Annotated in this window: 49 protein-coding genes (2 of these 49 running past the window's edge); 26 read left to right on the top strand and 23 right to left on the bottom strand. The window is 66.0% G+C overall.

Annotated elements, in window-relative coordinates; genetic code table 11:
• The 9 genes from G7Y82_RS17210 to mgtE all read left to right on the top strand — a co-directional run.
• A protein-coding gene (locus G7Y82_RS17210; RefSeq protein WP_168149380.1) for an RNA polymerase factor sigma-54 crosses the window boundary here: on the top strand, positions 1-497 show its end. Its footprint begins 973 nt before the window's first position; 497 of the gene's 1,470 nt are visible here — the last part of the coding sequence; its start codon lies beyond the left edge, outside the window; it ends in the stop codon at positions 495-497.
• Between the two features lie 55 nt (positions 498-552).
• A complete protein-coding gene (hpf, locus tag G7Y82_RS17215) occupies positions 553-873 on the top strand; it encodes a ribosome hibernation-promoting factor, HPF/YfiA family (protein ID WP_168149381.1) in 321 nt (106 codons plus the stop codon).
• A 115-nt stretch (positions 874-988) separates the two neighbouring features.
• Entirely contained in the window at positions 989-1,450 is a 462-nt protein-coding gene (locus G7Y82_RS17220; RefSeq protein ID WP_168149382.1) for a PTS sugar transporter subunit IIA, read from the top strand.
• Positions 1,451-1,481: 31 nt separating this feature from the next.
• Positions 1,482-2,075, top strand: a complete 594-nt coding sequence (locus G7Y82_RS17225; protein ID WP_168149383.1) for a hypothetical protein — start codon at positions 1,482-1,484, stop codon at positions 2,073-2,075.
• Between the two features lie 14 nt (positions 2,076-2,089).
• Positions 2,090-3,016: an RNase adapter RapZ gene (gene rapZ / locus G7Y82_RS17230; RefSeq protein ID WP_240954381.1), complete on the top strand. Its 927-nt coding sequence runs from the start codon at positions 2,090-2,092 to the stop codon at positions 3,014-3,016.
• Positions 3,017-3,024: 8 nt separating this feature from the next.
• Positions 3,025-3,420: a PTS sugar transporter subunit IIA gene (locus G7Y82_RS17235; protein WP_168149384.1), complete on the top strand. Its 396-nt coding sequence runs from the start codon at positions 3,025-3,027 to the stop codon at positions 3,418-3,420.
• 46 nt (positions 3,421-3,466) lie between these two features.
• Positions 3,467-3,742 (top strand): HPr family phosphocarrier protein, encoded by a 276-nt coding sequence (locus G7Y82_RS17240; protein WP_168149385.1) that lies wholly within the window; start codon positions 3,467-3,469, stop codon positions 3,740-3,742.
• Positions 3,743-3,748: 6 nt separating this feature from the next.
• Positions 3,749-5,476, top strand: coding sequence for a phosphoenolpyruvate--protein phosphotransferase (ptsP, locus tag G7Y82_RS17245; protein WP_168149386.1), 1,728 nt, complete (start codon positions 3,749-3,751; stop codon positions 5,474-5,476).
• A 151-nt stretch (positions 5,477-5,627) separates the two neighbouring features.
• Complete coding sequence (mgtE, locus tag G7Y82_RS17250; protein WP_168149387.1) at positions 5,628-6,977, top strand: magnesium transporter; 1,350 nt, start codon at positions 5,628-5,630, stop codon at positions 6,975-6,977.
• Between the two features lie 168 nt (positions 6,978-7,145).
• On the opposite strand, the gene G7Y82_RS17255 is transcribed toward mgtE, so the two are convergent.
• Entirely contained in the window at positions 7,146-7,784 is a 639-nt protein-coding gene (locus tag G7Y82_RS17255; protein WP_168149388.1) for a DNA-3-methyladenine glycosylase family protein, read from the bottom strand.
• Positions 7,785-7,897: 113 nt separating this feature from the next.
• Here G7Y82_RS17255 and G7Y82_RS17260 point away from each other — a divergent pair, with 113 nt between their 5' ends.
• From G7Y82_RS17260 to G7Y82_RS17270, 3 genes are all read left to right on the top strand, one after another.
• Positions 7,898-9,076, top strand: coding sequence for a vWA domain-containing protein (locus tag G7Y82_RS17260; RefSeq protein ID WP_168149389.1), 1,179 nt, complete (start codon positions 7,898-7,900; stop codon positions 9,074-9,076).
• Between the two features lie 66 nt (positions 9,077-9,142).
• Positions 9,143-9,544 carry an MAPEG family protein gene (locus G7Y82_RS17265; RefSeq protein WP_168149390.1) on the top strand — a complete coding sequence of 134 codons (402 nt, stop codon included), beginning with the start codon at positions 9,143-9,145 and terminating at the stop codon, positions 9,542-9,544.
• The gene (locus tag G7Y82_RS17270) at positions 9,541-10,218 is read left to right on the top strand and encodes a SanA/YdcF family protein (RefSeq protein WP_168149391.1); all 678 of its coding nucleotides are present in this window, start codon (positions 9,541-9,543) and stop codon (positions 10,216-10,218) included. The genes G7Y82_RS17265 and G7Y82_RS17270 overlap by 4 nt, the downstream gene beginning before the upstream one ends.
• Positions 10,219-10,317: 99 nt before the next feature.
• Here the strand turns inward: G7Y82_RS17270 and G7Y82_RS17275 are convergent, their stop codons facing one another.
• From G7Y82_RS17275 to G7Y82_RS17295, 5 genes are all read right to left on the bottom strand, one after another.
• A complete protein-coding gene (locus tag G7Y82_RS17275) occupies positions 10,318-12,129 on the bottom strand; it encodes a DUF1302 domain-containing protein (protein WP_168149392.1) in 1,812 nt (603 codons plus the stop codon).
• Between the two features lie 18 nt (positions 12,130-12,147).
• Positions 12,148-14,409 (bottom strand): hypothetical protein, encoded by a 2,262-nt coding sequence (locus G7Y82_RS17280; RefSeq protein ID WP_168149393.1) that lies wholly within the window; start codon positions 14,407-14,409, stop codon positions 12,148-12,150.
• A gap of 216 nt (positions 14,410-14,625) precedes the next feature.
• On the bottom strand, positions 14,626-16,176 hold the full coding sequence (locus G7Y82_RS17285) for a glycerol-3-phosphate dehydrogenase/oxidase (RefSeq protein ID WP_168149394.1): 1,551 nt from the start codon (positions 16,174-16,176) through the stop codon (positions 14,626-14,628).
• Positions 16,177-16,187: 11 nt separating this feature from the next.
• Positions 16,188-16,661 carry a GNAT family N-acetyltransferase gene (locus G7Y82_RS17290; protein ID WP_168149395.1) on the bottom strand — a complete coding sequence of 158 codons (474 nt, stop codon included), beginning with the start codon at positions 16,659-16,661 and terminating at the stop codon, positions 16,188-16,190.
• Positions 16,662-16,664: 3 nt separating this feature from the next.
• Complete coding sequence (locus tag G7Y82_RS17295; protein ID WP_168149396.1) at positions 16,665-17,366, bottom strand: SDR family NAD(P)-dependent oxidoreductase; 702 nt, start codon at positions 17,364-17,366, stop codon at positions 16,665-16,667.
• Positions 17,367-17,560: 194 nt separating this feature from the next.
• Between G7Y82_RS17295 and G7Y82_RS17300 the strand changes: the two genes are divergently transcribed.
• The 5 genes from G7Y82_RS17300 (at position 17,561) to G7Y82_RS17320 (ending at position 22,445) form a co-directional block, all read left to right on the top strand.
• Entirely contained in the window at positions 17,561-18,766 is a 1,206-nt protein-coding gene (locus G7Y82_RS17300; RefSeq protein WP_168149397.1) for an efflux RND transporter periplasmic adaptor subunit, read from the top strand.
• A 99-nt stretch (positions 18,767-18,865) separates the two neighbouring features.
• On the top strand, positions 18,866-19,552 hold the full coding sequence (locus tag G7Y82_RS17305; protein ID WP_168149398.1) for an ABC transporter ATP-binding protein: 687 nt from the start codon (positions 18,866-18,868) through the stop codon (positions 19,550-19,552).
• A 109-nt stretch (positions 19,553-19,661) separates the two neighbouring features.
• A complete protein-coding gene (locus tag G7Y82_RS17310) occupies positions 19,662-20,810 on the top strand; it encodes an ABC transporter permease (protein ID WP_168149399.1) in 1,149 nt (382 codons plus the stop codon).
• Positions 20,811-20,814: 4 nt separating this feature from the next.
• The gene (locus G7Y82_RS17315; protein ID WP_168149400.1) at positions 20,815-21,993 is read left to right on the top strand and encodes an ABC transporter permease; all 1,179 of its coding nucleotides are present in this window, start codon (positions 20,815-20,817) and stop codon (positions 21,991-21,993) included.
• Positions 21,993-22,445 carry a copper chaperone PCu(A)C gene (locus tag G7Y82_RS17320; RefSeq protein WP_168149401.1) on the top strand — a complete coding sequence of 151 codons (453 nt, stop codon included), beginning with the start codon at positions 21,993-21,995 and terminating at the stop codon, positions 22,443-22,445. Before G7Y82_RS17315 ends, G7Y82_RS17320 begins: the two co-directional genes overlap by 1 nt.
• Here the strand turns inward: G7Y82_RS17320 and G7Y82_RS17325 are convergent.
• Positions 22,417-23,388: a cytochrome c oxidase assembly protein gene (locus tag G7Y82_RS17325; RefSeq protein ID WP_168149402.1), complete on the bottom strand. Its 972-nt coding sequence runs from the start codon at positions 23,386-23,388 to the stop codon at positions 22,417-22,419. The two genes, G7Y82_RS17320 and G7Y82_RS17325, sit on opposite strands and share 29 nt — an antisense overlap.
• A 111-nt stretch (positions 23,389-23,499) precedes the next feature.
• On the opposite strand from G7Y82_RS17325, the gene G7Y82_RS17330 reads away from it, so the two are divergent.
• Both G7Y82_RS17330 and G7Y82_RS17335 read left to right on the top strand, forming a co-directional pair.
• Positions 23,500-24,081: an SCO family protein gene (locus G7Y82_RS17330; RefSeq protein WP_168149403.1), complete on the top strand. Its 582-nt coding sequence runs from the start codon at positions 23,500-23,502 to the stop codon at positions 24,079-24,081.
• A gap of 99 nt (positions 24,082-24,180) precedes the next feature.
• Positions 24,181-25,125, top strand: coding sequence for a 2-oxoadipate dioxygenase/decarboxylase family protein (locus tag G7Y82_RS17335; protein ID WP_168149404.1), 945 nt, complete (start codon positions 24,181-24,183; stop codon positions 25,123-25,125).
• A gap of 19 nt (positions 25,126-25,144) precedes the next feature.
• Here the strand turns inward: G7Y82_RS17335 and G7Y82_RS17340 are convergent, their stop codons facing one another.
• The 8 genes from G7Y82_RS17340 to edd all read right to left on the bottom strand — a co-directional run bounded on the left by G7Y82_RS17340 (position 25,145) and on the right by edd (position 32,899).
• The gene (locus G7Y82_RS17340; protein ID WP_168149405.1) at positions 25,145-26,641 is read right to left on the bottom strand and encodes a sigma-54 dependent transcriptional regulator; all 1,497 of its coding nucleotides are present in this window, start codon (positions 26,639-26,641) and stop codon (positions 25,145-25,147) included.
• Positions 26,634-27,017 carry a response regulator transcription factor gene (locus G7Y82_RS17345; RefSeq protein WP_168149406.1) on the bottom strand — a complete coding sequence of 128 codons (384 nt, stop codon included), beginning with the start codon at positions 27,015-27,017 and terminating at the stop codon, positions 26,634-26,636. The genes G7Y82_RS17340 and G7Y82_RS17345 overlap by 8 nt, the downstream gene beginning before the upstream one ends.
• 49 nt (positions 27,018-27,066) lie before the next feature.
• Positions 27,067-28,521, bottom strand: a complete 1,455-nt coding sequence (gene rpoN / locus G7Y82_RS17350) for an RNA polymerase factor sigma-54 (protein ID WP_168149407.1) — start codon at positions 28,519-28,521, stop codon at positions 27,067-27,069.
• Between the two features lie 152 nt (positions 28,522-28,673).
• A complete protein-coding gene (locus G7Y82_RS17355) occupies positions 28,674-29,309 on the bottom strand; it encodes a response regulator (RefSeq protein WP_168149408.1) in 636 nt (211 codons plus the stop codon).
• Between the two features lie 34 nt (positions 29,310-29,343).
• Positions 29,344-29,892 carry a PilZ domain-containing protein gene (locus G7Y82_RS17360; protein ID WP_366515694.1) on the bottom strand — a complete coding sequence of 183 codons (549 nt, stop codon included), beginning with the start codon at positions 29,890-29,892 and terminating at the stop codon, positions 29,344-29,346.
• Positions 29,893-29,905: 13 nt separating this feature from the next.
• Positions 29,906-30,289, bottom strand: coding sequence for a flagellar export chaperone FliS (fliS, locus tag G7Y82_RS17365; protein WP_366515692.1), 384 nt, complete (start codon positions 30,287-30,289; stop codon positions 29,906-29,908).
• A 106-nt stretch (positions 30,290-30,395) separates the two neighbouring features.
• The gene (eda, locus tag G7Y82_RS17370; protein ID WP_168149410.1) at positions 30,396-31,040 is read right to left on the bottom strand and encodes a bifunctional 4-hydroxy-2-oxoglutarate aldolase/2-dehydro-3-deoxy-phosphogluconate aldolase; all 645 of its coding nucleotides are present in this window, start codon (positions 31,038-31,040) and stop codon (positions 30,396-30,398) included.
• Positions 31,037-32,899: a phosphogluconate dehydratase gene (edd, locus tag G7Y82_RS17375; protein ID WP_168149411.1), complete on the bottom strand. Its 1,863-nt coding sequence runs from the start codon at positions 32,897-32,899 to the stop codon at positions 31,037-31,039. The genes eda and edd overlap by 4 nt, the downstream gene beginning before the upstream one ends.
• 275 nt (positions 32,900-33,174) lie before the next feature.
• Between edd and zwf the strand changes: the two genes are divergently transcribed.
• The 3 genes from zwf to G7Y82_RS17390 are packed head-to-tail and all read left to right on the top strand — an operon-like array spanning position 33,175 to position 36,246.
• A complete protein-coding gene (zwf, locus tag G7Y82_RS17380) occupies positions 33,175-34,635 on the top strand; it encodes a glucose-6-phosphate dehydrogenase (protein ID WP_168149412.1) in 1,461 nt (486 codons plus the stop codon).
• Position 34,636: 1 nt separating this feature from the next.
• Entirely contained in the window at positions 34,637-35,353 is a 717-nt protein-coding gene (gene pgl, locus G7Y82_RS17385; RefSeq protein WP_168149413.1) for a 6-phosphogluconolactonase, read from the top strand.
• A complete protein-coding gene (locus tag G7Y82_RS17390) occupies positions 35,350-36,246 on the top strand; it encodes an SIS domain-containing protein (protein WP_168149414.1) in 897 nt (298 codons plus the stop codon). Before pgl ends, G7Y82_RS17390 begins: the two co-directional genes overlap by 4 nt.
• Before the next feature lie 6 nt (positions 36,247-36,252).
• On the opposite strand, the gene G7Y82_RS17395 is transcribed toward G7Y82_RS17390, so the two are convergent.
• Complete coding sequence (locus G7Y82_RS17395) at positions 36,253-37,203, bottom strand: sugar kinase (protein WP_168149432.1); 951 nt, start codon at positions 37,201-37,203, stop codon at positions 36,253-36,255.
• A gap of 313 nt (positions 37,204-37,516) precedes the next feature.
• On the opposite strand from G7Y82_RS17395, the gene G7Y82_RS17400 reads away from it, so the two are divergent.
• The 4 genes from G7Y82_RS17400 (at position 37,517) to G7Y82_RS17415 (ending at position 44,141) form a co-directional block, all read left to right on the top strand.
• Entirely contained in the window at positions 37,517-40,549 is a 3,033-nt protein-coding gene (locus G7Y82_RS17400; RefSeq protein WP_168149415.1) for a beta-galactosidase, read from the top strand.
• 112 nt (positions 40,550-40,661) lie between these two features.
• On the top strand, positions 40,662-41,768 hold the full coding sequence (bglB, locus tag G7Y82_RS17405) for a beta-galactosidase BglB (protein WP_206370802.1): 1,107 nt from the start codon (positions 40,662-40,664) through the stop codon (positions 41,766-41,768).
• Positions 41,769-41,863: 95 nt separating this feature from the next.
• Positions 41,864-43,375: an MFS transporter gene (locus G7Y82_RS17410; protein ID WP_168149416.1), complete on the top strand. Its 1,512-nt coding sequence runs from the start codon at positions 41,864-41,866 to the stop codon at positions 43,373-43,375.
• A gap of 70 nt (positions 43,376-43,445) precedes the next feature.
• A complete protein-coding gene (locus G7Y82_RS17415; protein ID WP_168149417.1) occupies positions 43,446-44,141 on the top strand; it encodes a DUF6250 domain-containing protein in 696 nt (231 codons plus the stop codon).
• A 46-nt stretch (positions 44,142-44,187) separates the two neighbouring features.
• On the opposite strand, the gene G7Y82_RS17420 is transcribed toward G7Y82_RS17415, so the two are convergent.
• The 7 genes from G7Y82_RS17420 to G7Y82_RS17450 all read right to left on the bottom strand — a co-directional run.
• Positions 44,188-45,390 (bottom strand): SGNH/GDSL hydrolase family protein, encoded by a 1,203-nt coding sequence (locus tag G7Y82_RS17420; RefSeq protein WP_168149418.1) that lies wholly within the window; start codon positions 45,388-45,390, stop codon positions 44,188-44,190.
• Between the two features lie 47 nt (positions 45,391-45,437).
• Entirely contained in the window at positions 45,438-46,409 is a 972-nt protein-coding gene (locus G7Y82_RS17425) for an alpha/beta hydrolase (protein ID WP_206370803.1), read from the bottom strand.
• Entirely contained in the window at positions 46,406-49,156 is a 2,751-nt protein-coding gene (locus tag G7Y82_RS17430) for an exo-rhamnogalacturonan lyase family protein (protein WP_168149419.1), read from the bottom strand. Before G7Y82_RS17430 ends, G7Y82_RS17425 begins: the two co-directional genes overlap by 4 nt.
• A 142-nt stretch (positions 49,157-49,298) precedes the next feature.
• Positions 49,299-51,968, bottom strand: coding sequence for a TonB-dependent receptor (locus G7Y82_RS17435; RefSeq protein WP_168149420.1), 2,670 nt, complete (start codon positions 51,966-51,968; stop codon positions 49,299-49,301).
• 350 nt (positions 51,969-52,318) lie between these two features.
• Entirely contained in the window at positions 52,319-54,823 is a 2,505-nt protein-coding gene (locus G7Y82_RS17440) for a glycosyl hydrolase 115 family protein (protein ID WP_168149421.1), read from the bottom strand.
• A 2-nt stretch (positions 54,824-54,825) separates the two neighbouring features.
• Entirely contained in the window at positions 54,826-56,391 is a 1,566-nt protein-coding gene (locus G7Y82_RS17445; RefSeq protein WP_240954382.1) for an alpha-N-arabinofuranosidase, read from the bottom strand.
• Positions 56,392-56,440: 49 nt separating this feature from the next.
• On the bottom strand, positions 56,441-57,671 hold the 3' portion of the coding sequence (locus tag G7Y82_RS17450; protein ID WP_206370804.1) for a rhamnogalacturonan acetylesterase. The gene runs 83 nt beyond the window's last position; the window shows 1,231 of its 1,314 coding nt (coding positions 84-1,314); the start codon falls outside the window, past its right edge; its stop codon occupies positions 56,441-56,443.

A 57,671-nucleotide genomic window follows, 5' to 3' on the forward strand; every position in this document is an offset into this window, starting at 1 on the left:
CGCGCGACCAGGTCGTGCTCAAGCAACACCTGCAAGAAGCACGATATTTTCTGAACAGTCTGGAAGCGCGCAATGAAACCTTGTTGCGCGTCGCGCAGTCCATAGTTGAAGAACAGCGGGCTTTCTTGGATTATGGACCCGAAGCGATGCGCCCGATGGTCCTGCGCGATATCGCCGAGCAGCTGGGCATACATGAATCGACCGTCTCACGCGCCACAGCCAACAAATACATGCTCACGCCCCGTGGGCTGTACGAACTCAAGTATTTCTTTTCCAGCCACGTGCAGACGACCGGGGGTGGTGTCTGCTCGGCCACTGCCATCCAGGCCATGATCAAGCGCATGATCTCAGGCGAGGATTCCACACGACCACTTTCTGACGCCACGCTGTCTGAGCTGCTGCTCAAGGAAGGCATACAGGTTGCAAGAAGAACGGTAGCGAAATATCGCGAAGGCTTGGGCATACCGCCCTCGCACGAGCGAAAACCGCCGGCCTGATCCAGGACCGGTTTTCTGTAGTCCACGACGCCCATAGGGCTGAAGGAGCGATTCGATGAACCTGAATATCTCTGGTCACCATGTCGATGTCAGTGCGCCAATGCGCGATTACGTTCTGACCAAGCTCAAGCGACTCGAGCGACATTTCGACCATCTGATTTCGGCCGAAGTCATCCTTTCCGTGGAGAAGATCAATCAGCGTGCCGAAGCCACCGTGCACGCCAGCGGTGCCGACCTGCATGCCTGCGCGACGCAGGACGACATGTATGCCGCCATCGACCTGATGGCCGACAAGCTCGACCAGCAGACCCGCCGCCACAAGGAAAAGCTGCGCGACCATCATGCGCGCGAAGCGCACAAGCGCATGGCGCTTTGAGTAAAATCGCGGGCACAGGCCCGGCCCACCGAGGGCCGGGCTTTTTTTTGAGCGTCATTCCCGAACCGGGCCCGGGAGCGCCATAAAAGAAAACGAGTCGAGGACATCCCGCCATATGAGAATCGCCGAGATCCTGACCGCCGACCGCGTCAGCCTGGGACATACGTTCAGCAGCAAGAAGAAAGCGCTGGAAGAGCTGGCAGGCCTGCTGGCCAAAGGCGTCGACCCGAATGCCGCCGGCGACATCCTCGGCAGCCTCGCCAGTCGTGAGAAGCTCGGCAGTACCGGCCTCGGTCACGGCGTCGCAATCCCGCATGGCCGGCTCGCCGGGGTCGAGGACAGCATCGGCGCATTCATGCGCCTCAAGCATCCGCTCGACTACGAAGCCCACGACAGCCGCCCGGTCGACCTGTTGTTCGGCCTGCTGGTCCCGCAAGGCGCGACCGAGGCCCATCTCAAGCATTTGGCAGCGATCGCCGAAATGTTCTCCGACGAAAACTTCTGCCAGGCGGCCCGCGCGGCCACAGACGACGCGGCGCTCTACAAGCTGGTGGCCGACTACAAGCCGGCCGGCTGAGCGCCCGCCGCGGCGACCGACGGGATCGCCCATGCCCCGCCCCAGCGCTCCGAACATCACCCTGCACGGCGTCTTCATGCGCGTGCATGGCACGGGCGTGCTGCTGACCGGCGCCAGCGGGGTCGGCAAGAGCGAGCTGGCGCTGGAACTGCTGACCCGCGGACATCGCCTGGTCGCCGACGACGCCGTCGACTTCTCCGTGCGCCGCGGCTTCATCATCGGCCGTGCGCCGCGGCTGCTGCGCGGCTTCATGGAAGCGCGCAGCCTCGGCATCCTCAACATCACCAAGCTTTACGGCAGCCGCAGCGTCATCGCGCGACAACGCCTGGATCTGGTCGTGCACCTGGAAGCGCCGCGCATCGTCTGGGACAGCGGCATGGAGCGACTCGGCGGCCGCCGCAGTCAGGTCGACATCCTCGGCGTCGAGCTGCCGGAAATCACTGTGCCGATCCGCCTCGGGCATAATCTCGCGGTACTGGTTGAAGCGGCCTGCCGCGATCAGCAGCTGCGCCTGCAGGGTTATCGGGCCGATATCGATCTGATCGAACGACAGGCGCGCGAAATCCGCGCACAGCAGCGCCCCGACGACGCGCCCGATCACGAGCCCACCCACGAGCGAAGTTGATTCCGCAGTTCGACATGCCACGCCCCGCCTCCAAACCGCCGCGCAAGGGAGCACCGATGAAGCTGGTGTTCGTCAGCGGCCTGTCCGGCGCCGGCAAGACCGTCGCGCTCAAGCAGTACGAGGACATCGGCTACTACTGCATCGACAACCTGCCGCTGCAGCTGATCGGTACCTTCATCCGCAGCGCCTTGCGCCGCGCCGACGGGCGCTACGAGAAGCTGGCGATCGGCATCGACGCGCGCGAGACGCGCGCGCAGATCGCACGCTTTCCGACATATCTGGAATCGCTGCGCGCGCAAGGCATTGAAGTGCGCGTGCTGTTCCTGCGTGCGGAAGACTCGGTGCTCTTGCAGCGCTATTCGGAAACGCGCCGCCGCCATCCACTGGCACAGGGCGATGTGTCCCTGTCGGATGCGGTGCGTCTCGAGCGCCAGCTGCTGGCGCCGATCGCCAATGCCGCCGATGCCACGCTCGACACCTCGTCGAAGAACCTGCATGCGCTGCGTGAGGAAATCCAGGGCATCGAATCGGCCAGCGACGGCAAGCTGTCGTTGCTGTTCATGTCGTTCGGATTCAAGCACGGCATTCCCGAAGACGCCGATTTCGTCTTCGACATTCGCACCATTCCGAACCCGCACTGGCAACCGGAACTGCGCAAGCAGACCGGCCGCGATACCGCGGTCGTCGAATGGCTGGAAAAGCAGCCGCTGACCGGCCAGCTCTATGGCGACATCGAGCAATTCCTGGCGCGCTGGCTCCCGGAGTACCAGAAACAGGATCGTGCCTATCTGACGGTGGCGATCGGCTGCACCGGCGGCCAGCATCGCAGCGTCTATTTCGTTGAACGGCTGGCCGCAGCATTTCGCGGCATCTTCGACAATCTGACGGTTCGCCATCGCGAGCTGTGGCAACCGTCATCGCAACCGTCGCCCAAGCCATGAGCGCCCCCATGCCGCGGATCGGCCTGCTGCTGGTGATGCACGGCAAGCTCGGCCACCACCTGCTCGACACCCTGACCGAGATGATGGGTGAACTACCGCTGGCCGCCGACGTACTGGAAGTGCGCCGCGTACAGGCGCACGACGTCTTGCTCAAACAGGGCAGCAAGATGATCGAGCGTCTCGACGCCGGCGCCGGCGTACTGATCCTCACCGATGCCTTCGGCTCGACGCCGAGCAACATCGCCAACAAGCTGGCGACCGGCGAGCACGTCGCCGTCGTCGCCGGCGTCAATCTGCCGATGCTGATCCGCATCTTCAACTACCCAACGCTGGCGCTGGCGGCGATGGCCAAGAGTGCCGCCGAGGGCGGCGCACGCGGCGTCATCGTCTGCCCGAAAAGCTGAAATACAGCCCCACCCGACCACGCCCGACAAACGAAGGACTGCTCACGTGGAACGCAACGTCACCATCGTCAACCGCCTCGGCCTGCACGCGCGCGCCGCCGCCCGGCTCGTCACGCTGGCCTCGAAGTTCGAGTCCGAGGTCCGTGTCCGCAAGGACGGCCGCGAAGTCAGTGGCAAATCGATCATGGGTGTCATGATGCTGGCCGCCGCCAAGGGCGCCGAGATCACGCTGATCGCCGACGGCACCGATGCCGAGCAGGCACTCGATGAGCTGGCCGAGCTGATCGCCAACAAGTTCGACGAAGAACCCGAAGGCAGCTGATCGCGCATGAGTCTCTGGCTCTCCGGCATCGGCGTCTCGCGCGGCATCGCGATCGCGCGCGTGCAGAAATTGCACGCCGGCGATCTCGACATCCCCGAACACTCGCTGGAACCCGACGACATCGAAGGCGAAGTCGTCCGCTTCATCGGTGCACAGCGTCGCGCGCGCGAACAGCTGCACGAGGTGCGCGAAAAGATCCCGTCGGGCACGCCCGGCGAAATCACGGCGTTCATCGACACGCATCTGCTGATGCTCGAGGACCGCTCGATCACCGACACCACGCTGGCGCACATCCGCAACCAGCACATCAATGCCGAAGCGGCTTTGCGGCAGACGCGCGACGCGCTGATCGCGGTCTTCGAGCAGATGGACGACGCCTACCTGCGCACGCGCCGCGACGACGTCGATCATGTCTGCGCGCGCATCCTGCGCGTGCTGTTGCGCTCGGAACGGCAGCTGCCGGCCAAGGCCGACAACGAGCCCTTCGTGTTGGTCGCCGACGACATCACGCCGGCCGACATCATCATCCTTGCCCAGCAGCACGTCGCCGCCTTCGTTACCGAATACGGCGGGCCGCTGTCGCACACCGCGATTCTCGCGCGCAGCCTCGGCATTCCGGCCATCGCCGGCCTGCGCGACGCGCGCCGCCTGCTGCGCGAAGGCGAGCCGGTGATCCTCGACGGCGAAGCCGGCCACCTGCTCGCCGCGCCCGACGAAATCGCCCTGGAGTTCTATCGCGCCAAGCAGCGCGCGCAGGCGCAATACCGCGCCGGTCTGGTGCGGCTCAAGGGCCGCGACGCGGTCTCGCGCGACGGCCTGCGCGCCAAGCTGCTGGCCAACATCGAGCTGCCCGAAGACGCCAAGGTCGCCGAAGAAAACGGCGCCGAGGGCGTCGGCCTGTACCGTACCGAATTCCTCTACATGAACCGCAAGGATCTGCCGGACGAGGAAGAGCAGTTCGACGCGTATGCGCGCATCGTCTCGGCGGTGGCTGGGCCGATCACCATCCGTACCCTCGACCTCGGCGCCGACAAGCAGGTCGACTCCGGCCGCTCGCACGGCCCGACACCGAACAACCCGGCGCTGGGCCTGCGCGCGATCCGGCTGTGCCTGAAGGAGCCGGAGCTGTTCCGCACTCAGGTGCGGGCTCTGTTGCGCGCCTCCAAGTACGGCCGCATCAACATCATGCTGCCGATGATCTCCAACCTGCAGGAGTTCCGGCAGGCACGCGCGGCCATCGACACCGTGCGCCACGAACTGATCGGGGAAGGCCACGAGATCGCCGACCAGATTCCGGTCGGCGCGATGATCGAGGTGCCGGCGGCGGCCTTGGCGGCGCCGATGCTGGCGCGCCACTGCGACTTCTTCTCGATCGGCACCAACGACCTCATCCAGTACACGCTGGCGATCGACCGCGTCGACGATGAGGTCAACTACCTCTACGACCCGCTGCATCCGGCGGTGCTGCAGCTGATCAGCCGTACGATCGAATCCGGCAGCCGCGGCGGCATCCCGGTGGCGATGTGCGGCGAGATGGCCGGCGATCCGCGCTACACGCGGCTGCTGCTCGGCCTCGGCCTCACCGAGTTCTCGATGCATCCGGCCAGCGTGCTGGAAATCAAGCGCATGATCATGGACGCCGACGTCGGCGCACTGCGCCACGCTGTGCAGGGCATCCTGGCCTCGACCGATCTGCAGGAGATGCGCGACCGCATCGCCGCGCTGGACGCGTAAAGAGGATCGCGGCTGGCGCCGCTCTTGCAAATGCAACCGCCACCCCTGTAGGAGTGGCGCAAGCCGCGATCCCGCGTGCAAGGTGCAGCAAAAAGTTCAGCGAGCACTCACGCGCTTCGGCTAAGCTCGCGCGGCACTTCCTGGAGAGCGGATGTCCGAGCGCGAATCATCGTCGGCAGCGGTGGCCCTGCTGCGTGAGCGGCTGGCCGGTGGACGTCTGCTGCCCGTGCGCCGCGCGCTGCATGCGCTGAATCCGGCCGAGATCGCCAACCTCCTCGAATCGCTGCCACCACAGCAGCGCAAGGTCGTCTGGGAGATGGTCAGCCCCGAGGACGACGGCGAGGTGCTGCTGCATCTCGGCGAGGACGTGCGCACCGAGCTGATGCGGCAGATGGACGTCCACGAACTGGTCGCCGCCGCCGAAGAGCTGGACATCGACGACCTCGCGGACTTCGTCGAACACCTGCCGGAAACGGTCACCCAGCAGATTCTCAAAGCGCTGGACGCCGACGACCGCGCGCGACTGGAGGCGGTGCTCGCCTACGAGCCGGATACCGCCGGCGGTCTGATGAACACCGATACCGTGACGGTCCGCCCGGACGTCACGCTCGACGTCGTGCAGCGCTATCTGCGTCTGCGCGGCGAGCTGCCGGCGCATACCGACGCGCTGTTCGTCGTCGACCGCTACAGCCACTACCTCGGCGCACTGCCGCTGGATCGCATTCTGACGCGCGGCGAGACCGAGCTGGTGTCGGGCGTCATGGAGCGCGAGCGCGAAGCTCTGCCCGCGTCGATGGGCGAAGAACGCGTCGCACAGCGCTTCGAGGACGCCGACCTGGTGTCGGCGCCGGTGGTCGACGACGGCAATCGCCTGGTCGGCCGCATCACCATCGACGACGTCGTCGACGTCATCCGCCGCGACGCCGAGCACAAGCTGATGTCGCTGGCCGGCCTCGACGAGGACGAGGACATCTTCTCGCCGGTGCGCGGTGCCGCGCGACGCCGCGCGGTCTGGCTCGGCATCAACCTCGTCACCGCGTTCTTCGCCTCGTCGGTCGTCGATCTGTTCCAGGGCTCGATCAGCAAGGTCGTGGCGCTGGCGGTGCTGATGCCGGTGGTCGCCAGCATGGGCGGCATTGGCGGTAGCCAGACCCTGACGCTGATGATCCGCAGCCTCGCGCTCGGCCAGATCGGCGCCCACAATTGGCGCTTCCTGCTGAAAAAGGAACTGGCGGTGGCAGCCATCAACGGTCTGCTCTGGGCCATTGTCGTCGGCGCCGTCGCGCTGATGTGGTTCCACAGCCCGCTGCTGGCGCTGGTGGTCGGCATGGCCATCGTCATCAATCAGACCATCGCCGCCCTGGCCGGCATCTTCGTGCCGCTGACGCTGCACAAGATCGGCATCGATCCGGCGCTGGCCGGCAGCGTGATCCTGACGACCTTCACCGACGTCTGCGGCTTCTTCAGCCTGCTGGCGCTGGGAACGCTGATCCTGCTGTAGAAGCAAACGGCGTTAACCACAGATTTCACAGATGACACAGATTTGAATGTGGAGTCGCCGGTTCAGAGGAAGGCTCCTCTTGCTCTGGTCGTAACGGAGCTCATAAGGCGTAGAAGCTTCAGCTTCTTCCATCAGCGAAATCTGTGAAATCTGTGGTTAAACCGCTGTTCAAACCCAGATTTCGTTGACCGGATCGGCGACGCGCCACAGATACCAGCTGGCGATGCTGCGATATGGCGCCCACTTCTTGACGATCTTCAACGTACGCGCGTCGGCTACCGGCTTGCCCTGGTTGTAGAGCATGTTGACGCCGCGGCGCAGGCCGACGTCGTCCATCGCGAACAAATCGAGGCGCAGCAGCGCGAACATCAGGAACATCTCGGCAGTCCAGCGGCCGATGCCGGGCAGCGCGTCGAGCAGCTCGATCGCCGACTCGTCGTCGAGCTTGCGCATCGCCTTGAAGTCGAGCTGCCCGGCTTCGGCCGCATCGCCCAGATGCTTGAGCCACTTGGCCTTGGCGGTCGACAGGCCATAACCGCGCAACTGCTCGTGGGTGGCGCGCGCCAGCAGCGCCGGCTGGATGTGCTGCAGCGCGCCGATGCCCGCCATCACTCGCGCCTGGATGGTATCGGCGGCGCGGCTCGACAGTTGCTGACTGATGATCGACGAACACAGCGTGTGAAACGGGTCACGGCGCTTGTGGCCGAGTGTGCACGGGCCGTGTTCGACGATGACCTGTGCCATCACCGGATCGACGGCGGCCAGATGCTGCTCGCCGAGACGTATCTGTTCGCGAATGCTGGGCATGGACCGTGGCGCCTGTCTCAAAAGCTCGAAGGCCGGGACCGGAACCCGGCTTGCGCGGGATGCGCGCGGCACGCACGTTACAATGCCAGAAATTCCTGCGATGGTGATCTGCCGTGCTCTTCACCTTCTTCTTCACGCTGCGCGCCGCCGGCGTCAAGGCCAGCCTCAGCGAATTCCTGATGCTGCTCGAGGCGCTGTCCAAGCATGTCGCGATCTTTTCGATCGACGACTTCTACCATCTGTCGCGCGCCGCGCTGGTCAAGGACGAGTCGCAGTACGACCGCTTCGACCGCGCGTTCGCGGCCTACTTCAAGGGCGTCGAGGCGGTCACCGGCGAGCTGTTCGACTCGATCCCCGAAGAATGGCTGAAAAAGCAGGCCGATCTGCACCTGTCGCCGGAAGAGCTGGCCAAGATCCAGGCCCTGGGCGGCCTCGACAAGCTGATGGAGACGCTCAAGCAGCGCCTCGAAGAGCAAAAGGAACAGCACCATGGCGGCAACAAGTGGATCGGTACCGGCGGCACCAGCCCGTTCGGCCACGGCGGCTACAACCCGGAAGGTGTGCGCATCGGCGGCCCCGGCGGCCAAAAGAAGGCGGTCAAGGTCTGGGAGAAGCGCGACTTCCGTAACCTCGACGACAGCATCGAGCTGGGCACGCGCAACATCAAGATCGCGCTGCGACGCCTGCGCCGCTTCGCCCGCGAGGGCGCACCGGACGTGCTCGACATCGACGACACGATCAGTTCGACGGCGCGCAACGCCGGCTATCTCGACATCAAGATGGTGCCGGAGCGGCGCAATGCGGTGAAGGTGCTGCTGTTCCTCGACGTCGGCGGCTCGATGGACCCTTATGTGCGCGTCTGCGAGGAGCTGTTCAGCGCTGCCAAAACCGAATTCAAGCACCTCGAATACTTCTACTTCCACAACTTCGTTTACGAGTCCGTGTGGAAGGACAATGCACGTCGCCACAGCGAGCGCATTGCCTTGTTCGACGTGCTGCACAAGTACACGCCGGACTACAAGGTGCTGTTCGTCGGTGACGCAACGATGAGTCCATACGAGATCGTGCACGCCGGCGGCAGCGTCGAGCACTGGAACGAGGAAGCCGGCGCGGTCTGGTTCAAGCGCCTGCAGGATCAGTTTCCGCACATGGTCTGGCTCAACCCGGAACGCGAGGACCACTGGGAATACACGCCGTCGATCCAGGTCACCAACGAGTTGCTCGGTGCCGGGCGTATGTTCCCGATGACCCTGTCCGGGCTCGAGCAGGCGATGCGCCGGCTGGCACACTGAGACGCGCGGCACGCCTTCCCCGGAGGCGGCTAAAATTGGCGTTCCAATAACATCGGGGGAGTGAACATGGATGCGATGACGGCGCTGCTGGGCTTTACCGCCTGGACCTTGTTGCTGGTCGTGCTGGTCGTGCTGTGGCGCGGCGTTGAGATTCTGCGCGGCAAGCCGGCCAATAGCTGGGGGCGCAGCGATTCGATCGCGGTACCGGGCTTCGTCACCCGCGCCAGTCACGCGCATTTGAACTGTTTGGAGAATCTGCCGGTCTTTGCGGTCATCGTGCTGGCCGCGGTCGCCATGGGCAAGACCGCGGCGCTGGGGTCGCTCGGTTGCTGGGTACTCGGCGCACGCATCGTGCAGAGCTTGGCGCACCTGATCGGGACCCAGCAGGTGCTGGTGCTGATTCGCGCGACGGCGTACTTCGTTCAGGTGGGTCTGTTCATTTACATGCTCTGGAGTCTGCTCGCTTGAAACCCTGGACGCGCCGCTTCATTCAACGCTGGCTGATCACCGGTTTCTTCGCGTTCGCGCTGGTCGTACTGCTCGGCAATCGTTGGGTCATCAACAGCACCGACGCCTATATCTACAAGGATTGGGCGTTGATGCCGGACAATGAAGTCGGCGTCGTGCTCGGCACCAGCAAATACATGCAGAACGGCAAGCCGAGCCCCGAGTTCCAGGGCCGCATCGACGCCGCCGCCGAGCTGTACCAGAACGGCAAGATCAAGCACATCATTGTCAGCGGCGCGAACCCGGACGAGACCTACAACGAGCCGCGCGCGATGCGCAAGGCGCTGATCAAACAAGGCGTGCCCGACAACGCGATCACCATGGACTTCGCGGGCTTTCGCACCTTCGACTCGATCGTGCGCGCCCGCGAGGTGTTCGGTCTGCGACAGTTCACCGTCATCACACAGCGCTACCACAGTTACCGCGCGGTGTTTCTCGGGCGCAAGATGGGCATGAAGGTCGTCGCCTACATCGCGCGCGCAACCTCCGACGGCGGCTACGGCACCCGCAACCCTCCGCGTGAGATCTTCGCCCGCGTCAAGGCCATTCTCGATGTCTTCCTGCTCAGCACACAGCCGAAGTTCCTCGGCGAGCCGGAGAAAATCGAACTGGCGCCGGATGCGTCGGACACCTAGTCGCCGGCTTCCCGGTCGCGATCGTCTAAAAAGGGGCCGGCGAAAGCCGGCCCATTGCCCCCGTGAGTGGCCCCCCGGGACCACCCACGACTTTTTCGCTCAGAACTGGTAACGCAGCACCGCTTCGGCGAAATCGCGGTCGGCCAGGAGGTTACCCCTGCCGCCGCCGAAGTAGGCCGTATAGCCAATTTCCGCCGACCAAGCCTGCAGGTAATAGCCTGTGACGCTGGCGTTGAAAGTCTTGCGGTGCTCGACGAAATTCAATAGCGGTGTCGGCGTCACGCCCTGCACGTCGTGGTCGAAGCGCAACTGTGGCTCGAGCCGGAACTTGCCGAACACGTTGTTGTAAGTGAAGCGGGCCAGCAGCTTGTAACCCCATGAGAACGGCGTCGCGTAACCACCGTGGTTCTGCGGGATGGTCGTGCCGAACTCGCTGGAGACCAGCGCCGCCACCGTCGCATCGCCCGGCGTGTAGGTGCCCGGCCCTTCGAAACGCAGCTCGCTCTGCGGCGGCAGATCGTGCACGTAGACACCGCCGGCCTCGGCCAGGAACAGCATCTGGTCGGAGCCGATCCAGCGCATCGGGCCGGCCAGGCGGGTTACCGACAGGTCGACCTGGCTGACATCGTGGCGGCGGTAGCCACGGATGTATTTGTTGCCAAGCGCCGAGCCGACCGGCGCCGCTGGCGGCGGCGTGACCTGGCTTGGCGCGCCGGAGCCGGCGAGCAGCAGTTCGACATCGTCGACCTGCAGTGGCTGCTTGGTCTTGAGGCTGTATTCGCCCTGCAACGCCCAGGCGCCGAGCGTGGTGTTGAACGACACGCCGTAGAGGCCGATGTTGCCCGGGTATTCGAGGAAGAACGTGCCGGTTTCCGACGGCGCCGCATAGCTCGACTTCGACGTGCCGCTGACCAGCGGCAGACGGCTGCTGTAGGTCATGGCGTAGAACGACAGGTCCATGTCGTTCAGCGACGGAATCAGGAAGCTGATCTTGCCGCCGAACTGTCCGGTCTTGTCGGGCTTGACGTCGCCGGTGCGCGGCAGCGTTTCGTTCGGGGTGTTCTCCGGCGCCAGACCGAACGAGATGTCGGCACGCGTGCCGCCGACCGCCGCGAAGTCATTGGTCGACCAGAACGTACCGGCCGCATCCGGCTGCGTGCGCGGCGCGTCGAACTGATAGAAGGCTTCGACCGACACATCGGGGCTGATGTCGAACGACAGCCAGGCCATGCTCTCCGGGATCACCACTTCATCGAGCGCATAGCCCGGCACGTGCAGCTGGTTGCTGTCGAACGCGAGGATGCTGTTGATGCCATTGAGCACGAAGGTCGATTCGCCCCAGTTCAACACCTGGCGACCGAGCTTGAACGCCAGCGTGTGGCTGCCGATCGGCAGGCTGCCGAACACGTAGGCATCGAGCAGGTCGGCATCGTTGCCGGTGTAGTCCTGCACGGCGCGGGTCTTCTTGCGCAACTCGGCGGTCGACGCCACCGAGACATTGCCGCTCGGTGCGACGCCGTAGCCGGGATCGACCGCCCCCGGCGTATAGAAGTTATCGGCGTTGAAGAAGTCCTTCTTGTTGTTGAGCTTCTCGTTGAACAGATAGCTGCCGCGCACGAACAGGCCGAAGTCGCCCTTGGTCAGGGTCAGGTCGGACGTGATCTTCGCCGCCGACGACACCAGGTCGCCCTTGCCGAATGCGAGGTTGCCGTCGTCGTCGTTGTTCGAATAGGCGTTGCCACCCTTGCTGATACCGATCAGCTTGGGATCGCGTGACTCCAGGCGCCAGGCGCCACCAAGCGTGATGCGACTGTTGAGCTGCAGGTCGACACCGCTGACGGTGTCCGTATAAGCCATGACCGGCGTCGCGAAGACGAGCGCAACGGCCGAGGCAATCAGGTTCTTTTTCATGATCTTGCTCCTCGTGTCTTACTGCGCGCTCGGGCAGGCGCCGATCTGCAGCGCGGTGCCGTTGGTGGCGACAAAGCTGGCGACTTCGGCCTGCATTTCACAGGTCACGGCGTAACCGCCGGATGCGTCGCTGGGATCGAGGATGGAGGCGTGCGAACCGGTGGCAAAGCGCACGACGTTGTTGCGCGCCGCAGCGCCCACCAGCGTCTGCGCCGATGCCGGCACCGTCAGCACGTCGGTCTGCGCCGGTCCCGGAATGAAGCCCAGCCCCAGCGCGCGTGCCAGCGGATCGGAACCGCCGAGATAGCCGGAGATCGGGATCGTGTCGGTGGCCGGGCAGTCGACGTCGTTGGCGATCGTGCAGTTCGGCACCACGGCGTCGCCACGCACCTCGATCATCAGGATCGGATGATTGGCGGCCGCATCGGTCGCGAAATTGAGCGGATCGGCTGCGTCGACGGCGGTCTGCGCAAAGCGCAGGAAGGTCTCGTAATTGTCGTTGCCTTCGGTAATCTCGCCGCCGCTGGACGCCGCAAGGCCAGCCGCGATACGCGGACCGAACGCCGCCGAGCCGTCGAGCAGCTTGGCAATCCCACCGCCGGGCATCGCCAGCGCGGCGGCCGCGGTGTCGTCGTTGGCGCCGAGCATGGTGCTCATCGTGATCGCGCCCAGCGAATGACCGACGTAGCGGATCTGGCTGCCATCGAGCGTGATGCCGGCCGGCGTCAGCGAGCTGTTCAGCACCACCGTGCCGCCGACCGACTTGGCCAGCGTCATGATGTCGGACACACCCTGGCGGATGTTGTCACGGCTGGTCAGCAGGCTAGACAGATTGATGAAGCTCGCCCCCGAACTGTCGACCACGCCATCGGCACCCGCGGCGCCGGTGTCGTTGTTCATCACATCGAGATCGAAGGTGCGCTCGGTCGGCCGCAGCGACGTCGGGAAGGCGTCGGTGGCGGCACGCAGCGCGTTGCCGGGCGGCAGGCCGTGCAACGGCAGGTCGATGGCGATCGTCGCGTAGCCGGCAGCGGCCAACGTCGGCGCGATCGCCAGGCTCTGCGAGCGATTGCCGGTAATGCCGTGCTGGAAGATCACGACCGGCCAACCACCGGACGGCATCGTCTTGCCGCTATTGGCATTCGGAATCGTCAGGATCACCGGGATACGCTGCTCGCTCTTTTCGACCGGCATCGGATAGCAGGTCGTGGTGCTTTCACTCGGCGCCAGCTGACCGCACGTCACGTACGAGGTCGACGAACTCAACGCCGGCAACACCGTCGAGCTCGACGCCGGCTGGCTGGTATCCGCCTTCCAGTAGGTCGTCAGCGGCGCGGTCGGATCGGCGTCACTCGGTGCGTCCAGGTAGTACGGCACGGTCATCGAGCCGACATAGACATCGCCGGTCGCCGGCGCACCACTGAGCACTTGAGCGGTATTGAGGCCGGTGGCGACGACGGTCACATCATGCGCGGCGACTTGCGCGCCCATGGTCTTCAGCGTGACCTGCGTGTTCTGCGTCGTGAACGGCCAGGCGATGACGATGTTGTCGCGCGTGATGCCAGCGGCGGCCAGACCGTCGAACATCGGTGCGAACTGTTGGCGGATGCCTTCGAGCGTCGCCTTCTGTGTGTCGTTCAACTCCGACAGCACCGGCTCGGTCTGTTGCGAAACGGCAGTCGTCGAGCGTACGACGCGGAACAGGTCGGCCGCTTCGACCGGTACGCCGTCGGTCGAGGTCACCTGCGTGGTGACGACGACGATGTACTGGGTCGACGGCTGCAACGGCTTGAGTGGCTCGATCAGCATGCGCGTGCGCAACTCATTGAGCGGCAGTCCGGTATCGGGATCGATCGCCGTCGACGATTGCAAGGTGTAGTCGACGCCCGGTGTCAGCGGCTGCAGGGTCGCGGCGTTGATGACCAGCACGCCGGGCAGATGCGTGGTCGTGTTGACGTTCAGCGCGTCGGCAACGTCGACATAGCCGATGAAGTCGGTGAACAACGATGAGGTGGTCGAGAACCCGTCGAGCTTGTTGGCGGCGGTGACAAACGGGACCTCGTCGTCGTTGGCGCCATTCGGAATGTTCAGCGTGCCATCGGTCGTGCCGGTGAACAGACCGTCGAACGGAAACGGAATGATGGCGCTGGCGGCCACCGGATCGAACAGCGAGTACGCGTTTGCGGGGGTTCCGGCAAAGCCGGTGTCATCGTCATGGGCACTACTGCAGGCCACCAAACCGGCAGCCAGCAGCAGCGACACGATCGTGCGTGTACGCATGGTGTTTCTCCTCACTTCTGTTGTTATAAGTCGCCGGCTCTTGCGACCGGCGGGGCGCCGGGACGCCCCCCTGATACAAGGGCGATTATCAGAGAGTCAGGGGCGAAAGTTCAGCCGAATACGGGCGACAAAAGTGCCGTTCATCGGTATGTGCAGCGCAGCATCGTGCTGCACCGCAATAAACCCTGTGCGATCGAGGAGGCCCGCAGCGTCCGATCAGGCGATTTGCGGGTGACCGAAGCGAGCCAGCGTCGCCAACAGCGGCTCACGCCAGCGGTCATCACCGACCAGCAGCGTCAGCGGCATGCGCCGCCGCGTGATGTCGTCGAGCGACAACGCCATCTCGTCACGCACCGCATGGATCGCCTCGGCCATCACGAACGGCGCATCGGCGTGAATGCGCGCCGCCAGTTCCGGGTGCTCGGCGATCAACGCCGCAATGCGCGTGATGCCGCTGCCGTGACGCAGCGTCAGCCAGCGCGCCGCCTCGGTATCGACACCGAGCGCCGCGAGTTCGGCGACCGCCTGCGCCTGCCAGGTCTCGAAATCACCGACCGGCGCGTCCGGCAGCGGTCGATGCTGCGTCACTGGCGATGGCGCATGGCGGCCCAGTTCGCGGAATACCGTGTCGACAATGCTGATGCTGTCGTGACGCGACGTCGTGTACTTGCCGCCGACATGCATCACCAATCGCGGCCGCGGTCGCCGTACCGCGAATTCACGCGTCACCTCGGACAGCGACGCCGTCTCTTCGGCCTGCAGCATGCGCACGCCGGCAAAGCGCGCGATGACGTCGTCACGCGTCCAGCTGATGCCGGGCAGACCGGAGCGCACCCCCGCCAGCAGGTAATCGGTCTCCGCGTCGGTCGGTTGCGCTTCGCCTGGTGTCGCGACCGTCGCCTCGGTGGTGCCGACCAGCGTGCGGCCGTACCACGGAATGACGAAGAACACGCGGCCGTCCTGGGCCGTCAGCAAGAAGGCCTCATTGCAGCCGCTGATCGCCGGCAGCACCAGATGCGTGCCCTTGACCAGCTTGACCTTGGGCGCCGACTCGCCCAGCAGCGCCGGACCCCAGGGGCCGGCGGCGTTGACCACGACACGCGCACGCACCGGGAAGCTGCGCTGCGCAACACGATCCTCGACCTCGGCACCGCAAACCGCCTCGCCGTCCTCGAGAAAGCGCAGCGCCGCCATGCGATTGACGCAGACCGCGCCGCTGCCCTGAGCGGCAGCGGTGACGACCAGTGTCATGCGCGCGTCGTCTTCCTGGCAATCGCCGTAACGAAACCCGCCGAGCAGACGCTCGGGATCGATGAACGGATACTGGGCCAGCAGTTGTCGCGCACGGTAATGATGGTGCGGCTGCACCGGCCGGCTGCCGAGCGCCAGCAGGTCATAGAGCACGAGGCCGCAGGACACCAGAAACGGGCTGGCGCGCGGGCCTTTCCACATCGGCAGGATGAAGTTCAGCGGCCGCACCAGGTGCGGGGCGATGTGATAGAGCGTACGGCGCTCCTTGAGCGCGTGGCGCACCAGGCCGAACTCGTAGTTCTCCAGATAGCGCAGACCACCGTGAATGAGCTTGCTCGACGCCGACGAGGTACCGCTGCCCCAGTCGCCTTTCTCGATCAGCGCCACCGACAGGCCCCGGCTCGCGGCGTCGTAGGCGGTCCAGGCGCCGTAGATCCCGCCGCCGACCACCAGCACATCGAATTCGCGGCCGGTCAGCGCGTCGGGGTTGCGGATCAGCGGAAACGCGGCGGTCATCAAAGGCTCCGTCAAAGTGCGCGGTGGACAGGCTTGCGCATCACGTAACGGCGCAAGATCACACCGTCGCGACTCACATCCTCGGGCGCCATCACCGCGAAGCCATGCCGCTCGAAGAACGGCCGCGCAACGGCGCTGGCCTCGGTCTTCAGCCTAACAGCTCTACCCGCAATCAGCGCATGCTCGGCGGCGGCCAAAAGCCGGGTCGCGACACCGTGTCGGGCGTGCGACGGCGCGGTATAGAGCAGATCGATATGGCCATCGTCTTCGTAGCCGATGAACCCTGCCAGGGCGTCGCCATCGACCGCCAGCAGCACGTGCTGCGCCGCCAGACGCCGGCGCCAGTCGTCGATATCGGCGTCGACCGGCGCCCAGGCTCGCCGCTGCGCGGCGTCATAGTGCGCGCCAGCCAGGCCGTGCACGGACGCCGTGAACAACGCAACGACTGCCACGGCATCGGCATCGACGTAGCGGCGCAGCTCCATCGCTTATTTGTGAATCTTCTCGATGTCGAAATGCCCCTTGGGCTGACGGTGCAGCCACAGGAAGGTCTGCGCGATGCGCTGCGGGTCGAGTCGCGTGCCGCGCTGCACGAAGCCGTGAATGGTCACCGTGCCGACATGCACGCCGTGCGTACCAAGCTCCTGCGCCAGCGTATAGGCCAGCGAGCGCAGCGCGGCCTTGCCGAGCGACAAGGACGCGTATTTCATCGCCGGCTCATAGGCGACACCGCTACCGGTGAACAGGATGGTGCCTTTCTTGGCCTTGACCATCGCCGGCGCCACTTCCTGCACGGCGACCAGCGCACCGCCGACATTGGTGCGGAACTCATCGACCAGCACGTCCGGCTCGATCTCACCGGGCGCACGCAGATTGGCAGCGGCGGCGTTGTAGATCAGCACCTGCGGGTCACCGAAGTCGGCACGAGCAATGTCGAGCCCGCGCTTCAGCGACGCCGGATCACCGGCATCGGCAGCATAGGCGGCAACGTAATGACCGGTTTTGCGGCTCAGCTCCTGACACAGATTGCGCAGCTTCAGCGGCCCGCGCGACAGCAGCACGATGTCAAAACCCTCACCGACGAAGGCCTCGGCCAGCGCCGCACCGATGCCCGGGCCGGCGCCGACAATGAAGCAGACCGGGCGGCCGATGCGGGTCTTGCGGCGGGTAACGGAACTGCGTGCGCTCATACAGGCCTGCCTCGGCGATCGGAAGTCCGCATATGATAAGCACGCAGCGCACCATCTCATTCGGGACATTCGGGGGAATACAACGGAATGGATGTCGACGTCGAAACGCCTGCGTGTTCGCGCCGGACCGGCGACGGCCCAGTGCCGCAGCCTGTTGCGCAGTGCGCACCGACCCGTAACCGGGTGCTGCACGCATGAGCGACGCACACAGCCTGCTCAATCAACTGAAGATCGACCGCGGCCGCGAACCCGAACCACGTCGGCGCTGGCCGTGGATCGTCGTTGTCGTCGTCGTGCTGCTCGCACTTGCCGTCGGCGTTGCGCTGTCGATGCGAAGCAGCAGCGTGGCGATCAGTACCGCCACCGCGACGCCACTGGGCGGCAGCGCGGGCGGCGCAGCCTCGGTACTCGACGCATCGGGCTATGTGGTCGCGCGCCGACAGGCCACGGTCTCGGCCAAGATCACTGGTAAATTGCAGGACCTCTACATCGAGGAAGGGCAGAAAGTCTCGGAGGGCGATGTCATGGCACGCCTCGACGATTCAAACGCGCGGGCGGCGCTCGAGCAGGCACGCGCCAGCCGCGAAGCCGCGAAAGCCGCCTACGCCAACATCAAGCCGATCTACGCTCGCGACCAGCAGCAGGCCCAGTCTGGCTTCATCAGCGCCGCGGCGCTGGACCAGAGCAAGGCCACGTACGACGCACGCAAATACGACGTCGACGTCGCCCAGGCCAATGTCGATGTCGCGCAGCGCAATCTCGACGACACCGTGGTCCGCGCCCCGTTCTCCGGCGTGATCACGACCAAGGCGGCGCAGCCCGGCGAGATCGTCTCGCCGATCTCGGCCGGCGGCGGCTTCACGCGCACCGGCATCGGCACGCTGGTCGACATGGATTCGCTGGAGGTCGAAGTCGACGTCAACGAAAATTTCATCAATCGCGTCCATGCTGGCCAGCCGGCAACGGTGCGTCTCAACGCCTATCCGGACTTGAGCATTCCGGCCGAGGTCATTGCCATCGTGCCGACCGCCGATCGCGCCAAGGCCACCGTCAAGGTTCGTGTCGGCTTCAAGCGCAAGGATGCGCGCATCCTGCCGGAGATGGGTGCGCGCGTCTCGTTTCTCGAAGGTCAGGACGATGCCAGCGCGACGCGTCAGGCGCCGGCCGGTGTCAGCGTGCCGGAGGCGGCCGTACAGCGCGAAAATCCGTCGGCAGCCACCGGTGTGGTCTATGTCGTCCACGACGAGCGCGTCGAACGCCGCGCGGTGCGGCTCGGCAGCGGCGCCGGCGACGGCCAGCTGGCGGTGCTGTCGGGCGTCAACCCCGGCGAGACGGTGGCGATCGGCAATTTTTCGGCGCTGCACGACGGCGCCGCGATCAAGGTGCGCGCGACGCCCTGATCAACAGGCATCGCGCTTTGCGGAACCGTGCGCCACCGGCCGCCACGCCATGCCGGTGACGCGAACGAACACGGGCATGCGGTAACGGGGGCTGCTTCGATGAACGATATCGTCACGCTGCAAGGCGTCGCCAAGCGCTACACGCGCGGCAAGGAAACGGTCGAGGTCTTGCATAGCCTCGACCTGACCATTCCGCAGGGCGACTTCGTCGCATTGATGGGCCCATCGGGCTCCGGCAAGACGACCCTGCTCAACCTGATCGGCGGCCTCGACCAGCCCAGCGACGGCGAGGTCCGCGTCGCCGGCGAGCGCATCGACGGGTTGTCCGGCGCTGCCCTCGCCCGCTGGCGCGCGCGCCACGTCGGTTTCATTTTCCAGTTCTACAACCTGATGCCGACGCTCAGCGCACAGGCCAACGTCGAGCTGCCGCTGCTGCTGACGCCGCTGTCGAAAGCACAGCGCCGCCAGAACGCACAGATCGCGCTGCAGATCGTCGGCCTCGCCGACCGCGCCAAGCACAAGCCCAGCGAGTTGTCCGGCGGTCAGCAGCAACGCGTCGCGATCGCGCGGGCGCTGGTCGCCGACCCGACGCTGCTGGTTTGCGACGAACCGACCGGCGATCTCGACCGCAAGACCGCCGATGAAGTGCTGAGTCTGCTGCAGACGCTGAACCGCGAGCACGGCAAGACCATCGTGATGGTCACGCACGACCCCAAAGCCGCCGAATACGCCCAGCGTCAGCTGCATATGGACAAGGGCACGCTGGTCCCCGGAAACGTGCCATGAATGGCACATTTGCCCGTCGTACGCTCGGCCAGGGATGGCCGGACCACGGCTCAATCAGGTTCTACAGTCACGCCATGCAGGGCACCGTCGAGCTTGGGGAGACCGCCCGATGAAATACTTCCCGCTGCTCTGGGCCGGGCTGTGGCGCAAGAAGGCGCGAACGGTCTTCACGCTGCTGTCGATCGTCGTCGCCTTCCTGCTGTTCGGCATGCTGCAAGGCGTCAACGCCGCGTTCCAGCAAGGCGTCAATAACGCCAACGTCAATCGCCTGGTCGTGACCAGCAGGATTTCGCTGACCGAAGCGCTGCCGATCTCGCAGCAGCAACAGATCGCTTCGGTCCCCGGCGTGGCCGGTGTCGCCTATGCGGTCTGGTTCGGCGCGTACTATCAGGACCCGAAGAACTTCGTGTTCGCGACGCCGGTCGACATCGAGCAGTACCTGCACGTCGTCCCGGAGGTCAAGGTCGCCGCCGATCAGGTCGCGGCGCTACAGCGCGACCGCACCGGGCTGATCGTCGGCAGCGCGCTGATGCAGAAATACGGCTGGAAGATCGGCCAGCGCATCTCGCTGCATTCGACGATCTGGGTCAACAAGTACGACGGCACCTCGGACTGGCCGTTCAACATCGTTGGCACCTACAGCTTCACCGGTGACGACTCGCAGAATCAGGGGGCGTTTTTCAATTACCGCTATCTCGACGAGGCGCGCACCTTCGGCACCGGCACGGTCGGCTGGTGGATCGTCTCGGTCAAGGACCCGAACCAGTCGGCGCAGATCGCCAACGCCATCGACACCCGCTTTGCCAATTCGCAGGACGAGACCAAATCGCAGAGCGAGAAGGAATTCGCGCAATCGTTCCTCAAGCAGTTCGGCGACATCAACTTCATCGTCAAGGCCATCCTCGGCGCGGTGTTCTTCACCCTGTTGTTCCTGACCGGCAACACCATGATGCAATCGGTGCGCGAGCGCGTGCCGGAACTGGCGGTGCTCAAGACCCTAGGCTTCTCCGACGCCAAGGTCATGACGCTGGTGCTGGCCGAATCGCTGCTGTTGTGCGTGATCGCCGCGGCCCTCGGTCTGCTGCTGGCCTGCCTGATCTTCCCGGCACTCAAGAGCGTGGTCGGCACCGTGACGCTGCCGCCCGACGTGCTCGCCAGCGGCGCCATCGTCGCCGTGCTGCTAGCACTGGCGACCGGCGGTCTGCCGGCCTGGCGTGCGCAGCGGCTGGCCATTGTCGACGCCTTGGCCGGGAGATAACGCGATGCTCAAACAGACTCTGGCCGTCACCGCGATGAACCTTAAGGCCATCCCGCAACGCCTCGGCACGTCGTCGGTCATCGTCATCGGCATCGCCGGCGTTGTCGCCGTGCTGGTGTCGGTCCTGGCCATGGCTGCCGGCTTTCACCAGACCGTCGCCAATAGTGGTCGCGACGACCGCGCCCTGGTCCTGCGCGGCGGCTCGCAGGCCGAGATCAACAGCGTCATCCCGCGCGACAGCGTGCAGACGATTCTCGATGCGCCGGGCGTACGCAAGACCGCGCAGGGCAAGCCGATCGGCTGCGGCGAGGTCGTCACCATCGTCAACCTGCCGCGCATCAAGGACGACAACGATTCCAATGTGACCTTGCGCGGAAGCTGCGAACAGCTGCAGACGCTGCGGCCGGAGATCAGGCTGGTGCAGGGCCGCATGTTCAAACCGGCGGTGCGCGAACTGATCGCCGGCGCCGGCGCCGCGCAGCAGTTCAAGGGCTTGACGCTCGGCGGTCAGCTGCACTTCCGCGATTCGGACTGGACCGTGGTCGGCATCTTCACCAGCAATGGCGATGCGCACGAGTCGGACCTGATGGCCGATGTCGACACCGTGCAGTCGGCGTTTCGCCGCACTGGTTTTCAGTCGGTGACGGCCTTGCTCGAATCCCCGGCACGTTTCGATGCCTTCAAGGACGCACTGACCACCAATCCGACGCTGACCGTCGACGTGCGGCGCGAACGTGAGTACTACGCCGATCAGTCCAAACAGCTGACCAAATTGCTCAACTTCGTCGCGTATTTCGTCGGCGGCATCATGGCGATCGGCGCCATGTTCGGTGCCTTGAACACCATGTATTCGGCGGTGTCCGCACGGTCACGCGAGATCGCGACGCTGCGCGCGCTCGGCTTCGGCAGCACGCCGGTGGTACTGTCGGTGTTTGCCGAATCCTTGTTGCTGGCACTGGCCGGCGCGGCGATCGGCGCAGCACTGGCGTGGCTGTTCTTCAATGGCAATGCCGTCAGTACACTGGGCCGCAACTTCAGTCAGGTCGTGTTCCGGCTGACCGTCACGCCGGAGCTGATGCTGGCCGGCGTCTGGCTGGGCCTGTTCATCGGCTTGCTCGGTGGACTGTTCCCGGCGCTACGCGCCGCGCGCCTGCCGATCGTCGACGCCTTGAGGGCTAGCTGATGCACAGAATCTGCAAACTCACAGCCACCGCGCTCATCGCCACGATGGCGGTCAGCGCCGAGGCAGCCGACTCGCCGGCCTCGCCGGTCATCGAAGATGCCTGGATTCGCGCGCTGCCCGGCGATCTGCCGGCCGCCGGCTATTTCAGCATTCACAACCTTGGCGACGCGCCGCGGCAGCTGACCCGCGCCGATACGCCGGAGTTCGCCGGCGCGATGCTGCACCTCAGCAGCGAGCAGGATGGACAGTCGCAAATGCAACACGTCGACGGCGTCACCGTCGCAGCGCACGGCCGGGTGTCATTCCGCCCCGGCAGCTACCACCTGATGCTGATGCACGCCAAGGCGCCGCTGACGATCGGCAGCAAGGTACCGATCGCGCTGCACTTCGACGACGGCAGCAGCGTCGTCGTGCCGTTCATCGTCAAGGGCGCGTCGGCAACGGCCTATTGAGCGTCGCCGCGCGCCGTGGCGCCTCGCGGTATAGACCGAGCACGACGACGGTCGCGATCACACTCATCATCGCGCCGGGAATCCAGACCACGAGTCCACCCAGTTCCTGATCCACCAGTGGGCCCAGCGCGAACGCGCGGCCGCAGATGGCATAGACCGGATACAAGTCGTGACGCGCCAAGCCGATCACGGCGCCGATCAGAATCTGCGCGATCATCACCACCCACAGGGTGATCAGGCGACCGCTGAAGCCGAGCGCCGCGGGCGGCGACGGCCGTCGGTCGAGCATCAGCGCCCAGAACGGCAAGCCGTCGAGAATCATGCTCCAGTTCATCATCTGGTAGAGCGGCAGGCTCAGCATCACATCGAAGTGCATCGCCGGAATCAGCCAGATCGCGATACCGCCGACGAACAGGATCGGCGCCAGCAGCGGATGCAGCACCACGCGCAGCAGCGCCCGCACGACAGGATTGCGACGCAACGGCGCATAGGCACGACGGCGCAGAGTGCGCGGCATGCCGAGTACGATCAGCCGTTGCGGCGCGGCCAGCATCATGAAAAACGGCCCGAGGTGATGCAGCAGCAGATGCTGGACACGATGAATCCAGAACATGTGCTGCGCGTAATAGTCGAGCCGCGATTGCATGGCGAAATACAACAGCAGCACGGCGCCGCAATAGCTGATCTGTCGCCAGCGGCCGACCGTCAGCCCGAAGCGGCGCGCCCGCGCCACCCCGCGCAGGAACAGCCAGAGTGCGGCGACGGCGGCGGCCAGCACCGTCGGTGAAAACTCCCATGGCAGCAACGCCTCCAGCCACGGACGCGCTGGCGACCAGAGCCAAGCCGTGCCGATGGCGACAGCGAGTACCGACAAGATCACCAGGATCGAGCGTCGCGGCCAAGCTGCAGCGCGGCCACGCGTCGCCATTGCGATGGCGTTCATGCAGACAGGGTCTCCTCCACTCGATACGATGGACTGCCGCCATTCTGACGCAAACCGGAACACAGGCTGACATTGCCGGTCTCAGCCTGCTGGGAATCGACGGGGATACCCATGCTGCGCCACATCACACTCGCGCTGTTCGCACTCGCCGTGCTCGGCGGCTGCCATCAGCAGCAGACCTGGAAACTGAAGAACGTCCGCCACCTCTTGCCGGACCTCAAGTTCACGATGCAACGCGCCGGCGACGACAAAACCGTCACCGCCGCCGACTATCGCGGCAAGACCGTGCTGCTCTACTTCGGCTACACACACTGTCCGGATATCTGCCCGACCACGCTCGCACGTCTGCGCGCGGTGCTGCACGGCCTGGGCGCGGACGCTGCCAAGGTGCAGGTCTTGTTCGTCAGTGTCGACCCGCAACGTGACGACGACGCCACGCTGGCGCAATACGTTCATGCGTTCGATCCGGCGTTCGACGGTCTGCGCGGCAGCCCGGCCCAACTCGCGGCACTGGCCAAGCGCTACCGCGTCGGCTACACCAAGCAGGGCAACGAACCGGATGGCGGCTATACGATGAGCCACAGCTCGGCGGTGTTCATCTTCGACCGCGCCGGCCACGCACGCCTGCTCGGCGACGAAACCGCGCCGGTCGACGCGTTCGACGCCGACCTCAAGCAGTTGCTCGCCGGTTGAAGCGCGGCACCTGAAAACCCCTGCGACAGTCGCCGGGCGGCGGCCTACACTGCCGCCACGATCAAGACGGCGGCCACCGACCGCCGGGAGGAGCAGGCTGTGGCACGACTCAGTCCGGCGGCACTGCGCGCGCGCTTCGTCGACGCCGCCACCGAAAAATTCGCACGCAACGTCGCGGACTTCGTGCGCCTGCAGGCGCTGGTGGCCGACCACGGCGGCCGCTTTCACAACGATCACGGCGCCATCCGCACCGCTGATCCGCGGGTTCGCGCGCTGTTCGTGCGCGCCGCGCGCCTGATGGGCCTGCGCCCCGAGCGCCGCTATGCCTTCCCGGCCAAGAAGCTCAAATCGTTCGACCTGCAGGTGATCGGCGAAGACGCCACGCCGTTCAAGGTGTTCGTCTCGGAAGTCGACCTCGACGCGTTCGCACCGGAAGTCGCCGCGTGCATCGTCGACGACGCCGAGCGCCAATGGTCCGCTGTCGATCACAGCGCGTTCATTGCACTGCTGGCCCGCGGCGAAATCGCCGGCGGCCTCGACGAGGCCGACGCCGCCAACTTCGTCTCGCATCTGGTCGAGACGGTGATGCAACGCAACGGTCCGCCCCTGCAGCGACAGACATTGGCACGCGTCGCCGCGGTGTCCGGCGAAGCCGCCAGCGCCTTGGCGCTGGGGCCGGACTTCAATCACGTGACGATCGACGTCCGCGCCGCGAACTTCGATGGCATCGACGCCATGGCCGACACGATGCGCGCCGCCGGCTTTCGCCTGCTGCCGGCGATCCAGGGCGCACCGGGCACGGCGCTGCGGCAGACCGCGACGATGGCGGCAACGATGGACACGCCGGTGCTCGAAGCCGACGGCACGGTCGGCGTTGCGCAGACCGAGAAGCAATTCGTCGAAATCATCGAGCGCGCGCAGGCCCATGACGACGACGGCACGCCGCTGTGGACGCAAGACGGCGCGCCGCTGATCTTTCGCAATTTTCTGGCGGCCAATGCCGAGAAGATTTTCGACGCCGCCGCGACCCGCGCCGGCCGCTAGCGCGGCCCGGCGCGAACGATCAGGACGCCAGCGCCTCCGGCATGTCGCCGTTGGCTTCGCGCGTCAGACCGTACTTGCGCAATTTCTCGACCAGTGTCGTGCGCCGCGTGTTGAGCAGCTTGGCGGCGTGGGCGACGACACCGCCGGCCTGGTCGAGCGCCTGACGGATCAGCGACAGCTCGATGGCTTCGATGTGATCCTTGAGGTTGACGCCTTCCGGCGGCAGCGTGTCGGATGCCAGCAGGTCCGGCATCTCATCGGCGACCAGCGTCGGCACCGTGTACGCTGGCTGTGCGACCGGCATCTCGCAGACCGTGCCGCCGGTGGCTTCGCGGCGCAGCGGCTGCGCGATCTCGACAGCCGGCGCATCGACGCAGTAGCGCGCCGGCAGGCTGGCAGCATCGACACGCGCGTGCGGATGCAGCACGGCGAGACGCTCGATCAGGTTCGACAGCTCGCGCACATTGCCCGGCCAGTGGTAGCGGCGCAGCATGTTGATCGCATCAGCCGTCAGCCGCACCGAGCCATGGCCGGTGCGCTCCAGGGTGCCGATCAGATCGTCGATCAGCATCGGCAGGTCTTCAGTGCGCTCGCGCAGCGGCGGCGTCTCGATCGGAAAGACGTTGAGGCGATAGTAGAGATCCTCGCGGAACGTGCCCTTGACGATGGCGTCCTCGAGGTTGCGATGCGTGGCGGCGATGATGCGCACGTCGCAATGCAGGCTGCGGTTGGCGCCGACGCGCTCGAAGCTGCGTTCCTGCAGCACGCGCAGGATCTTGACCTGCATCGACAGCGGCATGTCGCCGATTTCGTCGAGGAACAGCGTGCCGCCGTCGGCCATCTCGAAGCGGCCGCGACGCGCAGTGATGGCGCCGGTGAACGCACCCTTCTCGTGACCGAACAGCTCGCTTTCAAGCAGTTCCGACGGAATCGCGCCGCAGTTGACGGCCACGAACGGCTGATCGCGACGCGCCGAGCGCTCGTGGATCGCACGCGCCACCACTTCCTTGCCGGTACCGGATTCACCGGCGATCAGCACCGTGGTGTCGAAGGCCGCGACCTGCTCGATGAGCTTGCGCACGCGACGCACCGACGCCGAGTTACCGCTGGGGCCGCCACAGGCGACCGGGCGCACGGCGTCCTGCGCCATCTGCACCAGCGCCGCGCGCTTGAGCAGCTCCGACAGCTGGTGATAACGAACCGGAAAATCGAGCGGCAGACAGGCGCTGGCGTCGAGGCCGTAGCGCTGCATCAAGGCGTCGTGCTGGGCATGCGGAACAATCAGCGGCGGATGGCGCGGATCGCGGCGCAGCCAGCTGACGAAGGCATCGAGCGGCTCGGCCGGCGTGTCGCCGACGATGACGGCCAGCCAGTCCTGCGGCCGGTGCTCGGCCACCCCGATCTCGCCAGCGTCGGCGACGACGCTGGCCCGGTAGTCGACGAATTCGAGAATCGCACGCAGGCTCTCGGCACGCGCGGCATCGGCTTCGATCACCAGGACACGGGATTCAGGCATCGGAAATCTCCTTGAGCATGCGACGCACGATCACGATCACGTCGTTCTCATAACTGCGCTTGTTGATGAAACCCTCGGCACCCACCTGGGCGACGAATTCACGATGGGCGGCATCGTCGTAATGCGATGCGATGACCACCACCGGCGGCGCGTCCTGCGCCTTGATCAGTCGGGTCGCCTGCAGCCCGCCCATGTTCGGCATCGCCAAATCCATGATGATCAGCTGCGGCTTGAGCGTTTCGGACATGCGCACGGCTTCCTCGCCGTCGTAGGCCTCGCCGACGATCTCGATTTCCGAGAAACCGGCGAGCAGATGGCGCGCCAGAATCAGGAACGGTCGATTGTCGTCTACGAGCAATGTCCGAACTTTGGTCACTTCCCTTCTCCCTGGAATCCAGCGGCGGCACCCTTGCCCCCGCGTCCCCTCATCCTGCCACCGACAGGCGCCTGACGGCATCTCGTGGCAGGCGTTCCTTGACCGGCGGAATCCGCATGGCCTCGCGATACTTGGCCACCGTACGGCGCGCCACCTCGATGCCCTGCCGCGCCAGCAGCGCCGTGATCTCGCCGTCGCTGAGCGGCGACGTAGCGTTCTCGGCATTGATGATGCGGCGGATCATCGCCTTCACAGCCGTGCCGGAACTCTCGAGTCCGCGGCCTGCAATCTGTGACGGGAAGAATGCCTTCAATTCATAGACGCCCCACGGCGTCGCCACCCATTTGTTGGTTGTGACCCGACAAACGGTGGACTCGTGCATGCCGATGCGGTCGGCGATCTCGCGCAGCGTCAGCGACGCCATGCCTTCCTCACCACGCGCCAGGAATTCAGCCTGCCGCTCGAAGATGGCGCGTCCCGTGCGCAGCAGCGTGTCGTGGCGCATTTCGAGACCCCGCACCAGCCAGCGCGCCTCTTGCAGCTGATCGCGCAGGGCGCGATGCGCCGTGGCACCGAGCATGCGCTCGTAGGCCGCGTTGACGCGCACCCGCGGCAGGCGCTCGACATTGAGCTCGACGCGCCAGGCGCCCGGCGTGCCGCTCACGATCAGGTCCGGCAGCGCGGCATCGGCCGGCGCCGCCAGCGCACTGGCCGGCTTCGGGTTGAGGCTGAGGATCAGGTCGAGCGCGGCATGCAGATCGACCGCGTCGACGCCGAGCGCATTGCCAACCTCGGCGTAATCATGGGCGCCGAGTGCATCGAGATGCGCATCGACGACTTGCTGCGCCAGCGCCCGGCCCGGCGTCGCCGCTGGCAGCGCCGCCAGCTGCAGCAGCAGGCACTCACGCAGATCGCGTGCCGCGAAACCGCTCGGCTCGACCCCCTGCACCAGCGCCAGCGCGGCTTGCAGCTCACGTGCATCCGGCAGCGGCCGCAGTGCACTTTCCAGGGCGATGCCGTCGAGCGGCTGGGTCAGATAGCCGTTGTCGTCGACAGCGTCGACGATGGCCGTGCACAACGCCGCCTGGCGCTCGTCGGCAACCACCAGCTGCAGCTGCTCGAGCGCGACCAGGCGTGCATCGGTCTGCGGCGCAGCCGTCAGGCGCGCTTCCCAGGATTCGCCGTCGGCGTCGGCCGGCGGTTCACCGCCGCTCCAGCTGTCGCGCGTCGACCAGTCATAGTCGGCTTCGACACGAGCCTCGGCTGCCGGATCGACACCGCTGACCTCGACGTCCTGACGCTGCGCCTCGTCGGCAGCCGGGTCGACGTCGACGCCGCCCATCTCGTCGTCCTCGCCCTCCAGCATCACGTTCTGCGCCAGCGCCTGCTGCAGCTCCTGCTCCAGCTCGATCGTCGACAGTTGCAGCAAGCGGATCGACTGCAGCAGCTGCGGGGTCATCGCAACCTGCTGGCTGATCCGTGCCTGCGTATTCAGTTTGTTCATGCGGCTACCCCCTTGCTCTACCCCAGAGCAACAATCGCTTACACACTGTTACGAAAATCTCTCGCGTGCCAAAGCAAATATTTCCCGACATTTTGTGGGGGTCAGCCTGATGACTGACGGAATCCCGGCAGGGGCCGGTCCCCACGCCTCGTTCAGATCACGACTTCGTCAAGTCCGGTGCGAATCGCATGACGCATCAGGGCGTTGGTGCCGTACAGGCCCAGCGCCTGCATCAGCCGCGCACGATGGGTTTCGACGGTCTTGACGCTGATCCCCATCAGCACCGCGATTTCCTTGGTCGATTTGCCGCGGCCGATCAGTTGCAACACCTGGCGCTGGCGCGGCGTCAGCTGCGCGGCGTCCTCGGCGCGCTGGTCGAGGCGACGCTCGATCGCCTTGTGCGAAATCGCCGGGCTCAGATAGATCTGGTGGCGCTCGACGGCGCGTAGCGCCAGGCCCAGCTCGATCGGCTCGGCATCCTTGGCAATGAAGCCGGCGGCGCCGCCCTTGAGTGCCAGGCGGATGTGGTGACCGTCCGTCGGCGACGAAAGAATCATCACCGCGACTTCCGGATAGTGGCGACGGATCTGCAGCAGGGCTTCGAGCCCGGAGATCTGCGGCAGGTTGAGCTCGGTGATGACCAGCTCCGGCCGCAGGCGGCCGACCGCTTCGAGCAGCTGCGTACCGTCGCTGGCTTCCCCAACGATCTGCGCCGGACCATAAGTCTCGAGCAGGTGCCGGATTCCGGCACGGATCAGGGTCTGCGGCTCCGCCAGCACGATGCGCATGCTTCATCCTCCTCAATTTGCGTGAGGCGGATTGTTAAGGCGCGCTCCCCCGTGTGCCGCGTTGACCCGGTGAACGTGCGTCAGCAACAGACCGACGGTGCTGTAGGAAAATGTAACGCTCTATTTCGCCGACCAGCGGCTCCGGCATCACGGCAAAGTGCAGCATGACCTCGCCGTCAGGGGCCGCGGACACCTCCCCGGTCCACTGCCAGGCCGTGGGCGCGCAGGGGTGCAGCTCGATGCTGACCGAAACCCGGCTGCCCGGAGTCGGCGCCCCGGCCGCGGCCGGCCACGACAGTCCCTCCGAGCTGAGACACAGGGCGGTCGGACTCACGTCGGTCCGGCCCTGATGCAGCAGCGCACCGAGCAGTTCGATGACCAGATCGACCTTGCGGTGCAGACGCTCGAACTCTGCCGCGCCCGGCGCATCGGCATCGACGAGGGTGCGCTCGCCGAGCGCCGCGACCGCCGCCAGCATGCGCTGGTTCTGATCGGCCCAGCGCGCCAGCGGCTCGTCGGCGGCGGCCGGCCGCCATGAAAACGGCAGCACGTCACGGTAAGCCAAAGCCGGCGAGCGACTCACTTCCAAGGACCTCTCAACGGCTCGTGCCGATACGCTCCCATGCGTCGGCCAGCGGACGCAGCAAGCCGGCGACTTCGTCGACGGCAGCGGCATCGTTGGTGGCGTTGGCATGGACCAGGCGACGCAACATATAGTCGTACAGTGCATCCAGATTGCGCGAGATCGCGCCACCCGCCTGCATATCCAGGCAGGCTCGCAGATGTTCGATGATCGCCAGTGCGCCCGACATCGCGCGCAGCTTGCTCGGCGTCTCGCCGCAGGCCATGGCGCCGCGCGCCGTCGCCAAGCGCGACAGTGCGCCGTCGAACAGCTTCGCCGTCAGCTGGTGCGGCGAGGTGTCATCGAACAGCACGCTGTTCGAGGCGCTCTGATACTGGCGGACGGCGGCGTAGGACACGGCAGGACTCCGAAGGCAATCATGGGCTTGCGCCCTTGCCTTGGTTATCGACCGTCGGCGCCGCTTCTTGAGGAACGCGGCCGCAGGCGCCGATTCCGCCGTCCGTTCAGACGCCGCTGCCGAGCTGGCTCGCCTGCGCCGCCAGCGCCGTGATCGCCGCCCAGTCGCCGGCTTCGACCAGCTGACGCGGCGCCAACCACGAGCCGCCGATGCAATCGACGTTGGCCAGCGACAAAAAGTCCGGCGCGGTCGCCGGGCTGATGCCGCCGGTCGGGCAGAAGCGCAGCTGCGGCAACGGCCCGGCAATGGCCTTGAGCATCTGCACGCCACCGGCCGGCACCGCCGGGAAGAACTTCAACGCGGCAAAGCCCTCGGCGACCGCCTTCATTGCTTCCGACGGCGTCATCACGCCCGGCAGAAAGGTCCAGCCGTTGCTGCGCGCCGCGCGCAGCAGATCGGTGGTTGCCCCGGGGCTGACGCCGAACCGCGCACCGGCCTCGCCGGCCGTCTTCAGGTCATGCGCGTTGAGTATCGTGCCCGCCCCGACGATGGCGTCCGGCACCGCTTCCGAGATCGCCGCGATGGCGTCGAGCGCCACCGGCGTGCGCAGCGTGACTTCGAGCACGCGCACACCGCCGGCGACCAGGGCGCGCGCCAGTGGCACGGCATCGTCGAGGCGATCGATGACGATGACCGGCATCACCGGCCCGCTCTTCATGACCTCGGCGATCGAGGCAAAAGCCGCTTTCATACTGTTTCTCCTCCGATGGGTAGACCCATGCTGGTGTTGAAGCTGATGGCGCCCTGTTCGGCGCCCGATGCCGAGGCCCGCGCGTTCGCGAACAGCTCGCGACCGAGGCCCCAGCCGTTGTGATCGAGTGACGGATGCTCGGGCCGGCGCTGCTCCCACTCGGCGGCCTCGACCTTGGCCTCCAGGGTGCCGGCCTCGCCGTCGAGGCGAATGACGTCGCCGCTGCGGACCCGCGCCAGCGGTCCGTTGCTCAGGCATTCCGGCGTCACGTGTATGGCCGCCGGCACCTTGCCGGACGCGCCGGACATGCGCCCGTCGGTGACCAGCGCGACGTGAAAGCCGTCGTCCTGCAGGCTGCCGAGTGCCGGCGTCAGCTTGTGCAGTTCCGGCATGCCGTTGGCGCGCGGCCCCTGGTAACGGATCACCGCGACGAAGTCGCGACGCAACTCGCCGCGCTTGAACGCTTCGAGCATGTCGTCCTGGCTGTCGAAAACGATGGCCGGCGCTTCGACCACGCGATGCTCGGGCTTGACCGCCGAGATCTTGATGATGGCGCGGCCGAGATTGCCGGTCAGCAGCTTGAGGCCGCCGTCGGCGCTGAACGGCGCGCCGTGCGGGCGCAGCACGTCGTCGTCGAGGCTGGCGGCCGGCGCATCGCGCCACGACAACGGTGACGTATCAGTCTCGCCATCGAGGAAGGGCTCCTGCGTGTAGCGGCGCAGGCCCGGCCCGGCGATGGTCCGCACGTCCTCGTGCAGCAGACCGGCGTCCAGCAGTTCGCGAATCAGCAGTCCCATGCCGCCAGCCGCGTGAAAATGGTTCACGTCGGCGCCGCCGTTCGGATAGATGCGTGCCAGCAGCGGCACCACCGCCGACAGCTCGTCGAAGTCGCTCCAGTCGATGAGGATGCCGGCGGCGCGGGCGATCGCGATCAGATGAATCGTGTGGTTGGTCGAACCGCCGGTCGCCAGCAGGCCGACGATGCCATTGATGATGGCGCGCTCGTCGATGACGTCGGCGATCGGCGTGTAGTCGTCGCCGAAGGTCGTGATCTGCGCCGCGCGCGTCGCCGCCGCCCGCGTCAGTGCGTCGCGCAGCGGCGTGTACGGATTGACGAACGAGGCGCCCGGCAGGTGCAGGCCCATGACTTCCATCAGCATCTGATTGCTGTTGGCCGTGCCGTAGAAGGTGCAGGTACCGGGTCCGTGGTACGACTTCATCTCCGATTCGAGCAAAGCGTCGCGGCCCAGCTTGCCCTGCGCATGCAACTGGCGGACCTTGGCCTTCTCGGCATTGGAAATGCCGCTGGTCATCGGCCCGCCCGGCACGAACACCACCGGCAGGTGCCCGAACTGCAGTGCGCCGATCAGCAGTCCCGGCACGATCTTGTCGCAGATGCCCAGGCACAGCGCGCCGTCGAAGACGTTGTGCGACAGCGCCACCGCCGTCGCCATCGCGATCACGTCGCGCGAGAACAGCGACAGCTCCATGCCGGTCTGGCCCTGCGTGACACCGTCGCACATCGCCGGCACGCCGCCGGCGAACTGCGCGACGGCGCCGGCCTTGCGTGCGGCATCCTTGATCAGCGGCGGAAAATGCTCGAACGGCTGGTGCGCCGACAGCATGTCGTTGTATGCCGAGACGATCGCCAGATTCGGCCAGGATGGCCCGCGCAAGGCGTCCTTGTCGGCGCCCGGCGCCGCGGCGAAGGCATGCGCCAGATTCGTACATGACACGTGTCCACGCGCCGTACCGCGTTGGCGCGACGCCTCGACGTGCTGCAGATAGGTTCCACGCGGCTTGGCACTGCGCTGGCGGACGCGGTCGGTCACGCTGGCGACGCGGGGGTGCAGACTCATGACGTCTCTCCACATCGGGATGCCGACATGCGGGATGCATGCCGATATGTATGAATACTACAAAATTGTGGCAACCTGCGGCCACTCACATCATCTGACCACCGCATTGGTTTCAGGTTCATGAAACCTAGTGAAATTCCGATCAAGCGTGGCGAAAGCGCGGCCTGATCTGGCAGCCCGCCAACTCGCGATGTAGTATTAGTACACGAAAGCGACGCCATCCGCAGCGTCGTTCCCCCTTCATTCGGAGAGACTCCGGCAGGAGCGCGACGGTCATGGCAGCATTGGGCGCATTCGATTTCATTCTGTTCGGTGGCAGCGGCGATCTGGCGATGCGCAAGCTGTTGCCGGCGCTGTACTACCGTCACCGCGACTGCCCGGCCACCGACGGCTGGCGCGTGATCGGCATCGGCCGACATGACACCAGCCGCGAAGCCTATGTCGCGCAAGCGCGCGAAAGCTGCCGCCAGTTCGTCTCGCCGATGGACTTCAACGACGCGCAGTGGGATGCCTTCGCCGAATGCCTCGACTATGTGCAGCTCGATGCGACCCAGGCCGGTGACTTCGCCGCCCTGGGCGACAAGCTCAAGGACAGCGAATCGCGCACGCGCGTCTTCTATCTGGCGACGGCGCCGAGCCTGTTCACGGTGATCAGCGAAAACCTCGGCGCCGCCGGGCTGGTCACACCGGCCAGCCGCGTCGTGCTCGAAAAGCCGCTGGGCCGCGATCTCGAATCGGCGCGGCAGATCAACGATCACGTCGGCCGCGTATTCGCCGAGCACCAGATCTTCCGCATCGACCATTACCTCGGCAAGGAAGCGGTGCAGAACCTGATCGCGCTGCGCTTCGGCAATGTGTTGTTCGAGCCGCTGTGGAATCGCGAGTGGATCCGCGACGTGCAGATCACGATTGCCGAGACGGTCGGCGTCGAAGCGCGCGGCGAGTTCTACGACTCGACCGGCGCGCTGCGCGACATGGTGCAGAACCATCTGCTGCAGCTGCTGTGCATCGTCGCCATGGAGCCGCCGCCGAGGATCGACGCGGACATGGTGCGCGACGAAAAACTCAAGGTGCTGCGCTCGCTGCGGCCGTTCACGCAGGAAGAAGTCGCCAGCCGCACGGTGCGCGGCCAGTACCGCGCCGGCGCGATCCGCAACAAGCCGGTGCCCGGCTATCTCGAAGAGCACGGCATCGACGCACAAAGCCGCACCGAGACCTTCGTTGCGATCAAGGCCGAGGTCGACAACTGGCGCTGGCAGGGTGTGCCGTTCTATCTGCGCACCGGCAAGCGCATGCAGGAGCGGCTGGCCGAGATCGTCGTCAACTTCCGCAACGTGCCGCATCCGGTGCTGCGCGCCACCGGCGGCGAGCCGACCAATCGCCTCGTCATCAGCCTGCAGCCGGACGAAGGCCTGCGCCTCGACATGATGGCCAAGGTGCCCGGCCAGAGCATGGACATCCAGCCGATCTTCCTCGACGTGGCGCTGGCCGAGACCTATCGCACGCGGCAGTGGGACGCCTACGAGCGCCTGATCGTCGATGTCATCGAGGGTCGCCTGACGCTGTTCATGCGCCGCGACGAGCAGGACGCCGCATGGCAGTGGGTCGAGCCGATCATGCAGGCCTGGGAACGCAGCGGCCAAGCGCCGAAGTCGTATCCGGCCGGCACCTGGGGCCCGACCGCGTCGAGTGCGCTGATCGCGCGCGACGGTCATGCCTGGCAGGAGGAAGCCTGAAATGACGCCGGCCGCGCTTGCCCTGCCCGCGCACGTCACCCAGCACCGATACGCGACCGCCAGCGAAGCCGCCTCGGCGCTCGCCGAACTGGCGGCGCGCACGCTGACGACGGCGATCGACGCACGCGGGTCGGCACATTTGTACGTGTCCGGCGGCCGCAGTCCCGTCCCGTTCCTCGAAGCCCTGTCGCGGCAGCCGCTGGCGTGGCAGCACGTCACCGTCGGCCTCGTCGACGAACGCTGCGTGCCGGCCGACGACGACGCCAGCAACGCCCGCCTGGTGCGCACCCACCTCCTGCAGAACGCTGCGCACGCCGCCTTGTTCGAGCCCTTGTACGAGTCCGGTCTTGACGCCGAGACCGCCGCACAGCGCGCCGACACCCGCCTGGCGATCGGTCCGCGCCCGGACCTGGTCGTGCTCGGCATGGGCGACGACGGCCACACCGCGTCGCTGTTTCCCGGGGCGCCGGGCACGGCGGCCGGGCTTGATCCACGAGGCACGCGCAGCGTCGTCGCCACCCACCCGCAGACCGTGCCGCACGCGCGGCTGAGCCTGACGTTGCCGGCGCTGCGCCGTGCGCGCACGCTGGCACTGGCGATCCAGGGCGAGGTCAAACGCCATCGGCTCGAAAGCGCGGTGGGGGCTGCCCCCGAGACCTTGCCGATCGCGGCGATGCTCGACGCGGACCTGCCCTTGCAGTTGTTCTTCAACCCATGAGCGGCGCGCGCCAGAAGACGTCCGGCGACGACGCGCTGCGCAGTCCGCTGTTGGCGCGCATCGCCGCGGCCCAGGACGGGCTGCGCAAGTCCGAGCGCACCGTCGCCGAATTCGTGCTGGCGCAGCCGAGCATCGTCCTCAACCTGTCGATCGCCGAGCTGGCGGCGCGTACCGGCGTCAGCCAACCGACGGTGGCACGCTTCGCCGCCGCGCTGGGCTTCTCCGGCTATCGCGAATTCAAGCTGCGCCTGGCGCAGAGTCTGGCCTCCGGCCTGCCGTTCATTCATCAGGACGTGGGACCGGACGACGCCCTGGAGCTGGTCGCGCCGAAAGTCTTCGACCGCGCGATCGGCGGCCTGATCGACGTGCGCAATCATCTCGACAGCGCCGCCCTCGCACGCGCCGTCAAACTGCTGGCGAAGGCGCGGCGTATCGACTTCTGCGGCATCGGCAACTCCGGCATCGTCGCGCTCGACGGCCAGCACAAGTTCTTTCGCTACGGCATGCCTTGCATCGCCTATATCGACACGCACGCGATGCTGATGGCCGCAACCGTCGTCGGCCGCGGCGATGCGGTAGTCGCGATCTCCGCCACCGGCCGCACCACCGACATGCTGGCCGCCGCCGAGATCGCCCGCGAATCGGGCGCCGCCGTCATCGCCATCACCGCCAGCGACTCGCCGTTGGCGCGGCTGGCCACGGTGACGCTGGCCGCCGACGTCGCCGAGGATGCCGACATCTACTCGCCGATGATCTCGCGCATCGCGCACCTGGCCATCGTCGACGTGCTCGCGGTCGGCACCGCGCTGGCGCTCGGCCCGCCGCTGCTCAAGCGCCTCGAGCGCGGCAAGCGAACGCTGCACGACAAGCGCGTGCACCGCGTCGAATCCTGAGACGAACTAGCGGCCGGCCTCGAGCGCGTCGAGCTGCGCGCGCGTCGGCAGGCCCTCGCTGTCGCCGATGACCTGGATCGCCAGGCCGCCGATGCAGTTGCCGCGCGCCGCGGCCGCCGCCGGCGTGCTGCCTTCGAGCAAACCACTGATGAAACCGACCGCGAAGCCGTCGCCGGCGCCGACCGTATCGATCACGCAGGCGACCGGCAGCGCCGGCACCGTCAGCTCGCCCTGCGCGGTGCGCACGTACGCGCCCTGCGCGCCGAGCTTGATGACGACGCCGCCGACCCCCAGACCGAGATAGAACTCGGCGATCTCGCGTGGCGTATCGCGGCCGCTGAGCATGCGGCCCTCGGCCAGGCCCGGCATCACCCAGTCGGCGAAGGCGGCGATGCGGTTGAGCCGCTCGACCATTTCCTCGCGCGAGCGCCACAGCTGCGGACGCAGGTTCGGATCGAAGGTCATGCACTGGCCGGCCGCGCGCGCGCCTTCGGCGATGCACAGCGCCAGCTCGTATGCGCTGTCCGACAGCGCCGGACCGATGCCGCTTATATGGACGTGCCGCGCGCTGCGAAACCAGGCCGGATCATAGTCGGCCGGCGACAGCTGGCTCGCCGCCGAATACCGACGGTAGTACTCGACCTGCGGATCGCTGCCGTCGTCGCAGCGCGATTTGAGATAAAGGCCGGTCGGTCGCGATGGGTCGGTGACGACGCCGCTGGCGTCGAGCCGCTCGGTCTGCAGCGTATCGCGCAGGAAGCGCCCGAACGAATCGTCGCCGAGCCGGCTGCGCCAGCCGACGTGGAAGCCGAGCCGCGACAGGCCGATCGCGACGTTGAGTTCGGCGCCGGCGGCACGCTTGGTGAAATGCTCGACCTGCGACAGCGGGCCGGTCTGATCGGCGGCAAAGACGACCATGGCCTCGCCGTAAGTGACGACATCGAATGCGCTCATGATTTCGCTGGCAGTGCGCCTGCGGCGCGTTATCGGTCATTGTCGGCGAAGCAATCGATGTCTCGCCAATGACAATTGCTTAGATGTCGATACGGTTTTCGCATGACGCATCGGCGCGGCTGCCGACCGATGGCAGCATGCGTGCCCGCCGTGGTCTGCACCACACGGCCCGCTCGCCATCGACGCGAGCCGGCCGGCAACCGAGGCGATCCTTTAATACATGCGCTTTTTCTATCGATAGCGGCTATATCGACATTTGTCGTGATCGCGCTCGCTGCGCACCATAGGCACAGCGAATAAGAACGTCCCAGAGACCATGAGGAGATTCCACACCGCGACCGCGCTGCCGGCTGGCATCCGCGTCGCCGCACGCGCTGCCGTGATCGCCGCCCTGCTGGCTGGCGCGCCGCTCGCGTGTGCCGCCGCCGCAGGTGACGCCGACGCGGCCGTGCAATGGGACCGCCACTCGCTGCTGATCAACGGCCAGCGCCAGTTCATCTGGTCCGGCGAGATGCATCCGTTCCGCCTGCCGAGTCCGAGCCTGTGGCGCGACGTGCTCGAGAAGATGAAAGCCAGCGGCTACAACACCGTCTCGTTCTACTTTGGCTGGACCTATCACTCGCCGAAGCCGGGCGTCTACGACTTCAGCGGTGTGCGCGATCTCGACCGCCTGCTCGACATCGCACACGACGTCGGCCTCTACGTCATCGCCCGCCCGGGCCCGTACATGAACGCCGAGGTCACGCGCGGCGGCTTTCCGGGCTGGCTGAACCGCCAGCACGCCAAGGCACGCACCGACGATCCCGAATACCTCGCGGCCGCCGATCAGTGGATGTCGCAGATCAACGCCATCATCGCCCGCCACCAGATCGATCGCGGCGGCAGCGTGATCCTCTATCAGATCGAAAACGAGCTGGCACCGACCGCGCCGACGCAGCAGCGCTACATGCAGCACCTCGATGATCTGGCGCGCAAGCAGGGTATCACCGTACCGATCTTCCACAACGATCAGGGCCGCAACGGCCGCTGGGTGCCGCGCAGCAGCGACGTCGACGGTACCGTGCCCGGTCCAAACGATCTGTACGCGTTCGACGGCTACCCGGGCGGGCCCTGCGGCGCCGACGCGACGGTCGGCAAACCGAACCACGCACCGGACTGGGGCCTTTACAGCCCGGGCGGCGCGCGCGGCGGCGCCAGCGCCTCGCCGCAGACGCCCGGCTTTACGGCCGAATTCGGCGGCGGCTGGTTCGACTACTGGGGCAGCGTCGGCACCTACGGCTGCACCGCGCAGCGCCAGGGCAGTGGCTACGAGCGCGTCTTCTACGGCACCAACATCGTCAACGGACTGGCGATCGAAAACTTCTACATGACGTTCGGCGGCACGTCCTGGGGCTGGCTGCCGGCGCCGGTCGTCTACACGTCGTACGACTACGGCGCGGCGATCGACGAGGGCCGCCGTCTGCGACCGAAGGCGGCGACGATGAAGCTGCTCGGCGAATTCATCAGCAGCGTCAAGTCGCTGGCCTATCAGGTCAAGGCCGCGCCGATCGCCGCCTCGACGGCGGACGTGCGCCTGTATCACAACCTCAATCCCGACGACGGCACGCAGTTCATCTTCGCTCGCCACGAACCGTCGAACGCGACCGACGACGTCGCCTTCACGTTCCCGTTGTCGACGCCGGACGGCGACTACCACGTGCCGGCGCAGGGCACGCTGCGCCTCAACGGCCAGTACGCCAAGCTGCTGCTCGCCGACTATGACTTCGGCCATCAGCACCTCGTCTATTCGACCTCGCAACTGCAGACGCAGATGCCGTTCGCCGGCGGCGATCTGGCGCTGCTCTACGCGCCGCAGGGCGACGACGGCGAAACCGTGCTGCGCTACGCGCGGCGGCCGAAGGTCGAAGTGCTGGCCGGCAAGGCCGACGTGCATTACGACACCGCACGCGGCGATCTGCGCCTCGACTACCGGCACGACGGCCTGATCCGCATCCGTATCGACGGCGGCGGCCGGCCACCACTGACGTTGCTGCTCGCCGACGAGGCCGAAGCCGAGCGCTTCTGGCGCAGCAATGCCGGCGATCGCGCGGTGCTGACGCGTGGGCCGGCGCTGGTGCGCGCGGCGACGATCCGCGGCCGCACGCTGCAGCTGCGCGGCGACACGACGCAAGACAGTGCGCTCGAGGTCTGGGCGCCGCCGGGCGTGCAGCGCATCGAATGGAACGGCGGCAAGGTGCCGATGCACGTCGGCGTCGACAGCAGCCTCGTTGCGCGCCACGACCTGCCCGGGCCGGTCGCGCCGACATTGCCGGATCTGATGCGGCTGACCTGGCGCTATCACGCCGGCTCGCCGGAAGCGGCGCCCGATTTCGACGATCACGACTGGCGCCATGCCGATCTGACCGACACGGCAAGCACGACGCCGCCGCCGGCCGGCCAGCCGGTGCTGACGATGGCCGACTACGGCTTTCACAACGGCGACGTCTGGTATCGCGGCCGTTACCGCATCGACGGTACGACGTCGCCGGCGCGCATCGCCCTGCACTACGGCGGCGGCGGTGCCGGCCTGCTGCAGGCCTGGCTCGACGGGCATTACCTCGGCGAGCACGTGATCAGCACCGGCCTGCCACGACCGCCGACCACTGCCACCGCGCATTTCGCGATTCCGCAGGCACTGCGCGGCGACGGCCCGCATCTGCTGTCGGTGATGGTGCGCAACGACGCCGACAATTGGGATTTGTTCGCCGACGACGCACACAAGGAAGGCCGCGGCCTGATCGACGTGCACTTCGACGACGCCGACGGTCATGCCGTCGCGATCGCGCCGCAGTGGCGCATCCAGGGCACGCGCGGCGGCGAGGATCTGATCGACACCGCGCGCGGCCCGCTCAACAACGGCGGTCTCTACGGCGAACGCGTCGGCTGGCACCTGCCGGGTTTCCCCGATGGCGACTGGCGCGCGCTGCGCCTCGCCGACGCGCCGACCGACGCCGGTACCACCTGGCTGCGCACGCAGTTCAAGCTCAACGTACCGGCCGGCGAAGACGCCTCCCTGGCGCTGCGCATCGGCGACGCCGACACGCCGCGCAGTGGCGCGCACTATCGCGTCCTGATTTTTCTCAACGGCTGGATGATGGGCCAGTACATCGCCGACGTCGGTCCGCAGCACGACTTCGTGCTGCCGAACGGCATCCTCGATCCGCGTGGCGACAACACGCTGGCGCTCGCCGTGACCGGCGACGGGCGCACCAGCGATGTCATCGAACCGCTGCGCCTGATCGACCTGCAGACGGTACGCGGCGGTGTGCCACTGCAGCTCGTCGCCTCACCGCCTTACACATCGCCATGAACGCCAGCACTCCGACGACCCCGCCTCGCGGCATGCTGTGCGCCCGCCTTTTCATGCCCGTCGCCGCTGGCGTCAGGCTCCTTTTATCGACAACGTCACCGAGTATTTTTCGATGAGCATGCACAACGCGCCGTTCAAGCCGGCGGAAATCGTTTCGACCATCCACCGCCTGATCGACAACCTCGTCAACATCAAGGACGAGACCGGCGAATTCCTGCTCAAGCTCGACGACGGCCGCGTCATCGACACCAAGGGTTGGAACGATTGGGAGTGGACGCACGGCGTCGGCCTTTACGGCATGCTCAAGTTCTACCAGATGACCAACGACGCCAAGGCGCGCGACGTCATGCTCAGCTGGTTCCGCGACCGCTTCGCGACCGGCACGCCGACCAAGAACGTCAACACCATGGCGGCGTTCCTGACGCTGGCCTACCTCTACGAGGAAACCCGCGACCAGAGCTATCTGCCGTATCTCGATACCTGGGCCGAATGGGTCATGCGCGAGATGCCGCGCACCGAGGAAGACGGCCTGCAGCACATCGTCTTCAACGCCGACAACCATCAGCAGCTGTGGGACGACACGCTGATGATGAGCGTGCTACCGCTGGCCAAGATCGGCCTGCTGCTCGACCGCCCGGCCTACATCGAGGAAGCCAAGAAGCAGTTCCTGATCCACATCAAGTATCTCTACGATCGCAAGAGCGGCCTGTGGTTTCACGGCTGGACCTTCGACGGCCGCCACAACTTCGCCGAGGCGCTCTGGGCGCGCGGCAACAGCTGGATCACGATCGCGATTCCCGAATTCATCGAGCTGTTGAACCTGCAGCCGGGCGACGCCGTGCACGACATCCTGATCGACACGCTGCGCGCGCAGATCAAGGCACTGGCGCAGCATCAGGACGAGTCCGGTCTGTGGCACACGCTGATCGACGACCCGACGTCCTATCTCGAAGCGTCGGCCGCCGCCGGCTTCGCGTACGGCATCCTCAAATCGATCCGCAAGGGCTATGTCGGCCGTGAATACGAGCCGGTCGCGCGCAAGGCCGTGCAGGCGGTGATGGCCAACATCAGTGCCGACGGCGAGCTGCTGAACGTGTCGTTCGGCACCGCGATGGGCGACACCAAGCAGTTCTACAAGGACATCAAGCTGACGGCGATGCCCTACGGCCAGGCGATGGCGATGCTCGCGCTCGCCGAGTTCCTGCGTCACTACATCTGATCGTCCGCGTCGCGCGCCGCCGGATGCGGCGGCGCGCGGCATGACGGACCTGCGGGACCACGGCCGCCACGACGGCCGAAGAATACGGAGGAGTAATGACCAAGCGGACGGTGCGGCTGCGCAACTACCTGGCGTATGGCGCCAACGATTATCTCGGCGCCGGTGCGATGGCGGTCATCAGCACCTGGATTCTGTTTTTCTATACGACTTATTGCGGCCTGTCGCCGGGCGAGGCGACTCTGATCTTCGCGATCGCGCGCGTGCTCGACGCCATCACCAGCCCGCTGATCGGCCATCTGTCCGATAACTTCTACCGCAACCGCCTCGGTCGCCGCTTCGGCCGCCGACGCTTCTTCCTGCTGATTTCGATCCCGCTGTCGTTCAGCTTCTCGCTGATGTGGGTCGGCGGCCAGCACTTCCTCTACTACCTGTGCACCTACGTCTTCTTCGAAGTCGTCTACGCACTCGAGCTGATTCCGTACGAGACACTGGCCGCCGAGATGTCGGACGACTACAAGGTGCGCGCCAAGTTCGCCGGCTCGCGCATCCTGTTCGGGCAAAGCTCGGCGATCCTCGCGACCTTCCTGCCGGCGCTGCTCGAAATGTTCGGCTCCAAGGATTCCGCCGAAACCTTCTTCTGGCTGGGCCTGACGTTCGCGATCAGCTTCATGATCATCATCTCGCTGGTCTGGTCGTTCACCTGGGAACGCTCGCCGGAGGAGATCGATGCCCTGCACGACGCCACCGAGCGGCCGTCGGCCGTGGAAAGCTTCAAGCGCCTGTATCGCGATCTGTGGTCGACACTGCGCATCCGCGCGTTCCGCCTGCATCTGGGCATGTACCTCGGCGGCTACATCAGCCAGGACATCTTCAATGCGGTGTTCACCTACTTCGTGGTCTTCGCACTCGGCGGCGCAACACTGGGCAGCGCCATCGCCAGCACCTCCGGCCTGCTGACGCTGATGTACATCGCCCAGTTCATCTCGGTGATGACCTTCATTCCGCTGTGCCTGCGCTGGGCGCCGGCGCCGTCGTATCGCGTCGCGGTATCGCTGTACGTGCTGGCGCTGTTCGTGCTGCTCGGGCTGTATGTCATGCACCCGGCCAACCCGACGCCGTGGATCGTCGTCGTCGTGCTGATCGCCGGTCTCGGCCGCGGCGGCCTCAACTACATTCCGTGGAGCGTCTACAACTACATGGCCGACGTCGACGAGATCGTCACCGGCCGTCGCCGCGAGGGTACGTTCGCCGGCGTCATGACCTTCGTGCGCAAGACCGCGCAGGCGATCGCGGTGCTGGCGGTCGGCTACATCCTGCAGGCGTCCGGCTTCGTCTCCGGCAGCACCACGCAGAGCACGCCGGTGTTGCACACGATCGTCGCAATCATGATCGGCGGCACGCTGCTGGTGCTGGCGGTCGGCTTCCTGATCTCGCTGCGCTTCCGTCTCGACAAGAACACCCACGAAGTCTTGATGGGCGAGATCGCGCGCTTCAAGCGCACCGACGCCGCGCCGGTGCCGGCCGACCGTCGCGAGGTCGTCGAGGATCTCAGCGGCTGGCGCTACGAGCAGCTCTGGGGCCGCAACCCGGTCGGGCGTCACGACTGAGCCTCGTCATGACCTGCCCAGGGCCGGCATCACCGGCCCTGGGCATTGACGATTCACACAGGAACACACCATGAAGCTTCGCCCGCTGTTGACGCTGACACTGGCCGCCATCCCGCTGGTGGCCAGCGCCGGCGAGCGCGAAATCCATCGCGACGACTTTCGCGACGGCCTCAAGCAATGGGTCGTCGAAGCCGAAAAGCCCGGCACGATCACCGCGCGCGACGGCGTGCTCGACATCGACGTGCCACGGGGTTTGTCGCTGTGGTTCCGGCCCGAGCTGCACGGACCGATCAAGATTCGCTACGAGGCGACGATGGTCGCCGCCGGCGGCGCCAACGATCGCGTCAGCGACCTCAACTGCTTCTGGATGGCCACCGACCCGCGCTCGCCCGGCGACTTCTTCGCAACGCTGCGCTCCGGCAAGTTCGCCGACTATGACGCGCTGAAGACCTATTACGTGGGCCTTGGCGGCAACTACAACAAGACCACGCGCTTTCGCCGCTACATCGGCAAGCCGGGCGACCGGCCGATGCTGCCGAACAACGACCTGTCGTCCGACGACGTGCTGCTCAAACCGAACGTCACGCAGACCATCACGCTGATCGCCGACGGCCGTCACATCGCCTATTACCGCGACGGCAAGCCGTTGTTCAAGTACGACGATGCACAGCCATACACGCACGGCCACTTCGCGCTGCGCACGGTGTGGAGCCACATTCGCGTACGCAACTTCCGCGTCTACGCGTTGACGCCCGACGCCGACTGAAACCGCCGACACCGGGCGTCACCACGCTACGCCGACAGACCCCGGATCAATCTCGCAGCAGCTTCAGGTCGATGGCCGCGGCCATCGCCGCCATGCCGGCATCGTTCGGATGCAGATGATCGCCGGAATCGAATTGCGGGCGGATGCGCTTGGGCGCCGACGGGTCGCGCATCGCCTGATCGAAGTCGACGACACCATCGAACAGATCGGTTTTGCGAATCCAGGCATTGAGCTGCTGGCGCATGGTCTCGCCCTGCTCCGAGTAATACATCGCACCTTCGAACGGCATGATGGTGCCGGCGATGAAGCGAATGCCGCGCGCATGCGCGCGATCGACCAGTTGCCGGTAGGCACGCTCGACTTCGGGCACGGTGACTTCATCGAGCGGCAGATGCGCGCGGCCGTAGCGACCGAAGTCGTTGATCGCCAGCAGCGAGATCACGTGGCTGACGCCACTCTGGTCGAGCACGTCGGTATCGAAGCGCGTCAGGCCCGCCGGACCGGAGCCTTCGTTGAGCATGCGATTGCCGGCGATGCCTTCGTTGAGCACGCCGAGCGGCTGGCCCTTGGCGGCCAGCAATCGCGCCGCGAGCAGGTTTGGCCAACGCCGGTTCTGGTTGTCGCTCGAATGCATGCCGTCGGTGATCGAATCGCCGAACGCGACCACCGCCGACACCGCCTTCGGCGCCTCGACGTCGACCGACGCCAGGTAGTAGTAGGACATCCGTTGCAGCGGCGCGTCGAACGACGCGGCACCAACGGCATTGCCGCGCACTTCGTAGATCGCCTGGAACGCCCGGTTGTGCCAGGACACGGTGCCGATGTTCTGCGCCGGCAGGTACAGGCTCACCGACAGGTTGCTGTCGGCCGGCACGTCGAGCGCGACCGGATCGCTGTAGACATAGGCGCCCGGCGGAATCCGCACCGAGTCGGCGCCGTCGAAATGCAGGGTCTGCAACGTAGCGCCGGCAACCGCGCTGGCCTCGCCGCTGCGCGCCACGCTGGCGGCGCCGATCGTCAGCGGCACGCTGCCGTAGCGATTGCTGAAGCGCACGCGAATGCGATGCCCGCCGATCGACACATGCACCGGCTGGCGCAGCGTGATCTCGCTTTGCGGTCCGCCGGCCGAGCCGGTTTCGTACAGCGACGTCGACCAGGTGCCGACCCAGTGTGGCGCCGCCGCAGCGCAGGCCAGCGGTGCGGCGGCCAGCAACAGCAAGGCGACCAAGGGCCGCATGGGCTTGATCATCATCGTCTCCTCTGAGCATCGGCACCGGTCACGGCGCCGGTCTTCGTTCAACCCGTGAAGTGGTGCAGCCGGCTCCAGTCGAGCATCAGCTGCGGCCAGGCGCCGATCGGCGCGCCATTGGTGCGCAGGCCGAAGCCGTGGCCGCCCTTCTCGAAGATATGCATGGCCGCCGGCACGCGCTGATGGTGCAAGGCCAGGTACATCATCATCGAGTTGTCGACCGGCACGGCCGGGTCGTCGGTCGCCGCCAGCAGAAACGTCGGCGGCGCATCGGCCGGCACGTGCTGTTCGACCGACCATTCGGCGATCTGCGCAGCGGTCGGCGAACGGCCCAGCAGCTCGTTGCGCGAGCCCATGTGCGTGTAAGGCTCGGTCATGGTGATGACCGGATAGCCGAGCGCCGCCAGATCCGGCCGCGCCGACACCTGATCGGCCGCATCGACCGGCGCATAGGTCTTGCGCTCGAACACCGTCGCCAGACGACCGGCCAGGTGGCCGCCGGCCGAAAAGCCCATGACGCCGACGCGCTGCGGGTCGATGCCGTATTGCGTCGCACCCGAGCGGATCAGGCGCATTGCGCGCTGCGCGTCCTGCAGCGGCGCGTCCGGACCCGCGGCCCAACCGTCGGCGGGCAGCCGGTACAGCAGCACGAACACGGTGAACCCGCGCTCGTTGAACCAGCGCGCGATTTCATAGCCCTCCTTGCCGACCACCACGCGCTGGTAGCCGCCGCCGGGGATCATCAGCAGCGCCGCGCCATTCGGTTTGTCGGGACGGAACAGCGTCAGCGTCGGCGTGCGCACATGCAGCACGGCCGGGTCATGAACCGGGCTGTTCGGCGCGCGCTCGATGACTTTCTGCTCGACCGTGACGCCGGCGCTGCCGGGCACCTGGCCCGGCCACAACGGGAAGGTCTCGCCGGTATCCGGCGCCGGCACCACGGCCTGTGCCGCCTGCGCGGCCGGGATCGCCGCCAGCGCCATGCCGGCGCGCAACAGGGTACGGCGATCGATCATCATGCCGGCTCTCCGTTCGGCGGCAGCTCGCCACCGACCAGTGCCAGGCACTGCATCGCCGCCAGACCGAACTGGTTGGTCAGATTGGTCGACACGCCGGGGGCCTCGTCGACCGGCTTGATCACCGCCGGCGGCTCGACGCGCACGACCTCCAGCGGTCGCACCGGCTGGCCGTTCTTGGCGGCGTAGAACTCCTTCCACGCGCGCTGTGCCAACTCGGTGTCGTGGGTCCACCAGGCGGCGAATGCGGTCAGGCGCGAATGTCCCTGCTGCAGATTCAACGGCCCGACGACGTGGCCAAGCTCGGCCTTCTGCGCCTCGGCCGGCGCGTTGAACAGACGACAATACTGCAGCCAGGCCTTGGTGAAGTTCTCGTCGAGCCGCATCTCGACCAGCTCGGCGCAGATCTCGACCAGACCGAACACGGCACTCAGGTGCGATTCGATCGGCGGCTTGTCGTGGACGATGTCGTAGGCGCCGGTGTCGAGGTTCATCGGCGCGGCGCCGGTGAAGAAGCCGTACGGCTGCGCGGCGATGGTGCGCATGCTCGCCAGCAGGCGGTCACGGATCTTGGGGTCACCGGTGCGTTCCCATTCGGTCAGCCAGGCCGCCGACACGGCGCCCCAGTCGGTGCCGAAGTTGACGTTCGGATGGTCGGCACCGACCGGCGTCGCGGTGAAGACGCCACTTTCGACCTTGCGGCCCGGCTGGATGCGGCGCAGCGTGCGCACCGCCTCGACCTGCTCGCGCATCAGATCGCCGACCCGCTCGTCGGCCGTCAGGTAGTAGTAGAAACGCCGGTTGGCGGCAGTGCTGATGCGCATCTGCTTGGCGCTGCAGCCCCAGTGCACGACGTTGTGGCGCGAGCCCAGCGGCGCGAACGGCCCGACGTGATGGACGTCGACCTCGCCGGTATGACGCGTCATCGCCTCGGCGAAGCGGAACACGTCGGCACGACCGGTGCGCAGGTAGTAGTACCAGAGCCACAGATCGGTCGATAGCTCGGAGTTGTCCCAGGCAAAGCCGCCGACGTCGTAGCGCCAGGTATGGCGATCCTCGTCGTAGGTGTGCATGACATCGCCGAAATTCCAGTAGCCGTACCAGCGACGCTCGTCGACCTGCTTGCGGTAGAAATCGAAGTTCGCGGCCAGCCGCGTCTCGATCACGTCGCGCGATGCCGTCGTGCGATCCGGTACCGAGAACAGACGGCCGAACACGCCGCAGCCGACCAGATGTTCCGGCGCGGCGGCCAGCAGCGGCGGCTCCTGCATGATGTTGCCGAGTTCGACGAAGCGCTCGCGCGTCGGCGTCGCCGGCAGCGTCCAGATCGTCATCTCGCTGGTGCGCGCCACGCCGATCGGCCGCGAGAAGCCCGGCTCGTAATCCTCGTAGGTGATCTGCAGCGCTTCGAGCTGTTCGGCATAGGTCTTCTCGCCCATGTCGTCGTGATAGAAGCGCATGTCCATCGGCATCGCATCCGGCGACCACAGCCACATGGTCACCTGCGCTTCGTCGCCGGTCGCGCCACGCACGTCGAGTTGCGCCGGATAGCTCTGCCAGAAATTGCGAATGCCGAACGCGGCACCACCCTTCGGCGTGCCGACATAGGCCATGCCCGACGCACGATGACCGTGGTCGGATTCGAGCCAGACATAGCCGGCTTTGGTGCGCTTGCGCACCTCGAAGGCGTCGCAGCTGGTCTGCCGCAGCGACCAGTCACCGAACGCCGGCACGTACTGCAGACGCTTGCTGACCGCATCGGGAAACGTCGACAGCGGCGGCACCGCGCGGCCGTCGATCTGCGCCTGGCGTACCGCCTCGCCGGGATCGCGGCGCAGGCCGGTCAGACCGCGCACCGCTTCGGCGAACACACCACCGCCCTCGCCGCCATAGCGAACGTGGCGATCATAGAGTTCGCCCTGCATTGCCACGTCGAAACGCAGGCCCAGACCGCGGATAAAGTCCTTGTTCTCGTCGCCGTCATAAACGATGGTATGCATGACGCGCACCGCATCGGAACCGGCATAGAAGTACAGGCGGATCACGAATGGCAGCCAGCTGCGCGAACCGTCGTCCTGACGATGCTGGCCATTGATGCGCACGACCGCACGCACCGGGCCGCTCTGCTCGACCGTCACCTCATCGATCTGACCGGTGAACGCGGCGAAGGTCGTCGCGCGCTCCGGATCGATCTCCATATGACTCTGCGTCTGGCAGACCAGATGGCCGCCGCGCACGATCGGCTGGCCGTCGCGCTCGATGGACTCGATCAACATCGAACCCTTGCGCGCGATCTTGCAGCGGATCACGCCGGTGTCGACGGTGATGCGGTCGCCGGACGTCTTCGCCGATACCACCTGCTTGCCCTTGGCGGGGCGACCGGTCTTGAGCTTGAGCTGCTCGACCTTGCCGGCATCGGCGCCGATCGCGTGCGCACTCCATTTCAGGGTGCCGTCCGGCCACACCGCCAGCGGCCAGCTCTGCACCGGCACCGTCTGGCCATCCGCTGCCGCCACCGTGAAGTCGGTGCCGCGCGCATGCATGCCCTGCGGCCACGACACGCCCCAGGTCGTGCCGATGGTCGCGGTCGGCGCCCCGCCGTCCAGCCAGTGCAGCGCGACATCGCGCGGCTTGTACTTGTCCTTGGGCTGCGCCGCGAAGGCCTCAGTGCCGATCGCCGGCATCGCCAGCATCGACGCGGCGATTGCCGAGCCTTTCACGAAATCGCGACGGTTCAGGGGAGGGGCCATCAGATCAATCTCCTTGTTATTCGGTCGCGGCGCGCTGACGGCGTTGTCGCGGGTCGCGATGGGCCGGAATCGGGGGTCCGGCGAAACGCCAAACCCGCGGCCGTTGGCGGCCGCGGGTTGGCGCTTGCACAGCGTTACTGCATCAGAACTTCACCCGCACACCGGCGCTGTAGCGGCTGCCGTCGGTCTCGACGTAGTTGCGGCGATACTTGCTGCTCGAATTCTCGAAGCGTAGCGAGTTGGTCAGGTTCATCGCATTGGCGTAGATGTTGACGCCCTTGACGATTTCGTAGCTGACCGAGCCGTCGAGCTGACCGTAGGCTTCCTGGAACTCCGGCAGGTTGCCGCGACCGACTGTGGTCTTCAGGAACTTGTCGCGCCAGTTGTAGGCCAGGCGCACGCTCAGACCGTGGTCTTCGTAGTAACCGGTGATGTTGTAGCTCGACTTCGACAAGCCTTCGAACGGCAGGTTCTTGCCGGTGATCGGGCTGATATTCGGCGTGCCGCTGTCCTTGGCGTAGGTGTAGTTGGCGATGAAGCCGAAGCCGTCGAGGAAGCTGGCGCCAAGGGCCTCGGCCAGATCGAGCTGACCACCGACTTCGATGCCCTTGATCTTGACCCCAGCGCCGTTGTTTTCCGGCTCCGAAATCGAGAACACCGTGTCGCCGTAGTTCGGCAGCGTCTCGTTGACGTTGACCGTCTGGATGAACGACGACACGTCTTCATAGAACACGCCGAACGACGCGTACGACAGCGAAGCCGGGTACCACTCGAACGACATGTCGTACTGCGTGGCGCTGTATGGCTTGAGATCGGTATTGCCACGCGTGGCCGTGCTGGTGTCGGTGTCGACCGACAGCGTCGGCGCTTCCTGGTACGGCTCCGGACGCGCCATCAGCTTCGCGGCCGAGGTCTTCAACATCAGCGTGTGCGGAATGAAGGTCATGACCAGACCGCCGCTCGGCAGGTACTTGGTGTAGCCGCCGTCCGACGAGGTCGGCGTGCCGGTCGAGGTGTTGTAGCCCGACGAATTGACGTCGGTATCGACGACACGCACACCGACATTGCCGCGAATCGGGAAGTAGGTGTCGAAGTCGTAGTTCGCCTTCAGGTAGCCGGCCGTCGTCAGCTCGTTGATCTCCCAGACGTTGGCGGTAGTCACCGTCTGCGCCGCATCGTTGCCGCCGATGGCGTCGACGAAGTCCTGATTGAAGCGGTACCAGTTCGGCGTCGTGAAACCGACACCCTTGGTCTTGAAGAAGCGCTGCGGGCTCAGACGGCCGTAGCTCGCCACCGAGTCCTGAATGGTTGCCAGCACGTCCGGATCGTTACGGCCATCCAGCGACACCGAGCTCTTGTTGGCGTTGCTGGAGACGTGATAGCGGCTGTACTCGATACCCCATTCCAGCGACGACACCGTCACTGGCCCCATGCTCTTTTCGAGGATGTAGTCGACGTCGCTCTTGGCCGTGAACTGGTACTGACGGAACTCACGCGGCGTGATCGACACACCGGCGTAGTTGTAGCTGGTCGGGTCGAGGATGTCGGTATCGTGGAAATCGAAATTCGGTGCCCGATACTTGTTGTTCATGTCGACGGTGATCTCCGGGGTATTGAAGATCGCCGCGTACGGACCGGTCGAAACCTGATCGTACGACATCGCCGAGTAGTTGACACGGTTCTTGATGCTCCACGGACCATGTTCCCAGTTACCGCCGATCGCCGTGGAATAGATGTGGTTGCGGAACGTATCGATCAGCGAGCGATCGTAGATCGGCACGCCGTTGGCCGCCGCCGTATTGCTGGAATCGATCAGATCACTGCGCATGTCGTAATGCGAGACCGTCTCGTTATCGCCGAAATACTGAAGCGAGCTGGTGTCGATGGCCGGCGCGATCGTATTGATCTGCAGGAACTGGTCGTCCTTGTCGTAATCGCGCTGCGTATACATGCCTTCGAGATAAAACTCGAGGTCATGGGTCGGCTTCCACTGCGCGATGCCGTTGAACGCGAGGCGCTTGTTGTTCTCGCGGACAATCACGTCACGCGGGATATACGGCACGAAGTCGTCGGTCCCGCTGCCGTTGTAGTCGTCGGGCTGAATCCAGCCGGTGCTGCGAAACTGGTGCGAGTTCGCCTGCTTCTTTTCGTAGACGACACCACCCAGCAGACCGAAGGTATTGTTGAGCCAGCTGTGGCCGACGAACGCCGACAAACGCGGCACGTAGTCATTGGTCAGATTGCTGTGTGTGCCTTCCGCCGACGCCGCATAGAAATCCTTGCCGCCGCCGTCGAGCGGCTTGCGCGAGATGATGCGCACGACGCCGCCGAGGCCGCCCTCGGTCATGTCCGCGGTCTGCGACTTGACGACCTCGACGCGCGAGACGAACTCCGAAGGAAAGTCGCGGGTATCGACCTCACGGCCACCATTGACGTTGGTCGACAGTGCTGTCGATCCGTTGAACTCGACACGCACCAGCGACGAAGTGATGCCGCGCACATTGATCGTCGAGCCTTCGCCGTTCTCACGCGAAATGGTGACGCCGGTCACGCGCTGCAGGGCTTCGCCGACGTTCTTGTCCGGCAGCTTGCCGATGTCTTCGGCCGAGATACCGTCGAGCACCTGATCGGAATCGCGCTTGGCCTTCAGCGCATCCTCGAGGCTGGCGCGCACGCCGGTCACGACGATTTCGGAAATACCCGCGCTGGACGCATCGCTGGCACTGTCATCGGACGACGTCGACGATTTCTGCGTCTTGGCGGTGACGGTGCTGGACTGCTGCTGGGTGGTGGACGAGGAATCATCGCCCATCGTCTGCGCGTGGGCGGGCAGCGAGCTGCCCAGGGCAATCGCCGAAACAATTGCAGACAATTCGAAAAAAGACGGACGTGCAGATGCACGTCGACCTGACGGCAGTCTCGTCATGACTCCTCCGTTGTTTGTGTTGATTTATGCAGCGGAGGATTTCACATCGATCGATCGACTACTAATGTAAAAATAGGAGTCATCGATTTTGCTTATGCATCGATCATGGCTCGCGGCCGATGCTGCGCCGCAATTCGATCGCCGCTTTCCTACGCAAAATGCACTGCTGTCGGCGTTTCGCGACATCCCGCCGACAGGCGCCATGGTATCGCGCCTCAACGCGAAAACCGCGTTTTTCAGCGAACCCGCAGTTCGATTCGATCAATGGCGATGCTCGGATCGCGCGAAGACAGGGTGATTTTGTGCGCATCGGCCGACAGCTCCGGCAGCTGCACATCGACCGGCAGGCGCATCGCCAGCACCGCTTGCGCCCAACGCCGGCTGCCGATCCGACGGCGGACGTCCAGTTCCTGCAGGGGCAAGCCGTCGACCGCCACCGTCAGTTGCAAGCCGTCATGCCCCGGTAGCGGAAAAGTCGGAATCAGATCGACGCGCAAGGTCCAGGCCGAGGCCTGCGGCAAGTCGACGCGATAGCGCAGTTGTGGCGCGCGGGCCGGTACTTCACGCGTCAGCGGCAGCAGGCTCATCGCGCCACGCCCATGGCCAAGCCCTTCGATCAGCCGCCAGCCGACCGCCTCGGCGTCCACACGCGTCGCGTAGTGTTCGGCCTCGACAACGATCCCGTGCTCCCCGCTCGGCGCTGCCGACGGCCTTGCGCAAGCGACATCGCCCGCCAACGATGGCGACGGCAGCCGCAACGGCGCCAGACGAAATCGTGCCCACTGTCCGTCGGCCGGTTCGACCGCCATCAGGTGACGCCATTTGCCGCCGGCGATCTGTTTGTTGTAGCGCCGCGTCAGCGCCTTGATCTCGTCATCGGCCGCCAGCGCCCGGGCCGCCGCACACCGGGCCGCTGACGGATCGGTAGCGACGTCACGCTGATAGCGCTCGTTATCGAAATAGCGCCGATTGGCCGCCGCCGCGGCACGCAGCGGATATCCGACCAGTTCGAAGAAAGCGTCGCGCTGCGCGGGCGGTACCCTGGCCTGCACCGCATCGAGTTGCGAGATCAGCGCGTCGAACGCCGCCAAACGCCGGGCGACGTGCTGCGGCGTCCAGCCGCTGGGCTTCGGCAGCGAACCGGGCAGCCACCACTGCAGATGCTCGGGCTTGCGCACGCCATTGAGACGAAAGTGCGTATCGAGCAACGCCGCGATCGCGTCGGCCTGCGACGGCCCGAAGGTCTGCCGCGACCAGTCGCGCAGAAAGCGTGGCTGCGCGTCCGGCCCGTAGTGTCGCGGATTCCAGGCCATCGCCAGAAAGAACGAGATGCCGATCTCGGAGGGTTTGATGTCGCCGACGTTGGCCACCCACAGACGGCGGTCGTCGCTCGCGTCGGCCTTGCGCAGCTCGTTCCAGATCAGCGCCGGCGGCGTCGTGCCCAGCCACAGATACGAAAGCGGCGCGCCGAGATACGACAAGTGGTAATAGAGTCCCGAACCGCCGCTGCGGCGCCGCTCGGCGGCATCCGGCAGTTCGCGCAGATAACCGAAGTTGTCGTCGGGCCAGACGATGGTCACGTCGTCCGGCACCTTCAGGCCATGGCGATAGACGTCGAGCACTTCCTTGTACGGCGTGAAGACCTGCGGCACCTGCGCCGGGTCAGGATCGATGTCGCGCGCCAGCAACCGGCGTTGATCGGCGAAGATGCTTTCGAGCAGCGCGCGCTGCTCGTCCATCGAGCCGCCGCCCTGCATCGCCGAATCGTGTACGCCGCGCATGCCGATCGTGTAAATGCTCTCGTGACCGGCACTCTCGGCAACGCGCTGGCGCCAGTAGCGCAAGACGCCGCCGCGGTTGTGGCGGTAGTCGAAATCCGCCGGCAGCGCCGTCCATTCACCGACGTTGTCGCGCAGCATCGGCTCGGCATGCGACGAGCCGATCACGATCGCGTAATCGTCGGCCAGCTTCGGCAACGCCGGGTTCGCGTAAAACGGGCGGCTGACCGCGTGCATCGCCGGCCACAGCAGATTGGCCTTGAGCCGCAACAACAACTCGAAGACGCGGCGATAGGTCTTCGGTCCGATGCCGCCGGCTTCGGGCTCGTAGGTTTGAGCCGCCCACGGGTGCAGTCCCCAGTCCTCGTCGTTGATGAAGATGCCGCGGTAGCGCACGACCGGCGCGTCGGCGATCGCCGTGCCGGCGCGAACGTACAGCGCTGCGTGATGCTGCGGCGGCACGTCGGCCCACCAGGTCCACGGCGAGACGCCGATCGCCCGCGACAGCGTATAGACGCCGTAGGCCGTGCCGCGGCGGTCGCTGCCGACGATCACCAGCGCGCGCGCGATACCCTGCAACGGCGCCGCGACGTCGACGATCCGATAGCCCTCCCAACGACCGCGTAGCGCCTGCACGTCGAGACGGCCGGCGGCGACCAGTGCGTCGACCGGCCGGCTGTGGCCGAGCGTACCGACGATGACCACCGTGCCGGCCTGCGTCGGCGCGCGATCGACGATCGTCGGACGTGCACCGCTGACGGCGCCGATGTCGCCGGCAAGATCGGCGGCCGCATGGACGACGACAGCAGCGTCGGCCGGATCGCGCACGATCGTCGCGGCGTGGCCACCGACCGCCAGCGTCAAGGCCTGGGGCTGCGGCGTGACCTCGACCCAGGCGGCGTGCGCCGCCGGCGACAGCAGCAGCGCCAGCGCCGCGAACCCGCCGAGCCGCCGCCCCTTCACCGCTAACGCAGTTCGAGCACGACGACCGACTTCGCCGGCAGCTGCACGCTCAAGGATTGTCCTTTCAGCGCCGCACCGTCGAACGCCACCGGGTGCACCTGATCGGGCGCGTCGAAGGTGTTGTGCGCATCCATCTGCGGCGCCGTCAGCACCCGGCCGCTGACCTGCGTGGCATGCGAACCGCTCAGCGTCGTGGCGATGCGGATGCTGCGCTTCGGATCGAGATTGACCAGCGACAGATGCACGCGGCCTTGCGCATCGATCGACGCCGAGGCGCTGACCGCCGGGATATCGACATCGCCATAGTGATAGTCGGGCGTGTCGAGCCGGATCGGCAGCGCGTGCGCGTCCTGGTGCACTTTGTACATTTCGAACACCCAGTAGGTCGGCGTGCGCAGCATCTTCGGCCCGTCGGTGAGCACCATCGCCTGCAGGACATTGACCATCTGCGCGATATTGGCCATGCGCACGCGGTCGCCATGGGCCTGGAACAGATTGAGATTGACGCCGGCGACGATCGCGTCGCGCAGGCTGTTCTGCTGGTAGAGGAAGGCCGGGTTGGTGCCCGGCTCCGGGTCGTACCAGGTGCCCCATTCGTCGACCGCAAAGTCGACGCGCTTGTCCGGGTCGTAGCGGTCCATGATGGCGATGTGCCGGTCGAGCATCGTCTTCATCTTCAGCGTGTTCTTCAGCGTCGACGCCCATTGATCCTCGCCGAAGCCGGTGGCGGCGCCCTTGCCGTGCCAGCGCCCGTTCGGAATGCTGTAGTAGTGCAGCGAGATGCCGTCCATCAGCTTGCCAGCCTCGCGCATCAAGACCTCGGTCCAGTCGTAGTTGCTGGAGTTGGCGCCGCTCGCGTAGCGCTTGGCGTGCTTGTCGGCAAGGCGAATGAAACTGCTGTAGCGACGATACAGGTCCGCGTAGTACTCGGGCCGCATCTCGCCGCCGCAGCCCCAGCTCTCGTTACCGACGCCGATGTACGCCACCTTCCACGGCCGATCGCGACCGTTCTTGCGCCGTTCGTTGGCCAGCGTCGACTGCGAATCGGACGTCATGTATTCGATCCAGTCGCGCGCTTCCTGCGGCGTGCCACTGCCGACGTTGACGCTGACATAGGCCTGCGTGCCGAGCTGTTCGACCAGATCCATGAACTCGTGCGTACCGAAGGCATTGCGCTCGGTGACGCCGCCCCAGTTGCTGTTGACACGCACCGGACGCTGATCGCGCGGGCCGATGCCGTCGCGCCAGTGATACTCGTCGGCGAAGCAGCCGCCCGGCCAGCGCAGCACCGGAATCTGCAGCTGACGTAGCGCCGCGACGACGTCCTTGCGAATGCCGCGCACGTTCGGAATCGTCGAGTGCTCGCCAACCCAGAGGCCGCCGTAGATGCCGTGGCCGAGGTGCTCGGCGAACTGGCCGTAGATATTGCGGTTGATCACCCATTGCGGCTCGTCGACACGAACCGACAGCGTGGCCCGCTCGGCGGCGGCCACAGGCGCCACAACCACGCACAGCACTGCAACGAGCGCCGCAATGACGCCCCGTCCATCAACGCGAACCATCTTCATCTCCCTTCCCTTCGCTGCCCTGTGACACGCCGACGGCGCCGCAGACGTATCAATTGCCGCGTGGTTTGATGTCGCTGTGCGCCAGCGACGCCGGCACGTCGAATGCACCCGGATCGTCCGGCTGCGCCGGATCGAAATGACCTGCGTCATCGGCGATGAACTGCGCCAGTGGCAACTTCGCGCGACGAATCCCTTCGACGATGCAGCGCGCCAGCTCGTAGGCGCCGTAGTTGTCGTTGTGCGTGTGATCGGCGCCATGTTCGGCGAATGCCAGCGGCGCGCGTTCAGGCCCGAGCGCCTCGTACAAGGTCGTGCTCATCGCGGTTAGATCGATCAGCGCAATGCCTTCCTCGCGCGCCACGGCACGCGCCGCGTCCGGATAGCCTTCGAGCGTGTTGACGATGTGGCCACGCGCATCGAAGTTGCGGCGCTGCGGCGACGTCACCAGCACCGGAATCGCACCGCGCCGCTTGGCCTCCTCAATGTAGACCCGCAGATACGCGCGGTAGGTCGTCGCCGCGTCGACATAGGTCTGCGGCCACTGCTTTTTCTGGTCGTTGTGCGCAAACTGGATGAACAGATAGTCGCCGGCATGCAGCGTCTCGAGAATCTTTGCCAGGCGCAGTTCGCTCAGGAATGACTTGAGCGTCTCACCGGATTCGGCGTGATTGGCGATCGCCACCTGCGGCGCGAAGAAGCGCGGCAGCATCTGCCCCCAGGACGCGGTCGGCTCCCAGCGATGATCGGTGACGGTCGAATCGCCAGCCAGATAGACGGTCGGCACCTCGACCGGTTCGATGGTCAAGGCCGCCAGCTTCGGTGCCGGACCCGAGAATTCCAGCGTCAACTTGTCGTCCCAAGTATAGGAGCCGACTTCGCGATCGTTGGTGCGCACCGCCGAACCGCCCGGTGCGTTGGCCGGCGGCGGCGTCAGCGCGCGGCGGCGCACATTGACGATGAAGCTGCGCGTGACGCGTGCACCACGTGACGTCGTCACCGCTTCCAGCATCAGCCGTCGCGATTCGGCCTTGACCGTCGTCTCCGACGTACCCTGCGGGTCGCCGAGTGTCACCGTCACGCGGTAGTTGCCCTCCGGCACCGACGCCGAAAACAGAAACGGCCGCGCCGCGGTGACGAAGTCGCCATCGAGCGCCGAGCCGCCGCGATGCTCCAGATGTGCTGTGGCGCCCGGTTCGAATCCATAACCGCGCGACGCGTCGTAGAACGTCGCCGCACCCACTGCGGTATAGCCGGGCGCGGCAGGGCCGTCACCGAAGTCG

This window comes from Solimonas marina (assembly GCF_012241385.1).
Lineage (GTDB): Bacteria > Pseudomonadota > Gammaproteobacteria > Nevskiales > Nevskiaceae > Solimonas > Solimonas marina.

Excerpts from the sequence above, each read along its gene's own strand:
- G7Y82_RS17290 (WP_168149395.1), bottom strand. The coding sequence starts at position 16,661 with ATGGAGCTGCGCCGCTACGTCGATGCCGATGCCGTGGCAGTCGTTGCG.
- rpoN (WP_168149407.1), bottom strand. The coding sequence starts at position 28,521 with ATGAACAAACTGAATACGCAGGCACGGATCAGCCAGCAGGTTGCGATG.
- G7Y82_RS17225 (WP_168149383.1), top strand. The coding sequence starts at position 1,482 with ATGCCCCGCCCCAGCGCTCCGAACATCACCCTGCACGGCGTCTTCATG.
- G7Y82_RS17435 (WP_168149420.1), bottom strand. The coding sequence starts at position 51,968 with ATGGGCGATGATTCCTCGTCCACCACCCAGCAGCAGTCCAGCACCGTC.
- G7Y82_RS17430 (WP_168149419.1), bottom strand. The coding sequence starts at position 49,156 with ATGGCCCCTCCCCTGAACCGTCGCGATTTCGTGAAAGGCTCGGCAATC.
- eda (WP_168149410.1), bottom strand. The coding sequence starts at position 31,040 with ATGAAAGCGGCTTTTGCCTCGATCGCCGAGGTCATGAAGAGCGGGCCG.
- G7Y82_RS17400 (WP_168149415.1), top strand. The coding sequence starts at position 37,517 with ATGAGGAGATTCCACACCGCGACCGCGCTGCCGGCTGGCATCCGCGTC.
- bglB (WP_206370802.1), top strand. The coding sequence starts at position 40,662 with ATGAGCATGCACAACGCGCCGTTCAAGCCGGCGGAAATCGTTTCGACC.
- G7Y82_RS17300 (WP_168149397.1), top strand. The coding sequence starts at position 17,561 with ATGAGCGACGCACACAGCCTGCTCAATCAACTGAAGATCGACCGCGGC.
- G7Y82_RS17325 (WP_168149402.1), bottom strand. The coding sequence starts at position 23,388 with ATGAACGCCATCGCAATGGCGACGCGTGGCCGCGCTGCAGCTTGGCCG.
- pgl (WP_168149413.1), top strand. The coding sequence starts at position 34,637 with ATGACGCCGGCCGCGCTTGCCCTGCCCGCGCACGTCACCCAGCACCGA.
- G7Y82_RS17265 (WP_168149390.1), top strand. The coding sequence starts at position 9,143 with ATGGATGCGATGACGGCGCTGCTGGGCTTTACCGCCTGGACCTTGTTG.
- G7Y82_RS17255 (WP_168149388.1), bottom strand. The coding sequence starts at position 7,784 with ATGCCCAGCATTCGCGAACAGATACGTCTCGGCGAGCAGCATCTGGCC.
- ptsP (WP_168149386.1), top strand. The coding sequence starts at position 3,749 with ATGAGTCTCTGGCTCTCCGGCATCGGCGTCTCGCGCGGCATCGCGATC.
- G7Y82_RS17315 (WP_168149400.1), top strand. The coding sequence starts at position 20,815 with ATGCTCAAACAGACTCTGGCCGTCACCGCGATGAACCTTAAGGCCATC.
- G7Y82_RS17235 (WP_168149384.1), top strand. The coding sequence starts at position 3,025 with ATGCCGCGGATCGGCCTGCTGCTGGTGATGCACGGCAAGCTCGGCCAC.
- G7Y82_RS17445 (WP_240954382.1), bottom strand. The coding sequence starts at position 56,391 with ATGAAGATGGTTCGCGTTGATGGACGGGGCGTCATTGCGGCGCTCGTT.
- G7Y82_RS17410 (WP_168149416.1), top strand. The coding sequence starts at position 41,864 with ATGACCAAGCGGACGGTGCGGCTGCGCAACTACCTGGCGTATGGCGCC.
- G7Y82_RS17355 (WP_168149408.1), bottom strand. The coding sequence starts at position 29,309 with ATGCGCATCGTGCTGGCGGAGCCGCAGACCCTGATCCGTGCCGGAATC.
- G7Y82_RS17285 (WP_168149394.1), bottom strand. The coding sequence starts at position 16,176 with ATGACCGCCGCGTTTCCGCTGATCCGCAACCCCGACGCGCTGACCGGC.
- mgtE (WP_168149387.1), top strand. The coding sequence starts at position 5,628 with ATGTCCGAGCGCGAATCATCGTCGGCAGCGGTGGCCCTGCTGCGTGAG.
- edd (WP_168149411.1), bottom strand. The coding sequence starts at position 32,899 with ATGAGTCTGCACCCCCGCGTCGCCAGCGTGACCGACCGCGTCCGCCAG.
- G7Y82_RS17275 (WP_168149392.1), bottom strand. The coding sequence starts at position 12,129 with ATGAAAAAGAACCTGATTGCCTCGGCCGTTGCGCTCGTCTTCGCGACG.
- G7Y82_RS17320 (WP_168149401.1), top strand. The coding sequence starts at position 21,993 with ATGCACAGAATCTGCAAACTCACAGCCACCGCGCTCATCGCCACGATG.
- G7Y82_RS17425 (WP_206370803.1), bottom strand. The coding sequence starts at position 46,409 with ATGATGATCGATCGCCGTACCCTGTTGCGCGCCGGCATGGCGCTGGCG.
- hpf (WP_168149381.1), top strand. The coding sequence starts at position 553 with ATGAACCTGAATATCTCTGGTCACCATGTCGATGTCAGTGCGCCAATG.
- G7Y82_RS17220 (WP_168149382.1), top strand. The coding sequence starts at position 989 with ATGAGAATCGCCGAGATCCTGACCGCCGACCGCGTCAGCCTGGGACAT.
- G7Y82_RS17295 (WP_168149396.1), bottom strand. The coding sequence starts at position 17,366 with ATGAGCGCACGCAGTTCCGTTACCCGCCGCAAGACCCGCATCGGCCGC.
- zwf (WP_168149412.1), top strand. The coding sequence starts at position 33,175 with ATGGCAGCATTGGGCGCATTCGATTTCATTCTGTTCGGTGGCAGCGGC.
- G7Y82_RS17330 (WP_168149403.1), top strand. The coding sequence starts at position 23,500 with ATGCTGCGCCACATCACACTCGCGCTGTTCGCACTCGCCGTGCTCGGC.
- rapZ (WP_240954381.1), top strand. The coding sequence starts at position 2,090 with ATGCCACGCCCCGCCTCCAAACCGCCGCGCAAGGGAGCACCGATGAAG.
- G7Y82_RS17415 (WP_168149417.1), top strand. The coding sequence starts at position 43,446 with ATGAAGCTTCGCCCGCTGTTGACGCTGACACTGGCCGCCATCCCGCTG.
- G7Y82_RS17310 (WP_168149399.1), top strand. The coding sequence starts at position 19,662 with ATGAAATACTTCCCGCTGCTCTGGGCCGGGCTGTGGCGCAAGAAGGCG.
- G7Y82_RS17390 (WP_168149414.1), top strand. The coding sequence starts at position 35,350 with ATGAGCGGCGCGCGCCAGAAGACGTCCGGCGACGACGCGCTGCGCAGT.
- G7Y82_RS17420 (WP_168149418.1), bottom strand. The coding sequence starts at position 45,390 with ATGATCAAGCCCATGCGGCCCTTGGTCGCCTTGCTGTTGCTGGCCGCC.
- G7Y82_RS17280 (WP_168149393.1), bottom strand. The coding sequence starts at position 14,409 with ATGCGTACACGCACGATCGTGTCGCTGCTGCTGGCTGCCGGTTTGGTG.
- G7Y82_RS17340 (WP_168149405.1), bottom strand. The coding sequence starts at position 26,641 with ATGCCTGAATCCCGTGTCCTGGTGATCGAAGCCGATGCCGCGCGTGCC.
- G7Y82_RS17305 (WP_168149398.1), top strand. The coding sequence starts at position 18,866 with ATGAACGATATCGTCACGCTGCAAGGCGTCGCCAAGCGCTACACGCGC.